We start from the raw sequence: 57,671 nt of genomic DNA, 5'->3' as shown, positions 1-57,671 counted from the left end.
GCACGCCGACCGGGGCGCCGACCGGGGCGCCGGCTAGAACGTACTGGCTGGAGCACGCGTGGCTCGGCACCCACGTCGAGCCGGGCGTCGCCCTCGACGTGCGGGACGGCCGCATCGCCGCCGTCCACGAAGGCGTCACCGCCCCGCCGTCCGGCGCCGAGATCCTGCGGGGACTGACCCTCCCGGGACTGGCCAACGCCCACTCGCACGCCTTCCACCGCGCCCTGCGCGGCACCGTCCAGGTCGGCGCCGGCACCTTCTGGACCTGGCGCGAGGTCATGTACTCCGTCGCCGACCGGCTGACCCCGGACACCTACCACGCCCTCGCCCGCGCGGTGTACGCCGAGATGGCGCTGGCCGGCATCACGGCCGTCGGCGAGTTCCACTACGTCCACCACGCAGCCGGCGGTACCGCCTACGCGGACCCCAACGCGATGGGCGAGGCCCTGATCGAGGCCGCCGCCGAAGCCGGCATCCGCATCACCCTCCTCGACACCTGTTATCTGTCCTCCGGCTTCGGCGAGCCCCCGAACACCCACCAGCTCCGCTTCTCCGACGGCACGGCGGACGCCTGGGCGCAACGCTGTTCAGTTCTCAAGGATCAGGATCACGCACGGATCGGGGCCGCGATCCACTCCGTACGGGCCGTGCCCGCCGAGCAGTTGGCGACCGTGGCGCACTGGGCCGGGGAGCGGCGGGCCCCGCTGCATGTGCACCTGTCGGAGCAGACCGCCGAGAACGACGCCTGCCGGCAGGCCCACGGACGCACCCCCACCCGGCTCCTCGCCGACCACGGTGTGCTGGGCGGGCACACCACCGCCGTCCACAGCACCCACCTCACGGACGAGGACGTCGCCCTGCTCGGCGGCAGCCGCACCGGCACCTGCATGTGCCCCACCACGGAACGGGACCTCGCCGACGGCATCGGCCCGGCGGCCGCCCTGCAGCGGGCGGGCTCGACGCTGTCGCTCGGCTCCGACAGCCACGCCGTCGTCGACCTGCTGGAGGAAGCGCGGGCGATGGAGCTGAACGAACGCCTGCGCACCCGCACCCGCGGCCACTGGACCGCCGCCGCCCTGCTGCGTGCCGCCACCGCCGACGGTCACGCCGCCCTCGGCTGGGACGACACCGGCCGCATCGAGGCGGGGGCCCGCGCCGACCTCGCGACGATCGCGCTCGACTCGGTCAGAACGGCGGGGCCGCTGCCCAGGCTCGGCGCCGAGACGGCCGTATTCGCCGCGTCGGCAGCGGACGTACGGCACACGGTCGTGGGCGGGCGGCACGTCGTACGCGACGGGGCGCACACGCTCGTGCCCGACGTGCCGCAGGCCCTCGCGCGGGCCGCGGAAGCCCTGCGCGCCTGACCGGCCCGGCCGCCCGCGCCCGCTCCGGCGTCCGCCCCCGCTCCAGCCCCCGCCCCCACGAGGACACCAGGGACCCCATGAGCAGCAGCACCGTCATCACCAACATCGCCACGCTCGTCACCAACGACCCCTCCCTCGGCGACCACTCCCCGCTCGGTCTGGTCCGGGACGCGGCCGTCGTCGTCGAAGGCGACCGCGTCGTGTGGACCGGTGAATCAAGCAAAGCACCCGCCACTGACAATCGGGTCGACGCCGAGGGCCGGGCGGTCCTCCCCGGCTTCGTCGACTCCCACTCCCACCTCCTCTTCGGCGGCGACCGCACCGAGGAGTTCAACGCCCGCATGTCCGGCCGCCCCTACGGCGCCGGCGGCATCCGCACCACCGTCGCCGCCACCCGGGCCACGAGCGACGCGGAACTGGAGGCCGGCCTCACCCGCTACCTCGCGGAGGCCCTGCGCCAGGGCACGACGACGTTCGAGACCAAGTCCGGCTACGGCCTGACCACCGCCGACGAGTCCCGCGCCCTGCGCGTCGCCGCGCGCCACACCGACGAGGTCACCTTCCTCGGCGCCCACATCGTCGCCCCCGAACTCACCGACGACCCCGCCGCCTACGTCCGTCTGGTCACCGGCGAGATGCTCGACGCCTGCGCCCCGTACGCCCGTTGGATCGACGTCTTCTGCGAGAAGGGCGCCTTCGACGGCGACCAGGCCCGCGCGATCCTCACCGCCGGGAGGGCCAGGGGCCTGCACCCGCGCATCCACGCCAACCAGCTCTCCTACGGCCCCGGCGTGCAGTTGGCCGTGGAACTGGACGCGGCCAGCGCCGACCACTGCACCCACCTCACCGACGCCGACGTGGACGCCCTGGCGAACAGCCGGACCGTCGCGACGCTGCTGCCCGGTGCCGAGTTCTCCACCCGCGCCCGGTGGCCGGACGCCCGGCGGCTGCTCGACGCGGGGGCCACGGTCGCCCTGTCCACCGACTGCAACCCCGGCTCGTCCTTCACGTCCTCCGTGCCCTTCTGCATCGCGCTCGCGGTGCGGGACATGGGGATGACCCCGGACGAGGCGGTCTGGTCGGCCACGGCCGGCGGCGCCGCCGCCCTGCGCCGCGACGACGTCGGCCGCCTCACCCCGGGCGCGTACGCCGACCTGACGCTCCTCGACGCACCGAGCCATGTCCACCTGGCCTACCGGCCGGGGGTGCCGCTGGTCGCGGGGGTGTGGCGGCGGGGCGTGCACGTGCACTGACGGGGCGCGAGCGTGTCGGCCCGCCCCAGGGCCCGGCCGTCCCTTGCCCGCCCCTGTCAGGTCCTGTCAGGTCTTGTCAGGTCCTGTCCCAACCGTTTTGACGTCCCGTCCGGACGTCCCGTCCCGTCCCGTCCTGTGCCGTCCCGGACAGCCCGAAGGGGGCGGTCCGACCTCGGACCGCCCCCTGGAGGGCAAGCGTCACCCGGTGAGGATCACTCCTCGACCGTGAGCCCCTTGCGCAGCCGTACGAGTGTGCGCGACAGCAGGCGCGAGACGTGCATCTGGGAGATGCCCAGCTCCTCGCCGATCTCCGACTGGGTCATGCCCGCGACGAAGCGCAGGGAGAGGATCTTGCGGTCCCGGGAGGGGAGTTCGGCGATCAGCGGCTTGAGCGACTCGACGTACTCGATGCCCTCGAGCCCGTGGTCCTCGTAGCCGATGCGGTCGGCGAGCGCGCCTTCCGCGTCGTCCTCCTCCGGCTGGGCGTCCAGCGAGGAGGCGGTGTAGGCGTTGGAGGCAGCCATGCCCTCGACGACCTCTTCGCGCGACAGGCCGAGGTGCTCGGCCAGCTCGCTCACCGTGGGGGCGCGGTCGAGGCGCTGGGCCAGTTCGTCGCCGGCCTTGGCCAGGTCGAGCCGCAGTTCCTGGAGGCGGCGCGGGACGCGCACGGACCACGAGGTGTCACGGAAGAAGCGCTTGATCTCGCCGATGATGGTCGGCATCGCGAACGTGGGGAACTCCACACCGCGCGACAGCTCGAAGCGGTCGATCGCCTTGATCAGGCCGATGGTGCCGACCTGGATGATGTCCTCCATCGGCTCGCTGCGCGAACGGAAGCGGGAGGCGGCGAACTTGACCAGCGCGAGGTTCAGCTCGACGAGCGTGTTGCGTACGTACGCGTACTCGTGGGTGCCTTCCTCCAGCGACTCCAGCCGCTCGAAGAGGGTCTTGGACAGGACCCGGGCGTCCGCCGGAGCCACCTCGTCGTACGCGGGGATGTCCGGAAGCCCGGCGAGAACACCGTCGTGGTCGACGACGGCGTCGGTCACGTCGACCGCGTCGTGGTGCTCGATGGGATCCAGATGTTCCGGAGGGAGTGTCGACGTCGCTTGGTGGGTACGCGATCCGTCGAGCCGGGGTGACATGATGTCCTCCATCGTTCTCGGCATACGGCTGCCGAAGCCAAATACGTGCACTGCGGTGTGCGGCGCCTCCAAAGCCGGCCGTGTCGATTTACGTGTCTTACTAGCCCTACCGGGTTTACCGAGCCGACCGCAAGTGTCTTTTGTGGGCATATGTCCGTTTGTGTGCGGTTGTTCGGGTGTCGGAGTGGGGGTGGAAGGCGTAGTGTTCAAGGGCGTCAGCAGCAGTCACGACCTCGGGAGAGAGAAACGGCATGGACCGCGGGACGGTCGGCAGTGCCCAGTCGGGCCGGCTTCTGGTCGAGGTGAGGGAAGAGGGCCCCAGCGCCGTCGTGACCCCGGCGGGTGAGTTGGATCACCACACCGCCGATCTGTTGCGCGAGCCGCTGGAGGAATGCCTCGCCAAGGGGTTCAACCGGCTCGTCGTCGACTGCTCGCGCCTGGAGTTCTGCGACTCGACGGGACTCAACGTCCTGCTGGGTGCGCGGCTGAAGGCGGAGGCCAAGGGGGGCGGGGTGCATCTCGTGGCCATGCGGCCGGTGGTGGCCCGTGTGTTCGAGATCACGGGGGCCGAAGCGGTCTTCACCCTGCACGACACGCTTGAGGCCGCTCTGGCCGACGACTCCGACTGAGCCGGTCCCTTGTCCGGCCGTCGGAGGGTTCCGCGCGCTCGTCGGGTCGGGCGTTTTCGCCCCGGCCCGGATGGCGTGCGGAATATTCGTGCCGAATACAGGGGTGTTCGTACGGCCCGGTCGGGCAGGAGAGTCCCTGAGGCGGCTGTGTACGACTGTGCTGGTACGACTTTGAAACGTGAACTGGTGAATCGGTGAGGTGAAGCGCTGATGAGCACCACCCGGCCCTACTCGCCGGGCGACCGCGGTCCGGAGCCCGGCGGCGCTTCCGGGGTGCCCGAGGGCATGTCGGGCATGCCCGGGTCCGGGGAGGCCGAGGGGGGCGCCCCCGCCGTGCAGAGCGCCGGTCAGGCCGCCGTGCTGGACGCCTCCGGGATCGTTCCCCCGCCCACTTCCGGGGGCGTCGGTGGGCGGCAGGTTCGCCGGCTGAGCTTCAAGGACGCGAGCGGGGTCGTGCCGCTCGCCCGTGACTTCACCCGCGAGGCGCTGTACGCGTGGGGCTGGCTGCCCTCCGCGACCGCGGACCAGCGGGCGGCCGCCGAGGACGTACTGCTCGTGGTGTCCGAGCTGGTCACCAACGCCTGTCTGCACGCCGAGGGACCGGACGAGCTGTGGATCACCTGCGAGCGGAAGGTGATCCGGCTGGAGGTCTCCGACCGGGGTACGGGGCAGCCGGCGCCGCGCACCCCGCACCGTGCCGGGCGCCCGGGCGGACACGGGATGTTCATCGTGCAGCGGCTCTGCCTGGACTGGGGCGTCGTCCGGACGCCGGGGGTCGCGGGCAAGCGCGTGTGGGCGGAGCTGGGCGCCCCGGCGTAGGCCTGCGGCGCTTGGGCGGGTTCTTGGTCTGTTTGCCCACCCGCCCACCCGACTCGGTCGGCCAAGAGGCTGAGGCGCCCGGGGCTCCGCCCCGAACCCCGGCGGGGACTGCGTCCCCTGCACCCCTCCTGACCCCTTCCGTGGGTGGCTGGCTCGGGCGGTGGCAAGGGCTGTGTTCCCTGCACCGCTCCTGACCCCTCCTGCGGGTGGCTGGCCAGGTTCTGTGCCATGGAGCCCGGCCGGGACTGCGTCCTCTGTGTCCCTTGGGTCCTCGCTCCGGAGCGCCGTGGCCTCCTCGCCCGCGGGCTTTGCCCTGGACGTCGTAGGGCCGTCCTCGCCCGCAGGTCCCGTGCCTTGTGCCCCGGCGGGGGGGGGACCGGGTGCCCCCTTTGGCCCCTCCACCGTCTCCTCCTCCCTCACGTCCCGCACGTCCCGCACGTCCCTCACGCCCGGAGGGTCACCCCATCCGCCGGATGAGGTGACCCTCCGTAGAAGACATCTGTGGAAGACAAGCGCCCGCAGGGTTCAGCGGACGTCGCCCATGAGTTCCTTGACTCGCTTGCGGTACATCCAGATCGCGACGCCCGCGACCACGGCCAGGGTCGCCTCCGCGGCCACGATGCCCGTCCTGTTCAGGTCGACACCCGCGATGGACAGCAGGCCCGTCGTCGCGTCGCCCGCGGTGACGGCCAGGAACCAGACGCCCATCATCTGCGAGGCGTACTTCACCGGCGCCATCTTCGTCGTCACCGACAGGCCGACCGGGGAGAGCAGCAGCTCGCCGCAGGTCTGGACGAAGTAGATCGCCACCAGCCACAGGGCCGCCGCCTTGTGCCCGCCCTCCGCGATGCCCAGCGGGGCCAGGAAGAGGAAGAAGGACGCGCCGACCAGGACCAGGCCGAAGGAGAACTTGACGATCGTGCTCGGCTCCTTGCCGCGGCGGGCGAGCGCCAGCCACAGCGTGGCGAAGACCGGGGCCAGGGCCATGATGATGACCGGGTTGACCGACTGGTACCAGGAGACCGGGAAGTCCCAGCCGAAGACGCTGTTCTCGGCCGAGGAGTCGGCGAAGAGCGACAGGGTCGAGCCACCCTGGTCGTAGATCATCCAGAAGACGGCCGCGGCGACGAAGAACCAGATGTACGCCGACATCTTGGACTGCTCCGCGCGGTCCAGGGACTTGTCGCGCTTGATGTTGGTCAGCACCAGCACCGGGATGATCACGCCGAGCAGGGTCAGCGGGACCAGGATCCAGTTCAGGGTGTAGTGGCCGGAGAAGCCGACGATCGCGTAGAAGACGACGGCGAGCGCGGCCCAGAACGCGGCCTTGCGCAGGGTCGAGGCCTTCTCCTCGGCCGACAGCGGCTTCGGGACGGTGCTGGAGTGCGGGGCCAGGTGGCGGCTGCCGAGCAGGAACTGGACGACGCCCAGCCCCATGCCGAGCGCGGCGAGCGCGAAGCCCAGGTGCCAGTTGACGTTCTCACCGATGGTGCCGATGACCAGCGGCGCCGCGAAGGCACCGAGGTTGATGCCCATGTAGAAGACGGTGAAGCCGCCGTCGCGGCGCGGGTCGTCGGGGCCGTTGTACAGCTGGCCGACCATCGTGGAGATGTTGGCCTTCAGCAGGCCTGAGCCGATGGCGACCAGGCCGAGGCCCGCGTAGAAGGTGCCGGCGGACGGCAGCGCCAGCGTCAGGTGACCCAGCATGATCACGCCGCCCGCGATGGCGACGGTCTTGCGGGGGCCCCAGACGCGGTCGCCGAACCAGCCGCCCGGCATCGTGAGCAGGTACACCAGCGAGAGGTACACCGAGTAGATCGCGGTCGCGGTGCCGGCGCTGAGGCCGAGGCCACCCGGGGCGACGAGGTAGAGCGGGAGCAGAGCCCTCATGCCGTAGTAGGAGAACCTCTCCCACATCTCGGTCATGAAGAGTGTGGCCAGTCCGCGGGGGTGGCCGAAGAAGGTCTTCTCGGAGCCGGGGGTGCCCGGTGAGACCGAGTCCTTCGTCAGGCTGGACGCCATGGTCGATCCTTGCTGGTCGGGACGCGCTCATGAGGCGATGCGCGCCCGGTGGGGGGCGGCCGGCACCGGCGGCCTTCCCCGCCCGTCCCACGCCTGAGGGAGTCCGCTCCGGATTGCGAAGCGGTGGGCGGCGGCCACCGGGATCCACGCCTTCGCGCGCGTCACCGCACGCGCCGAGGCCCGGCCACAGGTCATTCCTTTCAAGGCCGGCCGTGGGGGCAGGCCCGCACGCAAAAGGGACCTTCAGCGTCGTACAGTCGCCAAAGGTCCTCTGGGTGCTACAGGCGCTGATTCACCATACGGCAGGACACCGCCCGGTATGGAAGGACTTGAGGCACAGATCACAGGTGATACTGGAACCGTGAACGGCCTTTCGAAGGTCCCGGTCAGGATGGCATCCCGAAGGCGCAGGTCCGGCTCCGGGGGTGAGCGGGCCAGCCGTACAGCGGGTGCCCGGCTTGTCCGAAGGTAAGAAGACCGGAAGGCGATCATGCCTCGGGCGCCTGGCCGGGCGGTCTACCATCAGCTCATGACCCGTGTACTGCTCGCCGAGGACGACGCGTCCATCTCGGAGCCGCTGGCCCGCGCACTGCGCCGGGAAGGGTACGAGGTCGAGGTGCGTGAGGACGGACCCACCGCACTCGACGCGGGACTGCAGGGCGGCATCGACCTGGTCGTACTCGACCTGGGCCTGCCCGGCATGGACGGTCTCGAGGTCGCCCGCCGGCTGCGGTCCGAGGGTCACGCCGTGCCGATCCTGATCCTGACCGCGCGTGCCGACGAGGTGGACACCGTGGTCGGCCTGGACGCGGGCGCCGACGACTACGTCACCAAGCCCTTCCGCCTGGCCGAGCTGCTCGCCCGCGTAAGGGCCCTGCTGCGGCGCGGCGCCGTCGAGCCCCCGCAGCCGCCCGCCACCCACGGTGTGCGCATCGACGTCGAGTCCCACCGGGCCTGGATGGGCGAGGAGGAGCTCCAGCTCACCGCCAAGGAGTTCGACCTGCTGCGGGTGCTGGTGCGCGACGCGGGCCGGGTCGTCACCCGCGACCAGCTGATGCGCGAGGTGTGGGACACCACCTGGTGGTCGTCGACCAAGACCCTCGACATGCACATCTCCTGGCTGCGCAAGAAGCTCGGCGACGACGCGGCCAACCCTCGCTACATCGCCACCGTGCGCGGGGTCGGCTTCCGTTTCGAGAAGAACTGAGCGCCCGGCAGGGGGCGCCCGGGTGACCCGAGTATGAGGACATGTGACCTGAGTATGAGGACATGCGCCGTCGACTGATCCAGTCCACCCTCGCCGTGGTGCTCGTCGTGATCGCCGTCTTCGGCGTCTCCCTGGTGATCGTCGAGACCCGGACGATCAGCAGCACCGCCCAGGAGCGCGTCGACCTGGAGGCGGTGCGGCTGGCCAGCATCGTGGACAGCCGGCTGATCGGCACCGGCTCGGTCGACGCGCGGTTCCTGCGGGAGCAGATCCGCGACGCCCGCTACGCCGTGATCCGCATCCCCGGAGAGCCGGTCATCGAGGTCGGCAGCAAGCCGTCCGGCGAGGTCCTGCGGGGCAGGGCCACCGGCGAGGAGGGTGAGACGGTCCTCGTCGAGGAGCCCAGTTCCTCGGTGACGCGGGAGATCGGCCGGACGCTGGTGATCATCGGCCTGGTGGCGCTGCTCGCGGTGATCGCCGCCGTGCTGCTGGCGATCCGGCAGGCCAACCGCCTCGCCTCCCCGCTCACCGACCTCGCCGAGACCGCCGAGCGCCTCGGCTCCGGCGACCCGCGTCCGCGGCACAAGCGGTACGGCGTTCCCGAGCTGGACCGGGTCGCGGACGTCCTCGACTCCTCCGCCGAGCGCATCGCCCGGATGCTCACCGCCGAGCGCCGCCTGGCCGCCGACGCCTCACACCAGCTGCGCACACCGCTGACCGCGCTGTCCATGCGGCTGGAGGAGATCACCCTCACCGACGAGCCGGAGACGGTGAAGGAGGAGGCGACGATCGCGCTGTCGCAGGTGGAGCGGCTGACGGACGTCGTGGACCGGCTGCTGACCAACTCCCGCGACCCGCGCAGCGGCTCCGCCGTCACCTTCGAGCTGGACGACGTCATCCAGCAGCAGATCGACGAGTGGCGTCCCGCCTACCGCAGCGAGGGCCGGGCCATCGTCAGCTCGGGCAAGCGCCACCTGACGGCCGTGGGCACCCCGGGCGCCGTCGCGCAGGTGCTGGCCGCGCTGATCGAGAACTCCCTGATGCACGGTGGCGGCACCGTGGCCCTGCGGACCCGGGTGACCGGCAACCAGGCGGTGGTCGAGGTCACCGACGAGGGGCCCGGCGTCCCCGGCGACCTGGGGGCGCGGATCTTCGAGCGGGCGATCAGCGGCCGCAACTCCACGGGCATCGGCCTCGCCGTCGCCCGCGACCTGGCCGAGGCGGACGGCGGCCGCCTCGAGCTGCTCCAGGGCCGCCCCCCGGTCTTCGGCCTGTTCCTGTCCCGCACGCAGCCGCCGAAGAAGGCGTCCGGGGGCGCCGGGGAGACGGTGCGCTGACCGCGCGCGACTCCTCGTAAGCACCCGGCCGTCCACCCACGAGTACCCGTCGTACCCGGGGCCGTCGTACCCGCGCGGGTCCGTCGTGGCGCCCCTGCCCGTCGTACGGGTCCGGCGCACGTGCCCGGGTCCGGCGTATGCGCCCGGGTCCGGCGTATGCGCCCAGGTCCGTCATACGTGTCCCGGTCCGGCCTGCGAGGAGGTCAGCGGCGGACCGCCGGGGCGCCGTCCGCCGCGCGCACCGCCGTGGGGTGCTCGTGCTCCAGGAATGCCTCCGCCCGCGTCGACGGTGCCCGTTCGGGCAGGGCGCGGAAGACCCAGGTGCGGTACGACCAGAACCGGAAGAGCGTGCCGATCCCGATGCCGAGGAACTTGAAGATGTTGCTCTGCAGCGGGCTGTCCCAGCCGAACCCGTAGGTGGCCGTGTAGAGCACGCCGTTCTCGATGACCAGGCCGGCCGCGCTGAACAGCAGGAACAGCGTCATCTCACGGGTGCGGCCGCCCTTGTCGCGGTCGCGGTAGGTGAAGTAGCGGAAGCCGAAGTAGTTGAAGACGATCGCCACGACGGTGGCGATGATGCTGGCCCGCACCACCTGGAGGTCGGTCGTGTGCCGCACGAAGTTGAAGACGAGGAGGTTGACCAGCACTCCCGCGCCGCCGACGGCGCCGAACTTCACGATCTCGCGCACCAGCCGGTCGATCCGCTCCCGCAGCGCGCCGCGAGGCTCCGGCGGTGCCGGGGGAGCCGTGTGAGCACCCGAGGAACCACGTTCCATGGTCGTGCAGGCCCCCGTCCATCGGTTGGCGTCAATCCGTTCATGCTAACCACCCGGGCACGCGATCTTCCTGCGGACGGAACCGCGGTGCCCGAAGGGGCGGCGGGAGAGGGCGGAAGAGGCGGGGAGAAGGGGCCGGAAACGGCCGGTAAACAGGTGGGCTCCGCGCGGCCGATACGCTAGGGGTGTGACGTTTCCGGTAGTCGGCATGGTCGGCGGTGGCCAGCTCGCTCGTATGACACACGAGGCGGGCATCCCGTTGGGCATCAGGTTCAAGCTTCTCAGTGACACTCCCCAGGACTCTGCGGCGCAGGTTGTGAACGAAGTCGTCGTCGGCGACTATCGCGATCTGGACACGCTGCGCGAGTTCGCGCGCGGCTGCGACGTGATCACGTTCGATCACGAACACGTGCCGACCGAGCACCTCAAGGCCCTGGAGGCGGACGGCATTCCCGTGCGCCCCGGCCCCGACGCGCTCGTGCACGCCCAGGACAAGGGCGTGATGCGTGCCAAGCTCGACGCGATCGGTGTGCCCTGCCCGCGGCACCGGATCGTGAGCGATCCGGCCGACGTGGCCGCTTTCGCGGCGGAAGGCGCCACGGAGGGCGAGGGTTTCCCCGTCGTCCTCAAGACGGTCCGCGGCGGGTACGACGGCAAGGGCGTGTGGGTCGTGGACTCCGTCGAGGAGGCGGCCGAGCCGTTCCGCGCCGGTGTGCCCGTGCTGGCGGAGGAGAAGGTCGACTTCGTCCGCGAGCTGGCCGCCAACGTGGTCCGCTCCCCGCACGGCCAGGCGGTGGCCTACCCCGTCGTCGAGTCCCGGCAGGTGGACGGCGTCTGCGACACGGTGATCGCCCCGGCTCCCGGCCTGGACGAGGAGCTGGCCCTGCGCGCCGAGGAGATGGCGCTCGGCATCGCCAAGGAGCTGGACGTCGTCGGCCACCTCGCCGTGGAGCTGTTCCAGACCCGCGACGGCCGCGTCCTCGTCAACGAACTGGCGATGCGCCCGCACAACTCCGGCCACTGGACGATGGACGGCGCGGTCACCTCGCAGTTCGCCAACCACGTCCGCGCCGTCCTCGACCTCCCCCTCGGCGACCCGCGCCCGCGCGCGCGGTGGACGGTCATGGTCAACGTCCTGGGCGGCGACTTCCCGGACATGTACTCCGCGTACCTGCACTGCATGGCCCGCGACCCGCAGCTCAAGATCCACATGTACGGCAAGGACGTGAAGCCCGGCCGCAAGGTCGGTCACGTCAACACCTACGGCGACGACCTGGACGACGTGCTGGAGCGCGCCGCCCACGCTGCCGGCTACCTGAGGGGAACGATCACCGAATGAGCCAGGCCAGCCCGGTGAGTCCGGTCGTGGGCATCGTCATGGGGTCGGACTCCGACTGGCCCGTCATGGAGGCCGCCGCCAAGGCGCTCGACGAGTTCGAGGTGCCCTACGAGGTCGACGTCGTCTCCGCGCACCGCATGCCGCACGAGATGATCGCGTACGGCGAGCAGGCCGCCGGACGCGGGCTGAAGGCGATCGTCGCCGGGGCCGGCGGCGCCGCCCACCTGCCCGGCATGCTCGCCTCCGTCACCCCGCTGCCGGTCATCGGCGTACCGGTGCCGCTGAAGTACCTGGACGGCATGGACAGCCTGCTGTCCATCGTGCAGATGCCGGCCGGTGTGCCGGTCGCGACCGTCTCCGTCGGCGGCGCACGCAACGCCGGTCTGCTGGCCGCCCGGATGCTCGCCGCCCACGACGAGGAACTGCTCGGGCGGATGCGGGAGTTCCAGCAGGAGCTGAACGACCAGGCCACCGAGAAGGGCAAGCGGCTGCGCAACAAGGTCGAGGGCTCGGCCGGCGGCTTCGGATTCGGAAAGTGACGCACCGGGCAGTGACGCACCAGGCAGTGACGCACCGGACAGTGAGGAAGGGACGCGGATGACATCGCTGGACACCGCTCGGGAGCTGCTGCGCGAGTTCCCCGTCGTCGACGGGCACAACGACCTGCCCTGGGCGCTGCGCGAGCAGGTCCGCTACGACCTCGACGCGCGGGACATCGCCACCGACCAGTCCGCGCACCTGCACACCGACCTGGCCCGCCTGCGCGCCGGTGGCGTCGGCGCCCAGTACTGGTCGGTGTACGTCCGCTCCGACCTGCCGGGCGCCGTGACGGCGACGCTGGAGCAGATCGACTGCGTACGGCAGCTGATCGACCGCCACCCCGGCGAGCTGCGGGCCGCGCTGACCGCCGCCGACATGGAGGCCGCGCGCGCGGAGGGCCGGATCGCGTCCCTCATGGGTGCCGAGGGCGGCCACTCCATCGACAACTCGCTGGCCACGCTCCGCGCGCTGTACGCCCTCGGCGTGCGCTACATGACGCTCACCCACAACGACAACAACGCGTGGGCGGACTCCGCGACCGACGAGCCCGGCGTCGGCGGACTGTCGGCCTTCGGCCGCGCGGTCGTGCGGGAGATGAACCGCGAGGGCATGCTGGTCGACCTCTCGCACGTCGCGGCGACGACGATGCGGGCCGCGCTGGACACCTCCACCGCGCCGGTGATCTTCTCCCACTCGTCCTCCCGCGCGGTGTGCGACCACCCGCGCAACATCCCGGACGACGTCCTGGAACGGCTGCCCGCCAACGGCGGCATGGCGATGGTGACGTTCGTGCCGAAGTTCGTGCTCCAGGCGGCCGTGGACTGGACCGCCGAGGCCGACGACAACATGCGCGCCCACGGCTTCCACCACCTGGACAGCAGCCCCGAGGCGATGAAGGTGCACGCGGCCTTCGAGGAGCGCGTCCCGCGTCCCGTCGCCACCGTGTCCACGGTCGCCGACCACCTCGACCACATGCGCGAGGTCGCGGGCGTCGACCACCTCGGCATCGGCGGCGACTACGACGGCACGCCGTTCACCCCGGACGGCCTCGGCGACGTCTCCGGCTACCCGAACCTGATCGCCGAACTGCTCGACCGCGGCTGGTCGCAGGCCGACCTGGCCAAGCTGACCTGGAAGAACGCGGTCCGCGTCCTGGACGCCGCCGAGGACGTGGCCCGGGGGCTGCGGGCGACGCGGGGGCCGTCCAACGCCACCATCGAGCAGCTGGACGGCTGAGCCGCCCGCTGCCGCCCGGCGGGTGGGGCGCGGGTTACCCCCGAACGCCCCACCCACCAGGAAGCCCCCGCAGCTCCGTGCGACGGTGGCCGTACCTCACGACGACCGTACGGAGCCCGTCATGGCAGACCTCCAGGACGACCTGCACACCGGCACCGAGGCCGGTGGGCTCGACGACCTGCCCGTGCCGCTCGCCGCGGAGGCGCTCGCCCCGGAGCCCTACGCGCCCGTGTCCGACCCCGACGACGAGCCGCTGACCCGGGCGCGGGCCGTGCTGGCCGCCCATCCCGTCGCCGACGGCTGCAACGGACTGGCCTCGGCGCTCAGGGACCTGCCGTGGTACGACCTCGAGCTGGGCGAGAGCTCCGTCGCCACCGACGTGCCGCGGCTGCGCGAGGGACACGTGGGCGCGCTGCTGTGGTCGCTGGACCTGCCCGAGTCCGGCGGCGGTGACCGGGCGGTCGGTGCGACGCTGGAGCAGCTGGACCTGGTCAAGACGGTCGTGCGCGCGCACCCGGAGGGGCTGCGTCTGGCGTACGACGCGGGGCAGGCCATCGACGCCCGCAACTGCGGCCGGGTCGCCGTGCTGCCCGGCCCGGCGGGCGCCGGCGCCCTCGGTGACCGGCTCGGCATCCTGCGTTCGCTGCACGCCCTCGGTCTGCGTGTGCTGACCCTGTCCGGGGTGTCCTGGGCGGGCGAGGCGGGGCTGACCCGGTTCGGCGAGGAGGTCGTCCGCGAGATGAACCGGCTCGGAGTCGTCGCCGACCTCTCCGGCGCGTCCGCCGAGACCGCCCGCCGCACCTTCGCGGTGTCCAAGGCCCCCGCGCTGTGCACCCGCTCCGCCGCCCGCGCCCTGCGCCCGCACCCCGCCAACCTCCCCGACGACCTGCTGGTGGAGCTGGGCGCGGCCGGCGGCCTGTGCATGGTGCCGCTGACCGCGGAGCAGACCGGTCCCACCGTCCGGGACGTCGCCGACCACCTCGACCACGTCCGCACGGTGGCCGGCCCGCAGAGCGTCGGCCTGTCCGGCACCTACGACACCGGCGCCGCCCACCCGCTGGAGCTGGGCGACCCCTCCTGCTACCCCCGGCTCATCGCCGAACTGCTCCGCCGCGGCTGGGCCGAGGCGGACATCGCCCTGCTGACCTGGGGCAACGTCCAGCGCGTCCTGCGCGCGGCGTCCTTCACCGCGCGGGCCGCCCAGACCCGCCGCGAACCGTCCACGGCGACGATCACCGACCTGGACGGCTGAGCACCGGCGCCGTCTGCGGCCCTTCCGCCGCCCGCGCGTGCCGCTCAGCAGGCGCAGAGGCAGAACGGGTGCCCGGCAGGGTCGGCGTAGACCCGGAAGGCGCGGTTGCGGTCCTCCGTGTCCAGCGGCCTCGCGCCCTTCTCCAGCACCGCCCTCTCGGCCGCGTCCAGGTCCGTCACGTCGAGGTCCAGGTGGAACTGCTGCGAGTCGTCGGGCGCGGGCCACTTCGGCGGTACGAAGCCGGGTGCGGCCTGGAACGCCAAGGCCTGTCCGCCCGGCAGCCTCAGGTCGACCCAGTCGCCCTCGCCCTCGACGGTCCCGCCGAGCACGTCGGCGTAGAAGCGGGCCAGGGCACGGGGATCGGGACAGTCCAGGACGACGACGCCCAGTTCTGCGACAGCCATGACTTCCTCCTTGAAGCGCACGGTCTTGAAGCACACGGTCTCTGAATCACACAGTGCGGGGTTACCGGCAGGTTCCGGTAACCGGTAACGGTTACTGCATGCTGCCTCATTGGAGGTAACGTCGCAAGCATGAGTGAGAGATCGCCCGCGCCGGGCGGCCTGGAGCTGGTCGAGACCCTGGTGAACACGCTGGACGTCGGGACGGGCGCCGACTCGCTGGACACCCCGGAGGGCCGGGCGCGGCTCGGTCTGGCGGAGGACGACCTGCCCGGGGCCCGCGAGCTGCGCGAGGCGCTGCGCGCGACCCTGCTCGCCCACGCCGGCCACCCGCCGCACCGCGCCGTGACCCCGCTGGGCGAGCTGCTGGCCGCCGCCCCGCTGGTCGTCGCCGTCGACCCGGCCGACGGCTCCGCCGCCCTCGCCCCGGCAGGGGAGGGCGACCCGACCACGGGGGACCTGACCGCGGGGGACCTGACCGCGGGGGACCTGACCGCACGGGTCGCCGCCGCCGTCGCCGAGGCGCTGGTCGCGGGCACCTGGAGCCGGCTGAAGGCCTGTGAGGCCGACGACTGCCTCTGGGCGTACTACGACCGCAGCCCGGCCGGACGCGGCCGCTGGTGCTCCATGCAGGTGTGCGGGGCCCGCGCCAAGATGCGCCGGTACCGGGCGTCCAGGGGGACGCCGTGAGCCACGGGGTTCACCGGTCGTGGCGGCGCCCCGTGGTGCAGAATGCGGACGGCGCCGGTTCGGCCGACTGAGCCTCGGCCGAACCGGCGCCGTCCGGGCCGGTAACCGTCCGGGCCGTAACCGTCCGTTCGGAGCGGTACTTCCGGACCGCCACCGTTCCGGACCGGTACCGGTCCGAACCGGAGCCGCCCCGACCGCGCTCAGGCCGTCGGGCGGCCCATCGCCCGGTACGTCCAGCCGGCCTTCCGCCACGCCGCCGGGTCCAGGGCGTTGCGCCCGTCCAGGATCACCCGGGCCGCCGCGACCTCGCCCAGCGCCCCCGGGTCCAGCTCGCGGAACTCCCGCCACTCCGTCAGGTGCAGGACGACGTCGGCGCCCCGCACCGCCTCCAGCGCGGAGTCGGCGTAGCCGAGCGTCGGGAACAGCCGCCGGGCGTTCTCCATGCCCTTGGGGTCGTACACCGTCACCTGGGCGCCCTGGAGGTGGACCTGCCCGGCGACGTTCAGCGCGGGGGAGTCCCGCACGTCGTCCGAGTCGGGCTTGAAGGTGGCGCCGAGCACCGCGATCCGCTTGCCGAGGAAGGGGCCGCCGCCCAGCGCCTGCCGGGTCAGCTCCACCATCTGGCCGCGCTGGCGCATGTTGATCGAGTCGATCTCGCGCAGGAAGGTCAGCGCCTGGTCGGCGCCCAGCTCACCGGCGCGGGCCATGAAGGCGCGGATGTCCTTCGGCAGACAGCCGCCGCCGAAGCCGATCCCCGCCCGCAGGAACTTCCGGCCGATCCGGTCGTCGTACCCGATCGCCTCCGCCAGCTTGGCGACGTCGCCGCCCGCGGCCTCGCAGACCTCGGCCATCGCGTTGATGAACGAGATCTTGGTGGCGAGGAAGGAGTTCGCCGCGGTCTTCACCAGCTCGGCCGTCGGGAAGTCCGTGACGACGAACGGCGTGCCTTCCGCGATCGGCTTCGCGTACACCTCGCGCAGCAGCTTCTCCGCCCGCTCGCTGCGCACGCCGGCCACGAGCCGGTCGGGGTGCAGCGTGTCCTCGACGGCGAAGCCCTCGCGCAGGAACTCCGGGTTCCAGGCCAGCTCGGCGCCGTCACCGGCCGGCGCGTGCTCGGCGAGGTAGGCGGCCAGCCGGTCGGCCGAGCCCACGGGCACGGTCGACTTGCCGACGACCAGCGCGGGGCCGGTCAGGTGCGGCGCCAGCGAGGCCAGCGCGGAGTCGACGTACGACATGTCGCAGGCGTACTCGCCGTGCTTCTGCGGCGTGTTCACGCACAGGAAGTGCACGTCGCCGAAGGCCGCGGCCTCGGCGAAGTCGGTCGTGAAGCGCAGCCGCCCGCTGGAGCCCTCGATCCCGTCGACGTGCCTGGCCAGCAGCTCTTCCAGGCCCGGCTCGTACAGCGGGACCTCTCCCCGCTTGAGCATCTCGATCTTCTCGGGCACCACGTCGAGCCCCAGCACCTCGAAGCCCAGCTCGGCCATGGCCGCCGCGTGGGTGGCGCCGAGATAGCCGGTACCGATCACGGTGATCTTCAGGGCCATGGATGCTCCAGAGGTGTACGTCAGCGTGCGCGCCCGAGCATATCCGGGGCACGGCCGGACCCGTCCGGTCGGTTGTCGCCAACCTCACCTATCCATGGACGTGTGCCGCGCTCTAAAATTTGGGTTACTTAACGGTAGTTAGCGTGCTCAGCATCGCAGCGTTTGGGAGCGTGAGAGACCTTGGCCGGATCGGCTGACTTCGACCTGTACCGCCCGTTGGAGGAGCACGGCATGCTCCGGGACGCCGTCCGCTCGCTGGCCGAGGCGAAGATCGCGCCGTACGCCGCAGCGGTGGACGAGGAGGCCCGCTTCCCGCAGGAGGCCCTCGACGCCCTGACCGCGAACGACCTGCACGCCGTCCACGTGCCCGAGGAGTACGGCGGCGGGGGCGCCGACGCGCTCGCCACCGTGATCGTCATCGAGGAGGTGGCCCGCGTCTGCGCCTCCTCCTCCCTCATCCCGGCGGTGAACAAACTGGGCTCGCTCCCGGTGATCCTCTCCGGCTCCGAGGAGCTGAAGAAGAAGTACCTGGGCCCGCTCGCCAAGGGCGACGGCATGTTCTCCTACTGCCTCTCCGAGCCCGACGCGGGCTCCGACGCGGCCGGCATGAAGACCAAGGCCGTGCGCGACGGCGACTTCTGGGTGCTCGACGGCGTCAAGCGCTGGATCACCAACGCCGGCGTCAGCGAGTACTACACGGTGATGGCCGTCACCGACCCCGCCAAGCGCTCCAAGGGCATCTCCGCCTTCGTCGTCGAGAAGTCCGACGCGGGCGTCTCCTTCGGCGCCCCGGAGAAGAAACTCGGCATCAAGGGCTCCCCGACCCGCGAGGTCTACCTCGACAACGTCCGCATCCCCGCCGACCGCATGATCGGCGAGGAGGGCACCGGCTTCGCCACCGCGATGAAGACGCTGGACCACACCCGCATCACCATCGCCGCGCAGGCCCTCGGCATCGCCCAGGGCGCCCTCGACTACGCCAAGGGGTACGTCAAGGAGCGCAAGCAGTTCGGCAAGTCGATCGCCGACTTCCAGGGCATCCAGTTCATGCTCGCCGACATGGCGATGAAGATCGAGGCCGCCCGCCAGCTGACGTATGCCGCGGCGGCCAAGTCCGAGCGGGTCGCCGCCGGAGGGGGAGAAGGGGACCTGACCTTCCAGGGCGCCGCCGCCAAGTGCTTCGCCTCCGACGTCGCGATGGAGGTCACCACGGACGCCGTCCAGCTGCTCGGCGGCTACGGCTACACCCGTGACTACCCGGTCGAGCGCATGATGCGCGACGCCAAGATCACGCAGATCTACGAGGGCACCAACCAGGTCCAGCGGATCGTGATGGCCCGCAACCTCCCCTGACTCCGCCCCCGCCCGACGGCCCTGCGACTGGCTCCCCGACTGATCCCTCCCGACCCACCCGACCCGCGCGAACCACGGCCCTCGGCGATCTGCCGGGGGCCGTTCGCGCGTCCGCTCCCGGCGGGCCGCACCGGGAGCGGCCCGAGACTTTGCGATCTCTTTGCAACCCACTCCGCCGCGGCCCGGTCTCTCCGTCCGGGCCCGGGGCAGGGCAGCGCTCCTGCCGTGGCCCGTGTCCGGAGGACCGACCGGGCACACCCGTCACCGCCCACCGCGAAGAGAGACCTGCCGATGCACCCGACCAGCACACCAGGCCGTCGTCCAGCCGGCCTCCGCTCCGTACGCCCCCGTCCGTCGTTACGCCTGGGCCGGGCGGCCGCGCTCCTCGGTCTGTGCGCCGCCCTCGTGACCGGCGCTCCGCCGGCCCTGGCCGAAGCGCCGGCGGCCGTCACTCCGCCCGTCGTCACCGCCGACCAGGTCATGCCGCACCTGGAGGCCCTGCAGCGGATCGCGGACCGCAACGGCGGCAACCGCGCCCACGGCACGCAGGGCTACCGCGAGTCGGTCGCCCATGTGAAGGCCGCGCTGGACGCCGCGGGTTTCCGTACCGCCCTGCACCGCTTCACCCACGACGGCACCACCGGCCACAACCTGGTCGCCGACTGGCCCGGCGGCGACCCCGAGCACGTCGTGTTCGCCGGGGCGCACCTCGACAGCGTGGAGGCCGGCCCCGGCATCAACGACAACGGCTCCGGTTCCGCCGCCCTCCTCGCCACCGCCCTCGAAGTGGCGAAGTCGGACCTCGCGCCCGACCGCCACCTGCGGTTCGCGTGGTGGGGCGCGGAGGAGGCGGGCATGGTGGGGTCCAGCGCCTACGTGGGGGACCTGTCCGCCGCCGAACGCGACCGGATCGACGTCTACTTGAACATGGACATGGCCGGTACGAAGGGCGACCCGAAGTGGCTCGTGGTCGAGGACGACCCCGCGGCGGCCGAGGCGTTCAACGGGTACTTCGCCGCGCGGAACCTGTCCACGATCGGCATCGGCATCGGCGGCAGCGACCACGTGTCGTTCGGTGACGCCGGCATCCCGGTGGGCGGCTTCGCCACCGGGCTCGACGACTGCTACCACCAGGCGTGCGACCGCATCGAGAACGTGGATCCGGCGACCGAGACGACCAGCACCAACGCGTTCATCAGCACGGTCTGGCAGCTCGCCGCGGGCAGCTGACCCCGGCCCGCTGCCCGGTTCCCCGCCCCCCACTCCGAAGGAGCAGACGTATGCCTGCCCGCTGGAAACACCGCCGCACCACCGCCCTGGCCACGGCCGTCGCCGCCGGCATCGTGCTCACCGCCCTGTCCGCCCCCGCGGCCTCCGCCGACCCCGGCGGCCCCGGAGTCGGTGACCCGTACTACCCCGAGGACGGGAACTCCGGCTACGACGTCACCGAGTACGACGTCCACCTGAACTACGATCCGGCGAACCCCCGCCACCTGGAGGGCGACACCACGGTGCGGGCCGTGGCGACACAGGACCTGGACCGCTTCCACCTCGACCTGGAGGGTTTCCAGGTCGCCTCCGTCACCGTCGACGGCACACCCGCGCGCGCCGTCTCCCGCGAGTCGGCGCACGAACTCGTCGTCACCCCCGACCGGCCGCTCGCCGAGAACGCCGCGTTCGAGGTGCGCGTCCGCTACTCCGGGGAACCGGTCGGCGAGGCCTGGCACACGCTCGCCGACGGCGGTGCGAACGTGCTGGGCGAGCCGCACTCCGCCACGGCCTGGTACCCGGCGAACGACCACCCCTCGGACAAGGCGACCTTCCGGCTGACGGCCACCGTTCCGACCGGCTGGACGGTGATCGGCAACGGCCGGCCCGGTGAGACGACCACCGGCCGCGACAAGGGGACCGGCCAGGACACGACCACCTTCCGCTGGTACGAGGACCGGCCGATGGCCACGTTCCTCAGCACCGTCGCGATCGACAGGTTCACGGTGCACACCTCGGAGCTCTCCGACGGCACCCCCGTCATTCACGCCTACAGCCCCGGGGCCCGCAGGGCGCCGGAGACGGAGGCGCGGCTGCCCGAGATCATCGACTTCCTGGCCTCGAAGTTCGGTCCGTACCCGTTCTCCTCGGCCGGGGCGATCGTCGTCGACGGCGACGCGGGCGGGGGCCCGCTGGCCCTGGAGACGCAGAGCCGCCCGACGTATTTCGGGGGCTTCTTCGACTTCGCCGCGGTGCACGAGAACACCCACCAGTGGTTCGGCAACAGCGTCTCCGTCTCCGACTGGCGCGACGGCTGCCTGGCCGAGTGCATCGCCCAGTACGCCTCCCAGCTGTGGGACGAGGAGCACGGCGCCGACCTGGACGAGGGGTTCTACGGCTCCATGGTGGAGGAGAGCGCGGCCGACCCCGACTTCTGGAAGACCAGGCTGTACGACCCCGGACCGGGCCGCGAACTGGACCCCGCCCTGTACAGCAAGGGCTCCATGATGATGCACGCCCTGCGCCGTACGGTCGGCGACGACGCGTTCTTCGGCACCCTCAAGAGCTGGCAGCGCGAGCACCGCTACGGCAACGCCTCCTGGCCGCAGTTCGAGGCGCTCGCCGCGGAGGTCTCCGGCAAGGACCTCACCGGGTTCTTCGACGCGTGGGCGCACGGCACCACCGTCCCGGAGGACGAGTACCTCTTCCCGGGATCCCTCGGGGCGCTCGCCCCCGCCTCCGGAGGACCGGAAGCCTCCGGAGGACCCGAAGACTGACGCACGGTCAGGCGGCCCGAGTCCTCCGCCCGTTCGCCGCGCGCGGGTGCGTGACCGCGCGGCGAACGGGCCCGGCGGCTGTCGGGCCGATTGTCAGTGCCGGGTGAGACGGTAGGGGCACCGAGTCGGAGAGAGTCCGAAAAGAGGGGGAGCCGCCTTGTCCGGAAGCCAGAACTACATCAACCACGTCGCTCTCGTGCTGGACGCCAGTTCGTCCATGTCCCGCCTGAGCGGCAAGGTGGTGGAGGTCGCCGACGAGCAGATCGCCTACCTGGCCCGCCGGTCGCAGGAGCTGGACCAGGAGACCCGCGTCACGGTCTACGTCTTCGCCGACCAGGTGCAGTGCGTCATCTACGACAAGGACGTGCTGCGGATGCCGTCCCTGAAGCAGATGTACCGCGTCGGCGGCATGACGGCGCTGCTGGCGGCCACCCTCAAGTCGCAGCGGGAGCTGGCGCAGACCGCCCAGCTGTACGGCGACCACAGCTTCCTGACCTTCGTCCTCACCGACGGCCAGGAGAACGTGAGCCACCGCTGTCCCGACGCCCCCGCCCGCGACCCGCGCGCGCTGGTCGACGCGGTGGCCTCGATGATCGAGGCCCAGGAGGACAACTGGACGCTGGCCGTCCTGGTCCCGGACCAGATGGGCAAGCGCGAGGCCATGCAGTACGGCTTCCCGAAGGACAACATCGCCATCTGGGACGCCACGAGCACCCAGGGGCTGCAGGAGGCCGGGCAGGTCATCCAGGAGGCCACCGAGAAGTTCATGATCGGACGCTCGAAGGGCATCCGGGGCTCGCGTGCGGTGTTCTCCACCGGCGCCGACGCGGTCAACAAGGACACCATCAAGGCCGCCGGACTCAAGCCGGTGGACTCCTCGAAGTACCAACTGGTCCCCGTCACCCGGGACGCGGCGATCCGGGACTGGGTCGTCGAGTCCGGGCACACCTACCGCACGGGCGGTGCGTTCTACGAGCTGAGCAAGTCGGAGAAGGTCCAGCCGAGGAAGCAGATATCGGTGCTGGAGAAGAAGACGGACCGGGTCTACACGGGGCCGGAGGCCCGGGCCCTGCTCGGCCTGCCGGACGTGGAGGTCCGTATCAAGCCGGACCACAACGACGAGTTCACGATCTTCGTGCAGAGCACCAGCGTGAACCGGAAGCTGGTGCCGAACACGCGGCTGCTGCTGATGCTCTGACGGCCGCGGGTCAGTCCTCGTGGCCCTCCGCCACCCGTCGCTCGCGCAGGTCCATGATCGCGCGGCGGCGGGCCAGGCGGTGGGTGCGGCGGATCTGGGCCTCCTGGTAGCGGCGCCGGTCCTTCTCGGTCTCCGGGAGGACCGGCGGCACCGTGCGGGGCCTGCCGGCCGCGTCCACCGCGGCGAAGACCAGGTAGGCCGAGCCGACCTGGGTGGCCGGGGCGGACTCGTTCCAGCGTTCGGCCATGACCCGCACACCCACCTCCATGGAGGTCCGGCCGGTCCAGTTGACCTGGGCCTTCACATGGACGAGGTCGCCGACGCGGACCGGTTCGAGGAACGCCATCTCGTCCATGGACGCGGTGACGGCGGGTCCGCCGGAGTGCCGTCCGGCCACGGCGCCCGCCGCGTCGTCGACCAGCTTCATGATCACGCCGCCGTGCACGGTGCCGAGAAGGTTGGTGTCGCTGTGCGTCATGATGTGGCTGAGGGTGGTGCGGGACGCCGAGGTCGGCTTGCCCGGGATCTCCGGAGCCGCCGACGGCGCGGCCGAGGCCTGTTCTGCCTGGTCTGTCATGGCCTCCACCTTATGCCGGGGGCACACGGGTGTGATTTTGTGTCGGCTTCGCAACAGCGGTGCCCTGATTTTCCGACGACCCTTGTAACGCGGACCCTGCGGACCTGCACACTGGTCCGCATGAATGATTGGCCCGAGGGATGGTCCGGTGACAACCGCGGCAACGCGTACGGACGCGGCAGCGCGAGCGCACGGCCCGAGAGCGCCCGCGTGATGCGGCAGGTCCGCCGCGGCACGCCGCCGCCCGGCCCGGGCCAGGCGGCCCCGCCGTACGGCGGGGTGCCGCAACAGCCGTCGTACACCGACGGCCAGGGGCACGGCGGCGACGGGTACGACAGCGGTTACAACACCGGCCAGGTCTACGGTGGCAGCCCCGGCGGCCACGGACCCGGGCAGGGGCCCGGCGGCTACGACCCGGGGCGGCCCGCGCCGAACTGGCGCCGGCGGATCAAGTGGACCGCCATCACCGTGGTGACCGTGCTGGTCGTCACGACGGTGAGCACCTACTTCTGGGCCGACTCCAAGCTCAACCGCGAGGTCGACCTGTCCAAGGTCATCGAGCGGCCCGGAGCCGGCGAGGGCACCAACTACCTGATCGTCGGCTCCGACAGCCGCGAAGGCATGACCGACGACCAGAAGAAGGACCTGCACACCGGTGACGCCGAGGGCAAGCGCACCGACTCCATGATGATCCTGCACACCGGGGACAACGGCTCGACGCTGATCTCCCTGCCCCGCGACTCGGATGTGGAGATCCCGAGCTTCGTCGGCTCCGAGTCCGGCAAGGAGTACCCGGGCACGGGCCGGCGCACCAAGCTGAACGCCGCGTACGCCGAGGACGGCCCCGAGCTGCTGGTACGCACCATCGAGCACAACACCGGGCTGCGCCTGGACCACTACGTGGAGATCGGCTTCGCCGGCTTCGCGAACATCGTGGATGCGGTCGGCGGCGTCGAGATCGACATCCCGCAGGACATCAAGGACAAGAAGTCCGGCGCCGACCTCAAGAAGGGCAAGCAGACCCTGAACGGCGAGGAGTCCCTCGCCTTCGTCCGCACCCGGTACGCGCTGGCCGGCTCCGACCTGGACCGCACCAAGAACCAGCAGAAGTTCCTGTCGGCGCTGGCGAGCCAGGTGGCCACCCCCTCGACGGTCCTCAACCCGTTCAAGCTGTACCCGACCATGGGCGCGGGTCTGGACTCCCTCATCGTCGACAAGGACATGGGCCTGTTCGACCTGGCGAGCATGTTCTGGGCGATGAAGAGCGTCAGCGGCGGCGAGGGCACCTCGATGAACATGCCGATCTCGGGCAGCGTCGGCGGCAACCTCAAGTGGGACGACGCGAAGGTGAAGCAGCTCGTCGAGGAGCTGAAGGAGGACAAGGCGGTCACCGTCTCCGCCGACTGAGCCGGCAGGACCGCTGTCCCGTCCTCACCGCTCGCCGCAGGTCACCTCGTCGCCGCGCACCACCGTGCCCGGCTCCCTCGGCGGGTCGGCCGGCGTCACCTTCACGACCTTCTCGTAGTCGGCGCCCGCGATCACCTTCAGGGTCGCCCCCTGCCCCTCGACCGGCTTCAGCTCGCTGCCGGGCAGGGCGGCGGCCAGCGACTTCGCCGACCGGTCCCAGCGGGGGTCGTAGGCGACCACGGTCCGCTCGACCGCCCGGTCGGTGGCGTTGCGCGGCGCCCTGGTGGTGCCGAACCCGGTCGCGGCCAGAGCGTCGTCAACCTTCTTGCCGAGCCCGGCGGTGCGGGTGCCGTTCTCCACCTGGACCCGGATCTGCTGCGGGTCCACCGGGACCCGCACCGGCGCCGGGCCCTTGCGCTCCGGCTTCGGCGCGGCCAGCGGCTCGTCCTGGCGCAGGGCGTCGAAGATCCGCTCCGACTTCGCCGGGTCCCACTTCAGGGTCGAGCCGACGCCCTTCACGGCGTAGCCCATCTGCCCGATCGGCACCGTGGTGAACTCCGAGGACGACGGCGAGAAGTCCCGCATCGCCCGCCCCAGCGTCAGCAGCTCGTCGGTCCCGAAGCCCTGGTCGGCGCGGACCGAGCCCAGGACGGCGCGCGTGACGTCCCGGAACTTCAGCGGGTTCAGCAGGATCCCCGACGAGGTCGCCCGGTCGATCAGGGCGGCCAGGAAGCGCTGCTGGCGCTGCATCCGGCTCAGGTCCGAGGCGCCGTCGAGATGACGGGCCCGCACGTACTGCAGCGCCTGCCCGCCCTTCAGCGTGTGGCTGCCGGCCGGCAGGTCGAGCCCCGTGTAGCTGTCCTTGAGCGGTTCGACGGTGCAGATCTTCACACCGCCGAGGACGTCCACCGTCTTCATGAAGCTGGTGAAGTCCACCTCCAGGTAGTGGTCGATCTTCACGCGGGTCATGTTCTCCACGGTGCGGATCGTCAGCTGCGGGCCGCCCTCGGCATAGGCCGCGTTCAGCTTGATCGGGTGCCCCTTGTGCTGCTCGCCGGTGGTGCGGTCGGTGTGGCCCGGCGTCTCGGCGTACGAGTCGCGCGGCAGGCTGACCACACTGGCGCGCTCCCGGTCCTCCGAGATGTGCACGATCATGATCGTGTCGGTGCAGTGGCAGGGCGCGCCGCCCAGCTTGTACGCGCGCCGCTGCTCCTCGCTGATGTCGTCCCGGCCGTCGGTGCCGACCATCAGGACGTTCATGCCGTCGCCCGCCCGGGGCCGGTTCTTCATGTCCTTGAAGGCGTCGACCCGCGAGATGTCCGAGTCCAGACCCGAGAGCACCGCGTGCCCGATCCCGGCGGAGGCCAGCACCACCACCGACAGCGCGGTCACCGCCCGCACGGCCCAGCGCGGCTTCCTCCGCCGAACGGGGGGCCTCGGCGCCCGCCCGGAGGGCCGGGAGCCGCCGTGTCCGCGCGGCGGGCCGCCGCGGGGCGACGAGGCCGGGACCCGGGGGGAGCGGGGCGGCGTGGGCAAGGTGACACCTCCGCGGGGACGGGCCCCGGGCGCGAGACCGCGGGGCCGGACGTGGGATCCATGGGCCGGACGTGGGATCCGTGAGCACCGTAGGCCCATAGGATCTGCTGCCCGGGACTGCGACCCCCGCGGCGCGCACCCGTGTCCCCCGTTCGCGGTAACGTGAGCACCGATGAACGCCAAGTCCGACGTGCGGCTGCCCGCCGTTTCCGTGATCATGCCCGTCCTCAACGAGGAGCGGCACCTGCGCGGCGCCGTCCGCGCCATTCTCGCCCAGGAGTACTCCGGCGAGATGGAGATCGTGATCGCCCTCGGTCCCTCCGCGGACCGTACGGACGAGATCGCCGCCGAACTCGTCCGTGAGGACCCCCGCGTCCACACCGTGCCGAACCCCACCGGCCGCACGCCGGCCGCGCTGAACGCCGCTATCAAGGCCTCGCGCCATCCGGTCGTCGTCCGCGTCGACGGCCACGGCATCCTGTCGCCCGGGTACATCGCCACGGCCGTACGGCTCCTCGAGGAGACCGGCGCGCAGAACGTGGGCGGCGTCATGCACGCCGAGGGCGAGAACGCCTGGGAGGACGCCGTCGCCGCCGCGATGACATCGAAGATCGGCGTGGGCAACGCGGCCTTCCACACCGGCGGCGACGCCGCCCCGGCCGAGACGGTCTACCTCGGCGTGTTCCGCCGCGAGGCGCTGGAGCGGCAGGGCGGGTACAACGAGGAGTTCATCCGCGCCCAGGACTGGGAGCTGAACTTCCGCATCCGCGAGGCCGGCGGCCTGATCTGGTTCTCGCCCGAGCTGCGGGTGTCCTACCGGCCCCGGCCGTCCGTGCGGGCGCTGGCCAAGCAGTACAAGGACTACGGCCGCTGGCGCCATGTCGTCGCCCGCTACCACTCGGGCTCCATCAACCTGCGCTACCTCGCCCCGCCGACCGCCGTGTGCGTCATCGCCGCCGGCATCGTGGTGGGCGCCGCGCTGACCCCGTGGGGCTTCGCGGTACCCGGTGCCTACCTGGCCGCGATCGTCGCCGGGTCGGTCCCGGCGGGCAAGGGGCTCGGGCTGAAGGCGCGGGCGCAGATCCCCGTCGCGCTGGCCACCATGCACATGTCCTGGGGCTGGGGCTTCCTGGCCAGCCCCAAGGCGCTGGCCAGGAAGGTCATCGCCTCCCGGCGCCCGGCCGTCCTGCCGGACGCGGACGTGGATGTGGACGTCGACACGGACGCCGCGGGAACGCGCTGACGTCCGTCGCGCCTCCTCCGGGGCGGACGACGCGGCTCAGGACCAGGTGAACGACGGGTCCACCTGCATGCAGGCGTCGTCGTCGGCGCCGTTGAGGGCCTCGGCCGACTCCGGGGTCTCGTCGTCGGCCTCGGGCGCCTTGTACGCCTCGCCCTCGCGCCAGTCGGCACCCACGACGAGCGTGACGCCGGAGACCTCCGTGGACCGCACCACCGAACTCGCCGGGATCCCCAGGGAGTCGGCCACGCGCCGCGCGTCGCCCTCCAGGTCGGCGCTCGGGTAGCGGACGACCGTGCGGTCCTCGCTCGGCAGCACCGAGGGGTCGGCGACGGCCTTGGCGAAGCCCTGCTCGACCAGGAGCCCGGCGACCGTGTTCGCGCGTCCGGGCGCCGCGCGCAGCTCGTCGGTGCGGGTGCCGTTGCGGACCTGGACGGCCATCTCGTCGTCGGGGGCCGCCGGGTCGGCCGGGGCCGCCGGCTCGGGGTCGGGCTTCTTCTTCGCGTCCTTGCCGTCCAGCGCGATGTCCTCGCGGACCAGCCGGAAGAGCTGCTCGGCGTCCTCGGTCGGCTCGACGCGGGCGCCGACGTACCGGTTGGGCATCGTGGTCATGGTGATGCGCTCGGGCTTCACCCTGCGCAGCTCGTCGCTGAGGTCGTACAGCTTCTTGACGGTGTCCAGGCCCGGGTCGACGGTGAGGGCCGCGGTGGCCTCCTCGGCGAGCCTGCGCAGCTTGTTCGGGTTGCCCAGGGTCGCGTTCTCGCGCAGCGTGCGGACCATCGAGTTGAGGTACATGTGCTGGGCCTTGGCCCGCGCCAGGTCGCTGCCGTCCTCGAAGCCGTAGCGTGTGCGCAGCCACTGCAGGGCCTGCTCGCCCTTGACCGGGTGCGTGCCCTTCTCGAGTTTCAGGCCGGAGCCGTGGCCCTGGCCGTCGCGGGAGTGGATGTTGGCGTCCACGCAGACCGGGACGCCGCCGACGGCGTCCGCCATGGACACCACCCCCGCGAAGTCGACCATGACGAAGTGGTCGATGTGGATGCCGGTCAGCTCCTGCCAGGTGGCCACCGTGCAGCCGGGGCCGCCGTGGCCGAGGCTCTGGTTGGTCATCACCCGGCCCTCGCTCGCCGGGTGGACCTCGCCGTCGTCCGGGTCGGTGCACTTGGGTATCTCGACCAGGGTGTCGCGCGGCATGCTGACCACCGACATGTTGCTGCGGTCCGCGGACAGGTGCACCAGCATCTGCACGTCCGCCAGCGGAGTGGAGCCGAACGTCTCGCGGGCGCCGCCCAGTTGCTGGTTCTCCTTGCTGTCCCGGGCGTCCGAGCCGATGACGAGGATGTTCAGCGGGGTCTGCCCGGCCGCGTTCGGGGTCGGTGCGGCGATCTTGTTGTCGCCCAGGTTCAGGGCGTCCCGCTGGATGTTGCCGTTGAGGTGCTCGTAGTAGAGGTAACCGGCGCCGGCCAGGCAGACCAGCAGCGCGGCCAGGGCCACCGCGGTCCACTTCAGGACACGGCGGACCCTGCGCGGGCCACGGCCGCGGGCCCCGCCGGCACCCCGGTCGCGGGTCTCCTTGCGGGCTTTCCCGTCGGTTGCCTTGCCGGGAGTCGCGCTGGCCTTCCCGTCGGCTTCTTTGGCGGGCGTGCCGTCGGTTGTCTCGTCGGTTGCCTTGCTGGGAGTCCCGTCGGCTTCCCCGTCGGCTTCTTTGGCGGGAGTGCCGTCGGTTGCGTCGTCGGTTGCCTCGCCGGGAGTCGCGACGGCCTTCCCGTCGGCTTCCTTGCCGGGAGTGCCGTCGGTTGCCTCGCCGGGAGTCCCGTCGGCTTCCCCGTCGGGCGTCCCACCGGTGGGCCCGCTGCCGCGGGTGCCGCCGACAGCGTTGTCGTCGGTCCCCCGTGCGGCCCCCGCACGCTCCGGGGCGTCCGGTCCGCCCTCCCGCGTGTCCTCCCCCTGCACACTGCCTCGCGTCATGTCCGCGTCCCTCTCCCCACCCCCGCGCCACCGCACGGGCCCGTCGCCGCCGTGTAAGACGCGCGACGGGCCCTCCAGGTCAACTGGACCCTTCAGGTCAACTGGCGCACAGTTTCTGGTCCGCCGTGGACGCGCTGTCCAGCTCCGGCTTCTTGACGGAGGAGGCGCCGATCTTGACGCCGGCGCCCCTGAAGTCCTTGCCGAGGGTGAGGGTCATGGTGGGCAGGCCCTGGGAGTTGGTGACGCTGTCGCCGGGCTGCATGGCGGCGCCGGACAGGCCGAGGATCTCGGCGAGGGCGCGGGCCTGGTCGGCCTGGCCGGTGTCGTACTCCAGGGTGGTCCTGTCGACCTCTGCGGGGGCGTTGCCCGCGTTCTCTGACTTCGTGACGCCGGCGTCCGTCTGGAGGTAGGACAGCTCCTGCTGGGCGCTGCCTGCGGGGGCTCCGCCGTTCATGACGCGGACCCGGACCTCGCCGGGCTCGGACTTCTCGCCCTTGAGGCGGGCGGCGACGGCCGCCTTCTCCTTCTTCTCCTTCTGCTCGACCTCGGTGAAGGAGATGTCGTTCTTGATCATGTCGAAGACCTGGGGCGCCTTGGCCTCGTTCGGGACCACGGTCGCCTTGACCTTCTCGGCGGGGTTGTCGAGCACCGGCACCGTGGTGAACGTGATGTTCTTCGGCGGCACCTTCTTCAGCTCCAGGGCCACGTCCTTGAGCGTGCCCACGTTGCCGATGGCCTTGTCCACGGTGAGTGCCTCGGTCGCGGCCTCGGCCAGCTTCACCAGCTTGGTGGGGCTGGTGAGGGTGTCGCCGGAGGACATCTTCCGCATGAGCGAGCCGAGGAACTGCTGCTGCACCTTGATCCGGTCCAGGTCGCCCTCGTTGCCGAAGGCGTGCCGGGTGCGGACGAAGGCGAGGGCCTGCTCGCCCTTGACCGTGGACTCGCCCGCGGGAAGCGTGAGATGGGACTTCGGGTCGTCCACGGCGTGCTCCACGCAGACGTCCACGCCGCCGACCGCGGTGGTCAGCGTCTTGACCGCGTTGAAGTCGGCCATCATGAAGTGGTCGGGCTTGATGCCGGTCGTCTCCGTCACCGTGCGCATCGCGCAGCCCGCGTCCCGGCCGAGGTCGCCGAGGCTCTGGTTGAAGCGGACGCCCGAGGTACCGGGGATGATCTCCGTCGACCCGTCCTCCTGCGTGGTCTCGCAGTCGGGGATGTCCACGATCATGTCGCGGGGGATACTGAGGGCGGTCGCGTTGGAGCGGTCCTTGGCCACGTGCAGCAGGATGTTCGTGTCCGCGTGCCCGGCGCTGCCCTTGTCGCCGTAGCCCTCGTTGCCCTCACCGGTGCGCTTGTCGGTGCCGATGATGAGGATGTTGAAGGCCTCGTCCTTCTTGAAGCTGCTGCTTCCGGCGGTGCCGACGTCCGTCGTCGAGACGTTGCCCTCGAGGTGCTTGAGGTAGAGGTAGCCGCCGGCGCCTGCGGCGAGGACGACGAAGGCCATGGTGCCGCCGGTCCACAGCAGTACCTTCTTGCCCTTCGACCTCTTCTTCTCCGGGCGGCGTCCGCGCCGCCCGGGCACCGGCTCCTCGGGTGCCGTCCGGCGCCGCCGCTGCGGCGGGACCTCGCGGCCGGGGGCGTCCGTACGACGACGCGCGGTGCCGGGGCCGTCCTGGTGGCCGGTGTCGCCCGGTGCCCCGGGAGAGCCAGGTGCCCCGGGAGAGCCGGGGGCGCCTCTGCGAGGGCCGGGCACGGGTGACTGGGGCGCGGATGACTGCGGAGCGGAAGGAGGGAGTCGCAGTTCGTATTCGCCAGTGCGCGGATTGAGTACCCACTGGTCTGCGGGATCCACGTCGTCTGCCCGCCCACGTCCTTGCGCGTCCACGGTCTCCCAATCCTCCGTCGGGGCCACGCGGCACCTTCGGTGGAAGGCGCACGGTAAAGGGTCAACAAGTGCACGACGCCAGGGCTGAGCTCGCGGCCGGGGCACTGGAGCGCTCACACTATCCGCCCGGTTCGGCGTCGAACGACTCCGGTGTCACATTCGACACCCCTACATCAGGGCAATCTCTCCTATTTTCGTGAACTCCTACCATCGGTAGGGTTCGTAGACCTCCATGCACTTGTCGGTCTCCGAGCCGTTGAGGGCGTCGCTGTCCTCCGGCAGGTCTCCGGCCCCCGGCGTCCGCTGCTCCGGGTAGGACGTGCCCGAGCGCCAGTCCGCTCCCACCACGAGCGTGATCCCGGACACGTCGGTGGACCTGCGCACCGAACTCGCCGGAATCCCCAGCGCCTCGGCGACGCGTCGCGCGTCGCCCGCCAAGTCGTCGCTCGGGTAGCGGACCGTCGTCCTCTCCTCGGCGCGCGCGGCCGAGGCGTCGGTCGTCGTCCCCGTGAAGCCCTTCTCCACCAGCGTCCCGGCGACCGCGCCGGCGCGGCCCGTGACCGGCCCGAGGGTCGCCGAGCGGGTGGCGTTCTGCACGACGACGTCCATCTCGGCGTCGGCGGCCGGCTCGTCGGAGGACCCCTCCCCGGCGCCCTGCCCCCGGCCTTCACCGTCCTTGCCGTCCTTGTCCCCCTGGCCGGTCTCGCCGCTCGTGCTGCCCTTGCCGCTCGTGCCGCCCTTGTCGTCGAAGGCCACGTCGTCGCGGAGCATCGCCCACATCGCGTCCGCGCCGGCGGCCGGCAGCAGGTGGTTCGCGTCCTGCTGGTCCTGGACGGTGGGGATCGTCGTCATCGTGATGCGGTCGGTGGGCACCGTCTTCAGCTGCATGCCCAGGTCGTACAGCTTCTTGACGGTGCCGATCTCCTCGGAGACCTTCAGCGACCTCGTCGCGGACTCGGCCAGGCCCATGAGCCGGCCGGTGTCGGTGAAGGCGTTCTGCTGCTTCAGCGTGCGGATCATCGAGTTCATGTACATGTGCTGGGCCCGGGCCCGCAGCGGGTCGCTGCCCCACGCGTGCCGGGTGCGCAGCCACTGGAGCGCCTCCTCGCCCTGCACCTTGTGCGAGCCGGCCGTCAGCTTCAGACCGGAGCCGCCGGGCACGCCGGGCAGCGGGCGGTCCCACACGTTCTGGTTCACGCAGACCTCGACCCCGCCGACGGCGTCCGCCATCGAGACCACGCCCGCGAAGTCGATCGTCATCCAGTGGTCGACGTAGACACCGGTGAGGTTCTCCCAGGTGGCCAGGGTGCAGCCGGGGCCGCCGCGGGCGAGCGACTCGTTGATGATGGCGTTGGCCGCCGGGAACTTCTCCCCGGTGCCGGGGTCCTTGCACGCCGGGATGTCGACCCGGGTGTCGCGGGGGATGCTCACCACCGCGGCGCTCTTGCGGTCCGCGGCGAGGTGGATCAGCATCTGCACGTCGCCCAGCGGCGGACTGTCGCGGTGGTTCCTGCCGCCGCCCAGCGCCACGTTGGCGTCGGAGGCACGGCTGTCGGAACCGATCAGCAGGATGTTCAGGGGCGTCTGGCCGGCCGCGTTCGGCTCGGTCCGGTGCGCCTTCGAGTCGCCGCTGCTGCGTTCGCCCTTCTGGAGGTTGCCGTTGAGGTGCTCGTAGTAGAGGTAACCGGCGCCGGCGGTGCCGAGTATGAGGACCGCGAGGGTCGTCGCCGACCAGCGCAGCGCCCGGTGCCGGCGCCCGCCCCGGCGTGGTGCGGGCCGTCTGCCGCCCCCGCCCGGCGGCTCCCGGCGCCCCGCCGTGTCCCTGCCGCCCCCGTCCGGCCCGCCACGGATGTCGCTGCCGCGGGTGGGACGGCCGGCCTCCGGTCGCGTTCCCTCCTCGTGCACACTGCCCTGCGTCATGTCCTTCTCCCACCCTGGGCCTGCGGACGTGCCCCCTGCGCGTGACCTGGTCGCACAGTTGGACGTACGGAGCCCCGTGTTGGCTGTACGGCGATGCCGACGGATTGTTCGCCGGTGGACCTTCCATCAGTGGACGGTTGACCGATGGACTGCCGTACTGTCAGACGTGCTCGGGGCCGCTCAGGTCACTTCGCGCACTCGACCTTGTCCGCCGTGGACTTCTGGACGTCCTCGGGCGCCTTTCCGGAGGAGGCGTCGAGCTTGATGCCGGCGCCCTTGAAGTCCTTGGCGAGGGTGAGGGTCATGGTGGGCAGGCCCTGGGAGTTGGGAGGGCTTTCGCCGGGCTTCATGGCGGCGCCGGACAGGCCGAGGATCTCGGCGAGGGCGCGGGCCTGGTCGGCCTGGTCGGGGGCGTACTCCAGGGTGGTCCTGTCGATGTCCTCGGCGGCGGTGCCCGCGTTCTCGGACTTGGTGACGCCCGCCTCGTTCTGGAGATAGGTCAGCTCCCGCCCCGCGCTGCCGTCGGAGGCGCCGCCGTTCAGAACGCGGACCCGGATCTCGCCGGGCTCGGACTTCTCGCCCTTGAGCCGGGCGGCGTCGGCCGCGTCCTCCTTCTCCTTCTGCTGCTTCTCCTTCTCCTTGACCTCGGTGAAGGAGACGTCGTTCTTGATCATGTCGAAGACCTGCTGGGCGGAGCCCTCCTTCAGCACGACCGTGGCCGCGACCTTCTCGGCCGGGTTGTCCACCACCGGCACCGTGGTGAAGGTCAGGTTCTTGATGTTGAGCTTGCCCAGCTCCAGACCCAGGTCCTTCAGCTTGGTGATGCTGTCCAGCTGGGAGTCGACGGTCAGCGCCTCGGTGCCCGCCTCGGCCAGCTTCACCATCTTCGACGGGCTGGTGAGCGTGTCGTTGGACTTCAGCTTGCGCATCAGTGCGCTGAGGAACTGCTGCTGTATCTCGATCCGGCTCAGGTCGCCGCCGAAGCCCACGGAGTGCCGGGTGCGCACGAAGGCGAGGGCCTCCTCGCCCTCGATGGTGTGCTTGCCCGCCGGCAGCTTCAGGTGCGAGTCGGGGTCGTCGATGTCCTTCGCCAGGCACACCTCGACCCCGCCGACCGCAGAGGTCAATGTCTTGACCGCGTTGAAGTCGGCCACCATGAAGTTGTCCGGCGTGACGCCCGTCAGCTCGGTGACGGTGCGCATGGTGCAGCTGGGCGTACGTTCGCTCTGGCCGAGGCTGGTGTTGAAGCGGACCTCGGACTCGCCGGGGATCACCTTCGTCGACCCGTCCTCCTGCGTGGTCGGGCAGTCGGGCACGTCGACGATCAGGTCGCGGGGGATGCTGAGGGCGGTCGCGTTGGAGCGGTCCTTGGACACGTGCAGCAGGATGTTCGTGTCGGCGTGGCCGGCGCTGCCGTTGTCGCCGTAGCCCTCGTTGCCGTCGCCGGTGCGCTTGTCGGTACCGATCAGCAGGATGTTGATCGCCTTGTCCTTCGAGAAGCCGCCGGTGCCGGCGCCGTCGTCGGACACGGACTGGATGTTGTCGTTGAGGTGCTGCAGATACAGGTACCCGCCGACGCCCGCGGCGAGGACGACGAAGGCCATGGTGCCGCCGGTCCACAGCAGGATCCGCTTGCCCCTGGACTTCTTCTTCGCCGGCCGCCGGCGGCTGCGCCGTCCCGGCGGCTCCTCCTCGGGCGTCGCGCGGCGCCTGCGGGACGCGGGCACCTCGCGGTCCGCATGGTCCGCACGGCCGCCGCGGCCGGGTGCCGGTGTCGGTGCCTCGGCGGGTGCGGCCCGGCGGGGGCGCGGGACCGACGACTGCGGTGGGGGAGGGGTCAGTCGCAGTTCGTAATCGCCGGTGTCCGGATTGAGCACCCACTGGTCTGCGGGGTCGATGTCATCTGCCCGCCCACGGCCTTGCGCGTCCACGGTTGTCCGAATCCTCCGTCGGGGCCACGCGGCGCCCTCCCCTATAGGCGCCCGGTCTTGCTCACTCGGTGCGCGCCCCCGAAGCACAACTCCGCGACAGGGCACGCCGGATCAGTCACACTAACCGCCAGGTTCGGTGCGGGGCGACGACAGTGACGCATTCCACGAACCTTACAACTGGGCAATACGGCGCATTCCTTGGACAATTGTCCGCGCGTTCGTGCCCGTCCCGCCGTTCTCGGAATGCGTTTTACTCGCAGACGTCTTCGTCGGCGGTGTTCCCGCTGAAGGTCGGTGCCGGGGATTCGGCCCCGCCGGGATCACCGGAATTCCCGCTACCGGCGCCCGAGTTGCTCCGGGGTGCCGCGATCGTCACGGGTTCGTCCATCCGCAGGCGGGCGAAGAGCTTCTCGGCGTCGGGCTGCACGAGCTGGTCACGATTGGGGTTTCCTGTGTACGACTCCCGGGGGACGGTCAGGAATTGCACGCGTTCAGTGGGAATGTCGCGCAGGCCGCGTACGAGGTCGTACAAACCACGCAGACTCGCCAGATTCGGGTCGGTGGTGAGCGACGACGTGGCCGCGTCCAGAACGGGGTACAGCTTCACCGGATTCAGCAGTACGCCATTGCTCTGCGCCTTGTTCACGAGCGCTCCCAGAAAGCGCTGCTGCCGGTCCATCCGGTCGGTGTCGCTGCCGTCGCCGAGCGACTTGCGGGCCCGGACGTAGCCGAGGGCCTGCTCGCCGTCGAGTGTCACCCGGCCCGCGGGCAGTCTGAGGGCGGCGTCCTTGTCGTCGACCGGTTCGCGCAGGCACACCTCGACGCCGTCGAGTGCGTCGACCATCTCCTTGAAGCCCTGGAAGTCGACGACCACGTGGTGATCGAGCCGGATGCCGGTCAGCTTCTCCACCGTACGGATCGAGCACGCCGAACCGCCCACGGCGAAGGCGGAGTTGAACTGAGCGAAGGTGGGCCCGGCGAGTGACCCGTCCGGGCGGTGGCAGCCGGGGACGTCGACCATGAGGTCGCGGGGGAGGGAGACGGCGGTGGCGCTGTCCCGGCCCGCGGCCAGGTGCAGCAGGATCGTGGTGTCCGAGCGCTCGGTCCCGGAGTCCCGGCCGTAGCGCCCGTTGCCGTCGCCGGAGCGCGAGTCCGAACCGATCAGCAGGATGTTCTGCGCGCCGCGGACCCGCGCGGTGGGCCGCTCCTTCTCGTACCGGGCCAGCTCGGCGGCCGCCGCCTCGTCCGCCGTGATGTTGCCGCTCAGCTTCGCGTACACCGCCCAGCCGGCACCCGCGGCACCCGCGGCCAGGACGACGACGGCGATCCCCGCCGCCACCAGCCGCCGCCTGCGACGCCGGCGCCGCAACCCGCCGCCGCTCGCGGACGCGCCCACCCCGGGTCCCAGCACCCCGCGGTCCCGCCTACCCGCGTCCTTCCCCACGACCGACTCCGTCCCACGCCCGAGCGCTGGTACGACCATGCCCCGGGCCCGGGACGGAGACAGAACGGAACTGCGCCGAACGGGTCACGGGTCCCTGGCCTCCCCCGGTCTCCCTCGGCCTCCCCTGGTCTCCCCTCGGCCGCGGACAGCCGACGCCGGGCTCCGCTCCCGCTTCAGCCCCTGCGCGGGGTGCGGGGGTGCGGGGGTGCGGAGGCGCGGGGTGCGAAGTACGGGCTGCGGGCTGCGAAGCCCGGAGTGCGGAACCCTGCGCGGTATCCCGCGCGGAAACCTGCCGGGAAGCTCACCGCGCCACGGCCGACACCCGCTCCGTCTCGATCCGCCGGTCGACCACGTCCGCCCCGGCCTGCTCCAGATGCCGGCACAGCACCACCGACCCCCCGCTCGCGAGCGGCCCGTACAGCCCCGCGCTCAACCCCTCCCACGTGTCGTACGGCAACGCCGACAGGATCCGCGCGCCCGGCCCCGTGAGTCCCAGCCCCGACGCCTCCGCCCGGGCCCGCTCCACGACCTCGGCGCCACTGAACTCCCGCCCGGCCACGATCAGCGCCGGAGCCTCCGGCTCCACCGGCGCGTACGGCACGAAGCGGTCGCCCTGTCCCGGCACCTCCACCGCGTAGTCGGCGAAGCCCTCCGGCGCGTGCGGCGCGAACCGCCCCCCGAGCGGTCGCAGCGCCAGCGCGATCCGGGGGCCCGAGCAGGCCCGCGCCGCCTCCAGCGCCTCCGGCGAGGGTCCGCTCACGACGACGTCCGCCGCCGCCGGATCCCCCGACACGTCGGCCACGACCCCCACCGACGCGCACGCCAGCAGCCACACCGCCGTCTGCCAGTGCGCGGGCAGCAGCAGCGCGACCCGGTCGCCGGGTTCGACGGACAGTTCGTCCTGGAGCAGGTTGGCCGTCTTGGCCACCCAATTGGCGAAGGTGGCGACGGAGAGTTCGACGCGTTCGCCGGTGGCGTCGTCGTAGAAGGTCACCAGGGGGCGTTCCGAGTCGGCGGCGAGCGCGGAACTCAGCAGGTCGGCGGGGGTGCGGTTGGTCGCGTTCACCCGGGCAAGCGTACGCGGCCCCCGGCGCGCGCACCGGGTGGACGGAGCGCCGCACCACCACCGAAACGGACGAGGGCGACCCGACGGCCCGTCAGGTCCCAAATAGACATATCTGTCTGACTGTGTCCAGGATCAGGGGCATGCGTGGATTCCTTGCTTCCTCGATCGGTGTCACGTGTGCGACGGCCCTGGCCGTCCCGCTCACCCCGCCCGCGGCGGCGGCCACCTCCGCGCCCCCGGCCCCGCCGCCTCCCACCCGCACAACGGCACAGCCCGGTCCCGAAGTCCCCGGCAGCACCCGCTCGCTGCCCCTCGCCCCCCTCACCGCCGACCGCGCGCCCGGCGCCGCGTCCCAGGGCCTGCCCCGCCGGGACGTACGTAAGTTCTCGCTGGTCGGCATCGTGTGGGACGACGCCGGTGCCGAACTGCACGGCAGGGTCGAGGTCCGTACCCGCGCGACCGCCACCGGAACCTGGTCGCACTGGCAGCGGTTGGAGACCCACAACGCCGACCACGCGGCCGACCCCGGCACCGCCGAGAGCGACTCCGGCCGGGTCCGCGGCGCCACCGCACCGCTGTGGGTGGGCGAGTCGGACGGGGTGGAGGTGCGTGTGCGGGCGGAGGGCGCAGCCGAAGCGTCCCGGACCGCCGCCTCCCCGCTCCCCGCCGGCCTGCGCCTCGAACTCGTCGACCCCGGCAAGGGCGCCACCCCCGTGACCGTCCCCCCGGCGCCGGCGAAGGGGCGGCCGCGCGCCACCGCCCCGGCCGCCGAAGCGGCCACTGGAGGGGCCGTCGGAGGGACCACCCAAGGGGCAGCTGAAGCGACCGCCGTGTCCCGCGCCAACGTGGGCCAGGCACCCCTCGGCGCCACCGAGATCCCGGCCCTGAGCCGGTCCGAGACCGTGGCCGGACTCGCGGCGCGGCACGGGGCGAGCCCGCGGAGCCCGCACGTCGGTGCCCGCCCGAAGATCACCACACGCCGCGGCTGGGGCGCCGACGAGCAGCTGCGCGAGAAGGGGTTCGTGTACACGAAGAAGGTCAGGGCCGCCTTCGTGCACCACTCGGCCACCGGCAACAACTACCGCTGCTCGCAGGCGCCGTCGGTCATCCGCAGTATCTACCGCTACCACGTCAGGAGCACGGGCTGGCGGGACCTCGGCTACAACTTCCTCGTCGACAGGTGCGGGCAGATCTACGAGGGCCGGGCCGGAGGAGTGTCCAAGCCGGTACTGGGCGCCCACACTCTGGGGTTCAACTCCGACAGCATGGGCATCGCCGTTCTCGGCACGTACAGCGACGGCGAGCCGTCGGCGGCGGCCCTGAAGGCGATCGCCCGGCTCACCGCGTGGAAGCTCGGGCTCTACGGGATGAATCCGAACGGCAAGACATACCTGAAGTCCGGAGGTGGCAATCTCTACCGAAAAGGCAAGAAGGTACGACTGAACGTCATCTCCGGTCACCGCGACGGCTTCGCGACGAACTGTCCCGGCCAGAAGCTCTACGGCAAGCTCGGCACGAGCCGCTCGAAGGCGGCGCAGTACCAGGGCCGCTGAGCGCGGGACACCGCACGGCCAATCGAGGGCGCCAAGGAACGGTCTGCATACACTGGCCGGCCGAAACACAGTTCGGCCGGTCCCGGCAGGAAGCAGAGACGACGGTGACAGAAGCGATCCTCCTGGTCGGCGGCAAGGGCACGCGGCTGCGACCGCTCACGGTGCACACGCCCAAGCCCATGGTCCGGGCGGCCGGGGTGCCGTTCCTCACCCACCAGCTGGCCCGCGCGAAGGCGGCGGGCGTCGAGCACATCGTGCTCGCGACGAGCTACCTGGCCGAGGTCTTCGAGCCGTACTTCGGTGACGGCGCCGCCCTCGGGCTGCACCTGGAGTACGTCACGGAGGAGGAGCCGCTCGGCACGGGCGGCGCGATCCGCAACGTGGCGTCCCGGCTGCACTCGGGCCCCGACGACCCGGTGCTGATCTTCAACGGCGACATCCTGACGGGCCTGGACATCGGCGCGCTGGTCCGCACCCACGGGACGACGGGCGCGGACGTCTCCCTGCACCTGACCAAGGTCACCGATCCCCGGGCGTACGGCCTGGTCCCCACCGACGACACGGGCAGGGTGCTGGCCTTCCTGGAGAAGCCCCAGACTCCCGAGGAGATCGTCACCGACCAGATCAACGCGGGGGCGTACGTCTTCCGCCGCTCGGTCATCGACACCATCCCGGCGGGGCGCCCCGTCTCGGTCGAGCGCGAGACCTTTCCCGAGCTCCTCGCCACCGGAGCCCACCTGCAGGGCATGGTCGACTCCACCTACTGGCTGGACCTGGGCACTCCGGCCGCCTTCGTCCGCGGCTCGGCCGACCTGGTGCTCGGCCGCGCCCCCTCCCCGGCCATACCGGGCCGCTGCGGCGACCGCCTGGTGCTGCCCACGGCCCAGGTAGCCGCCGACGCCAAGCTGGCCGGCGGCACGGTGGTCGGCGAGGGCGCCTTCGTGGCGGAGGGGGCGCGTGTCTTCGGCAGCACGATCCTGCCGGGCGCCGTCATCGAGCCCGGTGCCGTCATCACCGACTCCCTCATCGGCACCCGCGCCCGTGTCGGCACCCGCACGGTCCTCACCGACACGGTCATCGGCGACGGTGCGACCATCGGCGCCGACAACGAACTCCGCTCAGGCGCCCGCATCTGGTGCAACGCCCACATCCCCCCGGCAGCGCTCCGCTTCTCCTCGGACGCATAACAGTCCCGCAGACACATAACAATCCCGCGCCGCGCCGCAGCAGCGGGCCGTCGTACCGCATCGCAGCTCCGGGCTGTCGTGCCGTGCCGCAGCTCCGGGCCGTTGTGCCGCGCCGCTGCGGGCAGTCGTGCGGCTGGGCGGCACGGGTGGGCGCTGGGGTCACCTCCCAGGCCGTTCAGGCTCCGTTCAGGCACGGGGGAGGCACCCCGCCAGCGCCGGGCAGCGCGACCCATCCCCCGCCCAGCACCGACCCCGGGCCTCCTGCAACCCCCGGCCCCCTACTACGCCCCCCGCCACACACCCCACGCCCGCACACCTACAACCGCTCAATCCCCCGCGGAGCCATCCGCGGCGCCCGCCTTGCCGGCACCCGCCCGCTCAACAGCACCAGCCGGGCCGCCCGATGCCGCTGCCCCGCATACGGCTCGAGCAACCGCAGCATCTCGGCGTCATCGGCATACCGGTCCCCACCCAGCGCGAACCCCACGATCCCCGGCAGATGCAGATCCCCCACCGTCACCGCGTCCGGTGCCCCGTGACTGCGCTGTACGGTCTCCGCGGACGTCCACGGCCCCACCCCCGGCACGAGCTCCAGCCGCTCCTGCGCGGCCGCCGGTTCCATCCCCGCCGCCTCCTCCAGCCGCGCGGCGACCCGCACGGCCCGCAGGATCGTCGACGCCCGCTTGTTGTCCACCCCGGCCAGATGCCACTCCCAGGACGGGACCAGCGCCCACGTCCGGGCCGCCGGCATCACACACATCCGCGCGGGCGCCGGGCCCGGTGCCGGCTCCCCGAACTTTCGGACGAGCAGCCGCCACGCCTGGTACGCCTCCAGCGTCGTGACCTTCTGCTCCAGGACCGACGGGATCAGCGACTCCAGCACCAGCCCGGTCCGCGCCAGTCGCAGTCCCGGGCGCCGGTGCCGCGTCAGGGCCAGCAGCCGGTGCCGCGGCACGAACGCGGACGGGTCGTCGTCGGCGCCCAGCATCCGCGGCAACTGCTCCAGCAGCCACTGGGCTCCCGGCCCCCAGGCCTCGCCCCGTACCCCGTCGCCGTGCGCGGTGACCCGGAGCGTGCCCGGCCCCGTCGGCGTCCGGCTGGCCCGCCACACCGACCCGTCCGGTGTCGTCCGGAACGTCGGATCACCGGGCCCGCGCCGCAGCGGACCCAGTACGAGCCCCAGGTCCAGCGGCCCGTCCGGCACCCACACCCGTACCCGGCCCGGCGCGAACCCCTGCCGGGGCGTCCCGCCGCGCACGTCGGCGCGTGGGGGCCGGGGAGCGAAACGTCCTGCCACGAGTGAGGTCCTTGAGCGAAGCGAGCGGGAGAAGCCGGGAAGAAGAGAGGCCGAGGTCGGAAGAGCAGACAAGAGAACCCCTGCGAGGGTAAGACCTCACCGCACCTCGATGAACGCACCCGCATCCCGCTCGGGCCGGTCCTTCGGCTCCTCGGCCGGATGCCCGACCGCCACCGCTCCCATCGGGTCCCAGTCGTCCGGCAGCCCCAGCGTCTCCCGTACGACGTCGCGGCAGAACATCGTCGAGGACACCCACGCGGATCCGAGCCGTTCCCCGGCGAGCGCGACGAGCAGGTTCTGCACACCCGCGCCGGTGGCGACCACGAACATCTCCCGCTCGGCCGTGTCCCGCCGCGCGTCCCCGTACGTGTGCGACCCGTCCATGACCAGGCAGGGGACGACGAGGTAGGGCGCGTTGCGCAGGACGTCGCCGCGCCGGACGCGTTGGGCGACGGACTCCTCGCTCCTGCCGTCCCGCCGCAGGTCCGCGATCCAGGCGTCCCGCATCGCGTCGAGGAGCCGGGTGCGGGAGCCGGCCGACTCCAGGAGCACGAACCGCCACGGCGTGGTGTGGTGCGGCGCCGGCGCGGTCACGGCGGCTGCCACCGCCCGGCGTACGGCGCCGGGGTCGACCGGCTCGTCCGTGAAGGCCCGTACCGTACGCCGCTGGGTGACCGCCTGACGTACCGCCTCGGAGGTGCCCAGCCGGAACATGTCGCCGCGCGCGCCGCGCACCAGGGCCCGCGCGCCCTCGCCGTCGTCCTCGGCGACGGCTCGCGGCAGCCCGCGCACGACGGCGACGGGCAGCCCCGCCGCCTTGCCCTTGACGAGGTCACCGGCGGCGGCCAGTTCGTCGGCGGTGGCCACGACGGTGGCGCTCAGCGGATTGCCGTACGCGTCCGTACCGCCGCGCAGGTCGTCGAGGACGCGCACGCCCGCCGCGCCGATCGCCACGTCGGTGAGTCCCGCCCGCCAGGGCCTGCCGAAGGTGTCGGTGACGACCACGCCGACGTTGACGCCGAGCGCGTCGCGCAGTCCGGCACGGATGCCCCGCGCGGAGGCGTCCGGGTCCTCGGGGAGCAGCAGTACGGTCCCGGCCGGGGTGTTGGAGGCGTCGACACCGGCCGCGGCCATGACCAGGCCCTGGCGGTTCTCGACGATGCGCAGGGTGCCGCGCCGGGCCACCACCCGGACGGTCTCCGCGTCGATCGCGGCCTCCCGGTCGTCGGCCCGGACCACCCGGCCCTCGGCCTTCGACACGATCTTGGAGGTGACGAGGAGCACGTCCCCGTCGGCCAGCGCGGGCTCGGACGCCGCGATCAGCTTGGCCAGGTCGTCACCCGGCCGTACTTCGGGCAGGCCGGGCAGGGGCCAGACCCTGTACCCCTCCTGCGGGCCGGGGGCGCCGTCGCGCGTCGTGTCGCTCATGCCTCCCGTGCCTCCTCCGCCAGTGTCAGCGCCTCCCGGGCCATCTGCGCCGTCGCGTCGAGATCGGTCATCATCAGCGGTACGGCGCGGCAGAGGATGCCGGCCGCCTTCACGCGCGTGACGGCGGCCGCGTCGACCGTGTCGACCAGCCAGCCGTCGAGCAGGCCCGAGCCGTAGTGCTCGGCGACCGCGGCGGCGGAGGACTCCACGCCGACGGCGGCGAGCACCTTGTCGGCCATCCCGCGCACGGGCGCGTCGCCGACGATGGGGGAGAGGCCCACCACCGGCACCCCGGCGTCGGCGATCGCCTCCCGGATGCCGGGCACGGCGAGGATCGTGCCGACGGAGACGACCGGGTTGGAGGGCGGGAAGAGGATGACGTCCGCCTCGCCGATGGCCTCCAGGACCCCCGGTGCCGGCTCGGCCTGCTCGGCCCCGACCGGCACGACCGCCTCGGCGGGCACGGAGGCCCGCAGCCGTACCCAGTACTCCTGGAAGTGGACCGCCTTGCGCTCCCCGTCCAGCTCGACGGCGACGTGGGTCTCCACGCGGTCGTCGGTCATCGGGATGAGGCGCACCCCGGGCTTCCAGCGGTCGCACAGCGCCTCGGTCACGGCGCTGAGCGGAAAGCCCGCGGTGATCATCTGGGTCCGCACGATGTGCGTGGCGAAGTCGCGGTCGCCGAGGCCGAACCACTCGGGTCCGACACCGTACGCCGCGAGCTCCTCCTTGAGGTGGAAGGACTCGTCGGACCGCCCCCAGCCCTGCTCCTCGTTGATGCCGCCGCCGAGCGTGTACATCACCGTGTCGAGGTCCGGGCAGACCTTCAGCCCGAAGAGGTGGATGTCGTCCCCGGTGTTGCCGATGACCGTGATGTCCGCGTCCGGCGCGGCCTGCTTCAGACCGCGCAGGAACCGGGCACCGCCGATGCCGCCTGCCAGAACCACAATGCGCATGGCCCCAGTCTTGCAGGCGGGTACGACAGTGCGTCAGCCAGTCGCCGGTGCGTCAGCCGTCCGCCGGTGCGTCAGCCGTCCCCGGTACGTCGGACAGCCGTCCCCGGTACGTCGGACAGCCGTCCCCGGTACGTCGGACAGCCGTCACCGTGCCGGTGCGGCGTCGGCGTCCGTGCCGGTGTCCTGCGCCGCGGCGGCCGTGCACTGCGGGGAGTGCATGGGCATCTCGGTCAGCCCCGGGTAGTAGACGTGCAGGCTGACCGCGGGCTCCAGCGTGTCGTTGACCACCTCGTGCACGTACCCCGGGGCGAACACACGCTGCGTGCCGGCGCGCAACGCGCGCGTGCCGCGTGCCGTGCGCTCGGTGAGGGTGCCGTCCAGGACCGTCCACACCCCGGAGGAGGGACCGTGGCCGTGGCGTCCGCTGCCCTGGCCCGGTACCCAGGACAGCAGCCAGACCTCGTAGCCGGGGCCGGTGCGCAGCCGGTGGTACCAGCGTGTCGTCGCGTCGTAGCGGACGAGGTGTTCCCACTCGGCGCGGTCGGCGGCCAGGGAGCGGGCCAGGCCCGCGAACTCGGCGACGGTGACCGGGTGCTCGCGCGGAGCCTGCAGCAGGTGGGGTACTTCGAGGATGTCGCCGGCGATCTGGAGATCGCTGTCGCTGTTCATGGATGCGGTGGTTCCTCGGCGGAAGAGTGCGTGGAGCGGAACGGATGACCGGAACGCCCTGGTGGGGCGGGAACGCAGGTGTCGAGTCGTATGGACTCGGGAGCCGAGTCGCGAGGGACTCGTGGACAGCCGGAGCGCGGGTCGGCTCAACAGCTGGAACAGCGGCAACAGCTACAGCGAGCGCGGGCAGCACCGTGGGACCCGGCGGGGCGGGTCGAGGTGAGCACCAAGTTCGCGAGCATGCCCACAAGGACAGCGGTTCACACCTGCACTGTCAACTCGATGCCCGTTATGTGGGACATGTTTCACCTCATCCGGTTCATGTCGCGGGCGAAAGGTTTGCTCAATCGGGTTCCGGGACACATGGCGCACAAGCCGGGCGCGCAACCCCTGTTGTGATCCCGTGATGCGAATGTGATCAGGTTCGCTTCGGCGTGTGTATCGGAACGGGGTCGAACACCCGGGCGTCTTCCCTGATGCGTGCATCGCTCGGGCCGGGTGCCTCGATGGGCCATATGGGGATGTCAAGGTTTATGGCGATTTGAACACTTTCCGCATTGCCTTGGTTCCGCAGAGTGAATAAGGGGCCCAATAGCAGATCCCGGCTTGACTCGCCCGGAGCAGCACACTTGTAATTTCACTCGTGTCGTTCAGCCGGAATCGATAACGGCTGGATCACGGGGACGCGAAAGACAGACGAGGGGCGCACATGACCGAGCTGGTGCAGCAACTGCTGGTCGACGACGCGGACGAGGAGCTCGGCTGGCAGGAGCGCGCACTGTGCGCCCAGACCGACCCCGAGTCCTTCTTCCCCGAGAAGGGCGGCTCCACGCGCGAGGCCAAGAAGGTCTGCCTCGCCTGCGAGGTCCGCTCCGAATGCCTCGAGTACGCCCTGGCCAATGACGAGCGCTTCGGCATCTGGGGCGGCCTGTCCGAACGGGAACGCCGCCGACTGAAGAAGGCCGCGGTCTGACGCACCGGGGCCGGCCGCGCGGTCCGACCACGCCCAGTCCGGACGGGGACTGACGCAGCGGCAGAAACGACTCGAACTGCGGGAACGGCCCGTCGCCGGTGGCTTGTCCACAGGCGGCGGGCCGCCTTGCTGCCCAGCCGATAGTGTGGGCGCTCGTCCGAGACGCCCGCCCTCCCCAACAGGCACGGGTGTCCACCGCAGTCCACCGAACCGGGGCCCGTACCTCGATGTCCGTGCAGAGTCACACGGCAGCACAGCAAGACCTCGCTGCCACACCTGAGTTCCCGCGTCACGTCGTGACCGCGGTCCTCGTCGCCCACGACGGCGCCCGCTGGCTGCCCGACGCGCTCACCGGGCTGCTCGGCCAGGAGCGCCCCGTCCAGTACGCCGTGGCCGCCGACACCGGCAGCGCCGACGACTCCGCCCGCCTGGTCGGCGACGCCCTGGGCCACGACCACGTGCTCCACCTCGCCCGGCGCACCGGCTTCGGCCAGGCCGTCGAGGAGGCCGCCCGCAGCGCCCCCCTCCTCACCCCGGAGGACCTGCCGTACCTGAAGCGGCCCAGCGGCTGGGACCCCGTCACCCGCAGCTGGCGCGACGACGCCTACGACCTGCCGGAGCTTCCCCACGGAGAGCCGGTCCAGTGGCTGTGGCTCCTGCACGACGACTGCGCCCCCGAGCCGGAGGCCCTGGCCCAGCTGCTGCGCGTCGTGGACAACGAGTACGAACTCGGCCGCGACGACGTCGCCGCGGTCGGTCCCAAACTCCGCGGCTGGTACGACCGCAGGCAACTGCTCGAGGTCGGCGTCTCCATCGCCAACTCCGGCCGCCGCTGGACCGGCCTGGACCGCCGCGAGCAGGACCAGGGCCAGCACGACCACGTCCGGTCCGTCCTGTCGGTGTCCACCGCCGGCATGCTGATCCGGCGTGACGTCTTCGAGCGGCTCGGCGGGTTCGACCGCCGGCTGCCCCTGATGCGCGACGACGTCGACCTGTGCTGGCGCGCCCACGCCGCCGGACTCCGGGTCCTCGTCGCCCCCGAGGCGGTCGTCCGCCACGCCGAGGCCGCCTCCCGCGAGCGCCGCGCCGTCGACTGCGCGGGCCGCACCACCGCGTCCCCGCACAAGGTGGACAAGGCCGGCGCCGTCCACACCCTCCTCGTCAACGTCCGTACGGCCGCCCTGCCGTGGGTGCTGCTGCGCATCGTCCTCGGTACCCTCCTGCGGACCCTCGCCTACCTCGTCGGCAAGGTTCCCGGCCAGGCGCTCGACGAGATCCGGGGCCTGCTGAGCGTGCTGCTGCGCCCCGAACGCGTCATCGCCGGACGGCGCGAACGCGGCCGGCCACAGGTCGAGAAGGACGAACTGCGCCCCCTGTTCCCGCCCCCGGGCGCGACCGTCCGCGCCACCGTCGAGCAGGTCGCGGGCGACCTCTTCGGCGGCTCCGAGGCCGAGGCGGCCGCGGGCGCCGGACGGCACGGCGGCGGCATCGAGTCCGGACCCGGCGGCGACGACGCCGACTTCCTGGAGATCGAGCAGTTCGCCCGGCTCAAGCGCATCGCCCGCAAGCCCGGCCCGGTGCTCTTCCTGGTGCTCCTGCTGGTCTCCCTGGCCGCCTGCCGCGCGCTCCTCGGCGGCGGTGCCCTGGCGGGCGGCGCGCTGCTGCCCGCCCCGGCCGGCGCCGGCGAGCTGTGGTCGCGGTACGCGGACACCTGGCACGCCGTCGGCACCGGCGGCACCGCCTCCGCACCGCCCTACCTCGCGATCGTCGCGGCGCTGGCCTCCGTGCTCCTCGGCTCGACCGGAGTCGCCGTCACCCTGCTGCTGGTCTGCTCGGTGCCGCTCGCCGGTGTCACGGCGTACTTCGCCTCCCGCCCCCTCGTCACCTCCCGGCTGCTGCGCGCCTGGGCGGCCGTGGCCTACGCCTTCCTGCCCGCCGCCACCGGGGCACTCGCCGGCGGCCGCATCGGCACCGCCGTCCTCGCCGTACTGCTGCCGCTCGTCGCGCGCGCGGGCGTCGCCGCGGCGGGCCTCACCAGCACGTCCGGCGCCCGCGGCAGCTGGCGCGCCACCTGGGCGTACGCGCTGCTGCTGACGATCACCACCGCCTTCACACCCGTCGTCTGGCCGGCCGCCCTGGTCCTCGGCCTCGCGGTGCTGGCCCTGCGCCGCGGCGAGATCACGGCCTACGGGCTGCGCTTCCTCGCCCAGCTGGGCACGCCGCTGCTGCTGCTCGCCCCCTGGTCGCTGTCGCTGCTGCCGTTCGGCTTCTTCGACGAGGCCGGCCTGGAGTACGGCGCCTCGGCCGCCTCCGCCCTCGACCTGCTCGGCACCAGCCCCGGCGGTCCCGGCACGGTCGGCGGACTGGTCCTCATCGGCTTCGTGCTCGCCGCGCTGGCCGCCCTGCTGCGCTCCGAACGCCAGCAGGCCGTCCGGACGGCCTGGGCCGTCGCCCTGGTCGGCCTGGTCCTCGCGGTCCTCGCCAACCAGTCCGCCTGGGCCGGTCCCGCCACCCTCGTCTACGGCATCGCCCTGCTGGCCGCCGCGACCCTCGGCGCCGACGGCGCCCGCTCGCGCGTGGCCGAGCAGAGCTTCGGCTGGCGGCAGCCCGTCGCCGTCCTCATCGCCCTCGCCTCGGCCGTCGGCCCGCTGATCGCCGCCGCCGGCTGGGTGATCGGGGGCGCCGACGGACCGGTGGAGCGCCGCGACCCCGTCCAGGTGCCCGCGTTCGTCGCCGAGGAGAGCCGCACCCGCGACCAGGCCCGCACCCTGGTCCTCGACAGCGACTCGGCCGCCCACGTGAGCTACATGCTGGTCCGCGGTTCCGGCGCCCGCCTCGGCGACGGCGAACTGGCCGACGGCGGTGGCAACGAAGCGCTCGACAAGACCGTCGCCAACCTCGTCGCCGGTTCCGGTGCCGACCAGGCCGACCAGCTCGGCGGCTACGCCGTGCGCTACGTGCTCGTGCACAAGGGCGCGCCCCGCGAGGTCACCCGCGTCCTGGACGCCACACCCGGCCTGAGCCGCCTCAGCCAGCAGGACGGCAGCGGCCTCTGGCGGGTCGACCAGGAGGTCGCCCGCGCGACCATCGTGTCCGGCGAAGGGACCGGGGAGGACTCCGGCGACTCCGGCGAGCAGTCCGGTGGGACGTCCGCCGCCGGTGAGCCGCAGCCGGTGGCGGCCGGCCCGGTGGAGATCCACACCGACATCGACGGGGGCGCGGACGGCCGCGTGCTGCGCCTGGCCGACACCGCCGCCGAGGGCTGGACGGCCACCCTGGACGGCAAGCCGCTCACCCGCACCACGGTCGACGGCTGGGCCCAGGGCTTCGAACTGCCCGCTTCCGGCGGTCGGCTGGACGTCACCTACGAGGACCCGTTCACCCACACCGCCTGGTTGTGGGCCCAGGGCCTCCTCGCCGTCGTCCTGGTCGTCCTCGCGCTGCCCGGCCGTCGCCGCGACGTCGACGACGACCTGCCCGACGAGCAGCTCGTGCCCGCCGAGGCCCTGGAGGGCGACGGACGCCGGGCGCGGCGACTGCGCGCCCAGGCCGAGGCGGAGGCCGCGGCGGCCGAGGCCGGGACGGACAGCGCGGCCGGCCCCGAGCCCGCGTCCGACCTGCCGGACGCAGCCGACACCTTCGAGGCACCCGACGCACCCGACACCTTCGGCGTGCCGGACGGTGCGCCCGCGACGCCGGAGGCGCCCCGGCCCCCCGCGGAGCCACCCGCGCCCGTGCCGCAGCAGCCCGCGTACGGAGCCTGGGACCAGGCGGAGTACGCGGGCGCCGAGTACGGCTCGTACGACGCCGGGCAGTACCAGGGCGCCCAGCAGCAGTACGACCCGGCCGCCTACGGGCAGCAGGCGCCGTACCAGGGGGAGTACCAGGGCGCCCCGTACCAGCCGGGCGCCTACCAGGGCGGCCAGGACACCCAGTACCAGACGGGCCAGTACGACCCGTACGCATACGGCGGCCAGGCCCCCGCCCAGGAGGGCGGATACGACCCCGCCTACGACCAGGCGTACGGCCGGGGCGGATACGACACGCCGTACGACCCTGCCCAGCCCCAGCCCCAGCACCCCCACGGCACGGGCAGTGAGCGTCCCGACGGGAGCCAGCAGTGAAGCGCACGACCCTGTCCCTGATCGCCTGCGCGACCGCGCTCGCCGCCGTCACCGGGTTCGCGACGGTGTCCGCCCCGGACGACTCCGGCACGGACACCGCCGCGCCGGCCGCCCGGCTGCCCGTGGAGCGCACCAGCCTGCTCTGCCCGGCGCCCAGCACCTCCGACCTCGCCGAGACCGCGTACACCTCCTTCACGCCCGTCACCGAGGGCGCCGAGGAGAAGGGCAGCGCCGAACTCGCGACGGCGAAGCAGAATGAGGCCGCCGAGGACAGCGGTGGCGGGGGGAAGTCCGACGACAAGGGCGACAACGACGACAAGGGCGACAAGGGCAAGAGCAAGGAGAAGGAGAAGCCGGTCCTCGAGCCAGGGAAGCCCGGTACGCCGGCCGCCGGAAAGGCCTCCGGTTCCGACGCGCCCGCGCTGATCGGCACCGCGGAGGGGAGCCACGCGCCCGGCTGGACGGTCCAGCAGACCACGGAGGTCGCCGCCGGAACGGGCCGCGGACTCCAGGGCGTCAACTGCGCGGCCCCGGACACGGAGTTCTGGTTCCCGGGCGCCAGCACCGCGAGCGGCCGCACCGACTACGTCCACCTGACCAACCCGGACGACTCGGCGGCCGTCGTCGACATCGAGCTGTACGGCAAGGACGGGGACCTCAAGTCCACGGTGGGAGAGGGCGTCACGGTGCCGCCGCACGCCAGTGAGTCCCTGCTGCTCTCCACGCTCAGCGACGTGGAGGAGACCGACCTGACCGTGCACGTCGGTGTGCGCAGCGGCCGGGTCGGGGCCGCGGTGCAGGCACTGGACGACAAGACCGGCGGCGACTGGCTGACCGCGGCCGCGGATCCGGCGGGCGAACTGGTCCTGCCGGGCATTCCGAAGGACGCCACCGCCGTGCGCCTGGTGCTCTTCACGCCCGGGGGCACCGACGCCGACCTGAAGGTGCGGCTCGCTTCTCCGTCCGGCCTGATCACGCCCGCGGGGCACGAGACGGTGCACGTCAAGGCCGGCATGACCACGGGCGTCGACCTCGGCGAGGTCACGCGCGGGGAGGCGGGTTCGCTGGTGCTGACGCCGACGGACCAGGCGGTGCCGGTCGTGGCGGCGGTCCGGGTCGTGCGGGGCAAGGGGGACGGGCAGGAGTCGGCGTTCGTCCCGGCCACCGACCCGGTCGGCGCGCGCGCCACGGCCGCCGACAACCGCGCCAAGAGCACCACCCTGTCCCTGGTCGCGCCCGGTGAGGCGGCGAAGGTCAAGGTCACGGCGTCGGCGGGTACCGAGGGCGGTACGACGGCGACCAAGACGTACACGGTCAAGGGCGGTACGACGCAGAACGTCGACGCGCCGGTCCCCGCCGGTCTCAAGGGGAGCTACGCGCTGACGGTCGAGACCGTCTCCGGCGGCCCGGTCCACGCGTCCCGCACCCTGACCGGGTCGGACGACGACGTGGCGTCCTTCACCGTCCAGACCCTGCCCGACGACGGCGGGACGGTCTCGGTGCCGCGGGCGGACGAGGACCTGTCGGTGCTCCAGCGGTAGGGGCGGCGAGACTGCGGAACGGCGGCGGGGTGCACGGCCCCCGCCGACCGGCGAGGGCGGGCCGATCAGGGACTGGACCGCAGCGGCGGCGCCTCCCAGGTCATTCCGGGCGGCTGGAGCAGGCTCGGGGGCTCGGGGCCGGGGTCCTCGGTGTCGACGACTCCGGCGGCCGTGGGGTCGAAGCCGGCGGGCCAGCGGGTGCGCTCACTGGCGAGGGCGCCGGTCAGGCGCGCTTCGACCAGGTCGGCGGTGCTCAGGTCGGTGCCGCGCAGGTCGGCCAGGCGGAGGTCGGCGCGGTGGAAGACCGCGCCGTGGGCGGTGGCCTTGCGCAGGTTCGCCTCGCGCAGGTCGGTCTCGGTGAAGTCGGCGTCACGCAAGTCGGTTTCGACGAGCTTCGCGGCCCGCAGGTCGGCCAGAACGCAGCGGGCCCGGCGGAGAACCGCGGTCGTGAGGTCGGCGTGCCGCAGGTTGACCGAGACCATGGACGCCTGGGTCAGATTGGCGCGGTACAGGCCCGCCGCCTCCATGCAGGCGCGGTCGAAGTTGACCTCGGGGAACCACAGTCCGTCGCAGTCGGCCCGGCGCAGGTCGGTGATGCTGAGATTGACCCAGGACTCCTCCCGGTGCCGGCACAGCACGCCGAGCGCGGTCAGCGCCACCTGGGTGTCGGCGGCGCGGGTCTCCAGGGGCGCGACGTCGTTGATGGGCACGTCCGCCGCCGGTGCCTCCGGACCGTCGGGCGGCCAGGGCAGGTGTGTACGCAGATACGCGGCCTGGATGGAGATGATGGCCTCCCGGTCGCGGGCGGACTGCTCCGCGATCCGCCACAGCGCGTGCAACCCGCCGATGCGCACATCCAGCTTGTCGCTGCCGAGCTGGTCGACGGCCCGGCTGAACCGGTCGGTGACGTAGCCCTCCTGGGTGGCGCGCAATCCGTCCTGGCTCACCCGCAGTTGCCGCCAGGTGGCGTACGCGCCGAACAGCACGACCAGGCCGCCGACCACCTGCAGGAGCGTCGTACGGACATCGTTCACCGCTGTCAGCCGGTCCTGCGCGGCGACGTGCGCCCCGGCGAGGTCGTGGTCGACCACCACTCCCGGCAGTACGACGAACACGGTGCCCAGAACGGCCAGCCCCGCCACGGTCAGCAGACCCGCGGCCGCCCGACGCCTGACCGGCCCGTCGAGCCATGCCCGCCGTCCGCGGACCGGTCCCCCCGTCTCCATGGGCATGAGAGCCTAGGCGCCGCTCATATGACGATCAAGAGCGCTGTGCCTGACGCGACGCCGCCGTGCGACAGCGCTGTGCCCACGCGACGCCGGCACGCGCGACGCGTACGGGCGCTTACGGGACCGCCTCGCGCCGGGGACTGCCTCCCGCCGGGGGCATCTCCTGCCCGGGTCCGTCCCGTGGCGCCCCCGTCCTCCCGCTCAGTCCTCCCCGTACCGGGGGTCGACCGTTTCCGGCGTCAGCCCCAGCAGCTCCGCGACCTGCTCCACGACGACCTCGTGCACGAGCGCCGCCCGCTCGTCGCGTCCCTTGGTCCGGATCTCGACCGGTCGCCGGTACACCACCACGCGCCCCCGCCGCCCGTCGCGCGAGGGCACCGTGCCGCCCAGCGGGACGGTCTCGTCGGACCACAGCTCCCCGGGCCCGTCCAGCCGGGGCACGTCGAGCACGAGGAAATCGATGTCGGCGAGCTGCGGCCACCGTCGTTCCAGGCGCTCCACGGAGTCCTGCACCAGGTCCGCGAACACCTCGCCGCGGCTCGCGGCGAGCGGCACCTGCGGGGGAGCCACCGGGCCGCGCATGCCCCGACCGTGGCGGTCACGACGGCGGGGCCCCGGGCGGCCGGCATCACGGGGCGTCACGGGGTTGTCCATCACCGCTGAAGGGTAGTCCCCGCCGAGGTCGTGCGCCCGACCGCACACGCATCCCGGACGGTGTCGCGGCCCCCGGGCGCGGCCTGTCGTCGGATGACCATTCCAGCCAAGGTTGGGCTCAATTCCGTATCTCTCCGCGACCGTGGGACTCAAGGCAAATGTCGCTGTTTGTGTCGGGTCGTGACCGCCCCGAAGGGGGTCCGACCGCCCGGAAAACCGTGTCCGTGCAGGTCAGGAGAGGGTGTCGGTAGGGGGCGGGGGATCGTTTCACGCCACGACACGGTGGTGTGACGCGGTGGAGAGTCGTCGCGGCCCGCTCAAGAGTGCGGTACCGTCCAACATCGTGAGCCCTGTACGTCGCTGTTCGCGCACCGCCTGCGGCCGTCCCGCCGTCGCGACGCTGACGTACGTCTACGCCGACTCGACCGCGGTCCTCGGCCCGCTCGCCACCTACGCCGAACCCCACTGCTACGACCTGTGCGCCGAGCACTCCGAGCGCCTCACCGCCCCGCGCGGCTGGGAGGTCGTCCGCCTGCTCGACGGCTCCGCCCCGGCCCGCCCCAGCGGTGACGACCTGGAGGCGCTGGCCAACGCGGTCCGCGAGGCGGCCCGGCCCCAGGAGCGGACGGCCGAGGCGGGCGGCGGCGGCCGGACGGCCGACCCGATGGAGGTCGCGCGCCGCGGCCACCTGCGAGTGCTCCGCTCGCCGGACAACTGAGCCGGTAGCCCAGGCAGCCCGTACATCCCCCGGACCCCTTCGCCGCTCGCCCGCTCGCACCTGTGGGGCGGTCGCCCCTGTAGGGCGGTCGCCCCCTTCCCCGTGAGCCACATCCGTTGCTGCACACCCATTGACGTCGCGTTGTCGCGGACACGACCATTCCGGGAGCCGCGAGAAATCGCTTTCACATGGCGGAATCCGGGGAGGCGCCCGTGTACGTGCAGGAACTGGAACCCGTCGCCGGTTCGCTCGGCCTGTCCGCCGCGGTGGCGGCCCTGCCCCTGGTGATCGTCCTCGTCCTGCTGGGCGGAGTCCGCATGAAGGCCCACCTGGCGGGCCTCATCGGCCTCCTGGCGGCCGTGCTCGTCGCCTGGCTCGCCTACGGCATGCCCCTGGACCAGACGGCCTCCAGTGCGGTCCAGGGAGCGGTCTTCGGCCTCTTCCCCATCCTGTGGATCGTCGTGAACGCGCTGTGGGTCTACCGGATGACCGTCCGCACCCGGCACTTCGACATCCTGCGCCGTTCCTTCGGCCGGCTCTCCGACGACCCGCGCATCCAGGCGCTCGTCGTCGCCTTCTGCTTCGGTGCCCTGCTGGAAGCGCTTGCCGGTTTCGGTGCCCCCGTGGCCATCTGCTCCGTCATGCTCGTCGCCCTCGGCTTTGACCCCGTACGTGCCGCCGTCGTCTCCCTGGTCGCCAACACCGCGCCGGTCGCCTTCGGCGCGATGGGCACCCCCGTGGTGACACTGGCCCAGGTCACGGGGCTGCCCCTGGACGACGTCGCCTCCGTGGTGGGCCGCCAGACGCCCCTGCTCGCCCTCGTCGTACCGCTGCTCCTCGTCGCCCTGGTGGACGGGCGACGCGGGCTGCGCGAGACCTGGATCCCGGCGCTGGTCTGCGGGGTCGCCTTCGCCGTTGCCCAGTTCATCGCCTCCAACCACGTCTCCGCCCAGCTCGCCGACATCGCCGCCGCGCTGGTCGGCGCCGGCGCCCTCGTCGCCGTACCGCGCTCCCGCCGTCCCGCCGCCGAGCCCGTACGGGCGGCCGTCCTGACCGGCGTACGCAGCGAGGAACTCGACGAGCAGGACTCCCCGCGCGAGGTGGTGCGCGCCTATGCGCCGTACGCGCTGATCGTCGCCGTCTTCTCCGTGGCGCAGATCCCGGCGGTCAAGGACTGGCTGGCGAAGGCCACGCAGTCCTACGACTGGCCGTTCCTGGACGTGGTCGACCCCGAGGGCACTCCGGTCGGCGGCAACGTCTTCTCCTGGCCGATCGTCTCGACCGGCGGGACCCTCGTGCTGTTCGCCGGACTCGCCACGGCCGCCGTTCTCGGCGTGCACGCGCGCGTGGCGGTCAAGGAGTGGCTCGCGACCGTGCACGAACTGCGGTACGCGATCCTCACCGTCACCTCGGTCCTCGCTCTCGCCTATGTCATGAACCTATCCGGCCAGGCCGCCACCATCGGCCACTTCGTGGCGGCCGCGGGCGCCGGGCTCGCCTTCCTCTCCCCGGTGCTCGGCTGGTTCGGCGTCGCGGTCTCCGGCTCGGACACCTCCGCCAACGCGCTCTTCGGCGCCCTCCAGGTGACCGCCGCGCGGGAGTCGGGTCTGTCGCCGGAGCTGCTGGCCGCCGCCAACAGCTCCGGCGGCGTCCTCGGCAAGATGATCTCCCCGCAGAACCTGACCATCGCCTGCGCCGCCGTCGGGCTCGCGGGCCGCGAGGGCGACCTGCTGCGCAAGGTGCTCCCCTGGAGCCTCGGCCTGCTGCTCGTCATGTGCCTGATCGTGGTCGGGCAGTCCACGGTGGTCCTGGGCTGGATGCTGCCCTGACCTCCGGGAACCGTCCGGGCGGTCCGTCGGTCCTCACGGGGTAGTTTGTGGGGCCCGACAGGACTTTCAGGAAGGTTGGCCGTGGCTGCTGATCTGTCGCAGATCGTGAAGGCGTACGACGTGCGCGGTGTCGTTCCGGACCAGTGGGACGAGTCGCTGGCCGAACTGTTCGGCGCGGCCTTCGCCGAACTGACCGGCGCGGACGCCGTCGTGGTCGGCCACGACATGCGGCCCTCGTCCCCGGGCCTGTCCGCGGCCTTCGCGCGGGGAGCCGCGGCCCGCGGCGCCGACGTGACCGAGATCGGCCTGTGCTCCACCGACCAGCTGTACTACGCCTCCGGCGCCCTGGACCTGCCGGGCGCCATGTTCACGGCCTCGCACAACCCGGCGCAGTACAACGGGATCAAGCTGTGCCGCGCGGGTGCCGCGCCGGTCGGCCAGGACACGGGCCTCGCCGAGATCCGCGCCACGGTGGAGCGCTGGAGCGACTCCGGTGCCCCGGAGCCCTCGTCCCGCCCGGGCACCGTCACCCGGCGCGACACGCTCACCGACTACGCGGCCCACCTGCGCTCCCTCGTCGACCTCACCGCCGTCCGCCCCCTCAAGGTCGTCGTGGACGCGGGCAACGGCATGGGCGGCCACACGGTCCCCACGGTCTTCGCCGGTCTGCCCCTCGACCTCGTGCCGATGTACTTCGAGCTGGACGGCACCTTCCCCCACCACGAGGCCAACCCGCTGGACCCGGCCAACCTCGTCGACCTCCAGCAGCGCGTCCGCGCGGAGGGCGCCGACCTCGGCCTCGCCTTCGACGGCGACGCCGACCGATGCTTCGTCGTCGACCAGAACGGCGACCCGGTCTCCCCGTCCGCGGTCACCGCCCTGGTGGCCGCCCGCGAACTGGCCCGCAACGGCGGTACCGGCACGGTCATCCACAACCTGATCACCTCCTGGTCCGTCCCGGAGGTCGTGCGCGAGAACGGCGGCACACCGGCACGCACGCGCGTGGGGCACTCCTTCATCAAGGCCGAAATGGCCAAAAGCGGCGCCATCTTCGGCGGCGAGCACTCCGCGCACTACTACTTCCGCGACTTCTGGAACGCCGACACCGGCATGCTGGCGGCCCTCCACGTCCTCGCCGCCCTGGGCGAACAGGACGGCCCGCTGTCCGCCCTGGTCGCCGAGTACGACCGCTACACCGGCTCCGGCGAGATCAACTCCACGGTCGCCGACCAGCAGGGCCGCCTCGCCGCGATCCGGGCCGCGTACGAGGGCCGTGACGACGTCACCGTGGACGACCTGGACGGCGTCACCGTCCAGGCGGCCGACTGGTGGTTCAACGTCCGCCCCTCCAACACCGAGCCCCTGCTCCGCCTGAACGCGGAGGCCCGCGACGAGGCCACGATGACCAAGATCCGCGACGAGGCCCTGACCATCATCCGCGCCTGACCCGCCCCGACCGCGCCGCTGGGGGCAGTCGTGCCTCCAGTGCTGAAGCCCTGGGAGGTACCCCCAGGGCCTGGGAGGCACCCCCAGGGCGGCACGGGTGGGCGCTGGGGTACCTCCCAGGCCGTTCAGGCACCGTTCAGGTACTGGGGGAGGCACCCCGCCGGCGCCGGGCAGCGCGACCCACCCCCGCCCGGCGGGGGTGCCGGGCGCGATCCCAGCGTCCCCG

Annotated in this window: 44 protein-coding genes; 25 read left to right on the top strand and 19 right to left on the bottom strand. The window is 72.3% G+C overall.

Annotated elements, in window-relative coordinates:
* Nucleotides 1-47: 47 nt before the first annotated feature.
* Both HZS56_RS13640 and hutI read left to right on the top strand, forming a co-directional pair.
* Nucleotides 48-1,364, top strand: coding sequence for a formimidoylglutamate deiminase (locus HZS56_RS13640; RefSeq protein ID WP_216720984.1), 1,317 nt, complete (start codon nucleotides 48-50; stop codon nucleotides 1,362-1,364).
* Nucleotides 1,365-1,441: 77 nt separating this feature from the next.
* Complete coding sequence (hutI, locus tag HZS56_RS13635) at nucleotides 1,442-2,617, top strand: imidazolonepropionase (RefSeq protein WP_216720965.1); 1,176 nt, start codon at nucleotides 1,442-1,444, stop codon at nucleotides 2,615-2,617.
* 212 nt (nucleotides 2,618-2,829) lie between these two features.
* Here the strand turns inward: hutI and HZS56_RS13630 are convergent, their stop codons facing one another.
* Nucleotides 2,830-3,774: an RNA polymerase sigma factor SigF gene (locus tag HZS56_RS13630; protein WP_216720964.1), complete on the bottom strand. Its 945-nt coding sequence runs from the start codon at nucleotides 3,772-3,774 to the stop codon at nucleotides 2,830-2,832.
* A gap of 239 nt (nucleotides 3,775-4,013) precedes the next feature.
* On the opposite strand from HZS56_RS13630, the gene HZS56_RS13625 reads away from it, so the two are divergent.
* Entirely contained in the window at nucleotides 4,014-4,391 is a 378-nt protein-coding gene (locus tag HZS56_RS13625; protein WP_216720963.1) for an STAS domain-containing protein, read from the top strand.
* A gap of 210 nt (nucleotides 4,392-4,601) precedes the next feature.
* A complete protein-coding gene (locus tag HZS56_RS13620; protein WP_216720962.1) occupies nucleotides 4,602-5,210 on the top strand; it encodes an ATP-binding protein in 609 nt (202 codons plus the stop codon).
* Between the two features lie 525 nt (nucleotides 5,211-5,735).
* Here HZS56_RS13620 and HZS56_RS13615 read toward each other — a convergent pair.
* A complete protein-coding gene (locus HZS56_RS13615) occupies nucleotides 5,736-7,232 on the bottom strand; it encodes an MFS transporter (RefSeq protein ID WP_216720961.1) in 1,497 nt (498 codons plus the stop codon).
* Nucleotides 7,233-7,761: 529 nt separating this feature from the next.
* On the opposite strand from HZS56_RS13615, the gene HZS56_RS13610 reads away from it, so the two are divergent.
* Nucleotides 7,762-8,439 (top strand): response regulator transcription factor, encoded by a 678-nt coding sequence (locus HZS56_RS13610; RefSeq protein ID WP_030191398.1) that lies wholly within the window; start codon nucleotides 7,762-7,764, stop codon nucleotides 8,437-8,439.
* 62 nt (nucleotides 8,440-8,501) lie between these two features.
* Nucleotides 8,502-9,776 (top strand): two-component system sensor histidine kinase DraK, encoded by a 1,275-nt coding sequence (gene draK / locus HZS56_RS13605; protein ID WP_216720960.1) that lies wholly within the window; start codon nucleotides 8,502-8,504, stop codon nucleotides 9,774-9,776.
* 203 nt (nucleotides 9,777-9,979) lie between these two features.
* On the opposite strand, the gene HZS56_RS13600 is transcribed toward draK, so the two are convergent.
* Nucleotides 9,980-10,552, bottom strand: coding sequence for a GtrA family protein (locus HZS56_RS13600; RefSeq protein WP_216720959.1), 573 nt, complete (start codon nucleotides 10,550-10,552; stop codon nucleotides 9,980-9,982).
* Nucleotides 10,553-10,739: 187 nt separating this feature from the next.
* On the opposite strand from HZS56_RS13600, the gene HZS56_RS13595 reads away from it, so the two are divergent.
* The 4 genes from HZS56_RS13595 (at nucleotide 10,740) to HZS56_RS13580 (ending at nucleotide 14,919) form a co-directional block, all read left to right on the top strand.
* On the top strand, nucleotides 10,740-11,891 hold the full coding sequence (locus HZS56_RS13595; RefSeq protein ID WP_216720958.1) for a 5-(carboxyamino)imidazole ribonucleotide synthase: 1,152 nt from the start codon (nucleotides 10,740-10,742) through the stop codon (nucleotides 11,889-11,891).
* Nucleotides 11,888-12,430, top strand: a complete 543-nt coding sequence (gene purE, locus HZS56_RS13590) for a 5-(carboxyamino)imidazole ribonucleotide mutase (protein ID WP_216720957.1) — start codon at nucleotides 11,888-11,890, stop codon at nucleotides 12,428-12,430. Before HZS56_RS13595 ends, purE begins: the two co-directional genes overlap by 4 nt.
* A gap of 58 nt (nucleotides 12,431-12,488) precedes the next feature.
* Complete coding sequence (locus HZS56_RS13585) at nucleotides 12,489-13,667, top strand: dipeptidase (RefSeq protein ID WP_216720956.1); 1,179 nt, start codon at nucleotides 12,489-12,491, stop codon at nucleotides 13,665-13,667.
* 121 nt (nucleotides 13,668-13,788) lie between these two features.
* The gene (locus HZS56_RS13580) at nucleotides 13,789-14,919 is read left to right on the top strand and encodes a dipeptidase (protein ID WP_216720955.1); all 1,131 of its coding nucleotides are present in this window, start codon (nucleotides 13,789-13,791) and stop codon (nucleotides 14,917-14,919) included.
* A 44-nt stretch (nucleotides 14,920-14,963) separates the two neighbouring features.
* Here HZS56_RS13580 and HZS56_RS13575 read toward each other — a convergent pair whose 3' ends face one another.
* Nucleotides 14,964-15,323, bottom strand: coding sequence for a VOC family protein (locus tag HZS56_RS13575; RefSeq protein WP_216720954.1), 360 nt, complete (start codon nucleotides 15,321-15,323; stop codon nucleotides 14,964-14,966).
* Nucleotides 15,324-15,452: 129 nt separating this feature from the next.
* Here HZS56_RS13575 and HZS56_RS13570 point away from each other — a divergent pair, with 129 nt between their 5' ends.
* A complete protein-coding gene (locus HZS56_RS13570) occupies nucleotides 15,453-16,010 on the top strand; it encodes a CGNR zinc finger domain-containing protein (protein WP_216720953.1) in 558 nt (185 codons plus the stop codon).
* A gap of 200 nt (nucleotides 16,011-16,210) precedes the next feature.
* On the opposite strand, the gene HZS56_RS13565 is transcribed toward HZS56_RS13570, so the two are convergent.
* Nucleotides 16,211-17,554, bottom strand: a complete 1,344-nt coding sequence (locus tag HZS56_RS13565; RefSeq protein ID WP_216720952.1) for a UDP-glucose dehydrogenase family protein — start codon at nucleotides 17,552-17,554, stop codon at nucleotides 16,211-16,213.
* A gap of 180 nt (nucleotides 17,555-17,734) precedes the next feature.
* On the opposite strand from HZS56_RS13565, the gene HZS56_RS13560 reads away from it, so the two are divergent.
* The 4 genes from HZS56_RS13560 (at nucleotide 17,735) to HZS56_RS13545 (ending at nucleotide 22,870) form a co-directional block, all read left to right on the top strand.
* Nucleotides 17,735-18,907 carry an acyl-CoA dehydrogenase family protein gene (locus HZS56_RS13560; RefSeq protein ID WP_216720951.1) on the top strand — a complete coding sequence of 391 codons (1,173 nt, stop codon included), beginning with the start codon at nucleotides 17,735-17,737 and terminating at the stop codon, nucleotides 18,905-18,907.
* A 405-nt stretch (nucleotides 18,908-19,312) separates the two neighbouring features.
* Nucleotides 19,313-20,137: a M20/M25/M40 family metallo-hydrolase gene (locus tag HZS56_RS13555; RefSeq protein ID WP_308408069.1), complete on the top strand. Its 825-nt coding sequence runs from the start codon at nucleotides 19,313-19,315 to the stop codon at nucleotides 20,135-20,137.
* Nucleotides 20,138-20,187: 50 nt separating this feature from the next.
* On the top strand, nucleotides 20,188-21,672 hold the full coding sequence (locus HZS56_RS13550) for a M1 family metallopeptidase (RefSeq protein ID WP_216720949.1): 1,485 nt from the start codon (nucleotides 20,188-20,190) through the stop codon (nucleotides 21,670-21,672).
* A gap of 157 nt (nucleotides 21,673-21,829) precedes the next feature.
* On the top strand, nucleotides 21,830-22,870 hold the full coding sequence (locus HZS56_RS13545; protein ID WP_216720948.1) for a vWA domain-containing protein: 1,041 nt from the start codon (nucleotides 21,830-21,832) through the stop codon (nucleotides 22,868-22,870).
* Nucleotides 22,871-22,880: 10 nt separating this feature from the next.
* Here the strand turns inward: HZS56_RS13545 and HZS56_RS13540 are convergent, their stop codons facing one another.
* Nucleotides 22,881-23,447, bottom strand: a complete 567-nt coding sequence (locus tag HZS56_RS13540) for an acyl-CoA thioesterase (RefSeq protein WP_216720947.1) — start codon at nucleotides 23,445-23,447, stop codon at nucleotides 22,881-22,883.
* 120 nt (nucleotides 23,448-23,567) lie between these two features.
* Between HZS56_RS13540 and HZS56_RS13535 the strand changes: the two genes are divergently transcribed.
* A complete protein-coding gene (locus tag HZS56_RS13535; protein WP_216720946.1) occupies nucleotides 23,568-24,854 on the top strand; it encodes an LCP family protein in 1,287 nt (428 codons plus the stop codon).
* A 24-nt stretch (nucleotides 24,855-24,878) separates the two neighbouring features.
* Here the strand turns inward: HZS56_RS13535 and HZS56_RS13530 are convergent, their stop codons facing one another.
* The gene (locus tag HZS56_RS13530) at nucleotides 24,879-26,390 is read right to left on the bottom strand and encodes an LCP family protein (RefSeq protein WP_444875599.1); all 1,512 of its coding nucleotides are present in this window, start codon (nucleotides 26,388-26,390) and stop codon (nucleotides 24,879-24,881) included.
* Nucleotides 26,391-26,562: 172 nt separating this feature from the next.
* Between HZS56_RS13530 and HZS56_RS13525 the strand changes: the two genes are divergently transcribed.
* Nucleotides 26,563-27,633 (top strand): glycosyltransferase family 2 protein, encoded by a 1,071-nt coding sequence (locus tag HZS56_RS13525; RefSeq protein ID WP_216720944.1) that lies wholly within the window; start codon nucleotides 26,563-26,565, stop codon nucleotides 27,631-27,633.
* A 36-nt stretch (nucleotides 27,634-27,669) separates the two neighbouring features.
* Here HZS56_RS13525 and HZS56_RS13520 read toward each other — a convergent pair whose 3' ends face one another.
* From HZS56_RS13520 to HZS56_RS13495, 6 genes are all read right to left on the bottom strand, one after another.
* Complete coding sequence (locus HZS56_RS13520) at nucleotides 27,670-29,595, bottom strand: LCP family glycopolymer transferase (RefSeq protein ID WP_253914199.1); 1,926 nt, start codon at nucleotides 29,593-29,595, stop codon at nucleotides 27,670-27,672.
* A 97-nt stretch (nucleotides 29,596-29,692) separates the two neighbouring features.
* Nucleotides 29,693-31,480: an LCP family protein gene (locus tag HZS56_RS13515; RefSeq protein WP_216720943.1), complete on the bottom strand. Its 1,788-nt coding sequence runs from the start codon at nucleotides 31,478-31,480 to the stop codon at nucleotides 29,693-29,695.
* A gap of 204 nt (nucleotides 31,481-31,684) precedes the next feature.
* Nucleotides 31,685-33,400, bottom strand: coding sequence for an LCP family protein (locus HZS56_RS13510; RefSeq protein ID WP_216720942.1), 1,716 nt, complete (start codon nucleotides 33,398-33,400; stop codon nucleotides 31,685-31,687).
* A gap of 185 nt (nucleotides 33,401-33,585) precedes the next feature.
* Nucleotides 33,586-35,331, bottom strand: a complete 1,746-nt coding sequence (locus HZS56_RS13505) for an LCP family protein (RefSeq protein WP_216720941.1) — start codon at nucleotides 35,329-35,331, stop codon at nucleotides 33,586-33,588.
* 250 nt (nucleotides 35,332-35,581) lie between these two features.
* Nucleotides 35,582-36,775, bottom strand: coding sequence for an LCP family protein (locus HZS56_RS13500; protein ID WP_374201140.1), 1,194 nt, complete (start codon nucleotides 36,773-36,775; stop codon nucleotides 35,582-35,584).
* Nucleotides 36,776-37,076: 301 nt separating this feature from the next.
* Complete coding sequence (locus HZS56_RS13495; RefSeq protein WP_216720939.1) at nucleotides 37,077-37,841, bottom strand: TIGR03089 family protein; 765 nt, start codon at nucleotides 37,839-37,841, stop codon at nucleotides 37,077-37,079.
* Nucleotides 37,842-37,981: 140 nt separating this feature from the next.
* Here HZS56_RS13495 and HZS56_RS13490 point away from each other — a divergent pair, with 140 nt between their 5' ends.
* Both HZS56_RS13490 and manB read left to right on the top strand, forming a co-directional pair.
* Nucleotides 37,982-39,394: a peptidoglycan recognition protein family protein gene (locus HZS56_RS13490; protein ID WP_216720938.1), complete on the top strand. Its 1,413-nt coding sequence runs from the start codon at nucleotides 37,982-37,984 to the stop codon at nucleotides 39,392-39,394.
* A gap of 104 nt (nucleotides 39,395-39,498) precedes the next feature.
* Nucleotides 39,499-40,581 carry a mannose-1-phosphate guanylyltransferase gene (gene manB / locus HZS56_RS13485; RefSeq protein ID WP_216720937.1) on the top strand — a complete coding sequence of 361 codons (1,083 nt, stop codon included), beginning with the start codon at nucleotides 39,499-39,501 and terminating at the stop codon, nucleotides 40,579-40,581.
* Between the two features lie 316 nt (nucleotides 40,582-40,897).
* On the opposite strand, the gene HZS56_RS13480 is transcribed toward manB, so the two are convergent.
* From HZS56_RS13480 to HZS56_RS13465, 4 genes are all read right to left on the bottom strand, one after another.
* Nucleotides 40,898-41,878: a DNA-3-methyladenine glycosylase family protein gene (locus HZS56_RS13480; RefSeq protein WP_216720936.1), complete on the bottom strand. Its 981-nt coding sequence runs from the start codon at nucleotides 41,876-41,878 to the stop codon at nucleotides 40,898-40,900.
* Nucleotides 41,879-41,974: 96 nt separating this feature from the next.
* Complete coding sequence (locus HZS56_RS13475; RefSeq protein ID WP_216720935.1) at nucleotides 41,975-43,306, bottom strand: coenzyme F420-0:L-glutamate ligase; 1,332 nt, start codon at nucleotides 43,304-43,306, stop codon at nucleotides 41,975-41,977.
* On the bottom strand, nucleotides 43,303-44,262 hold the full coding sequence (gene cofD / locus HZS56_RS13470) for a 2-phospho-L-lactate transferase (protein WP_216720934.1): 960 nt from the start codon (nucleotides 44,260-44,262) through the stop codon (nucleotides 43,303-43,305). Before cofD ends, HZS56_RS13475 begins: the two co-directional genes overlap by 4 nt.
* A 144-nt stretch (nucleotides 44,263-44,406) precedes the next feature.
* Nucleotides 44,407-44,931 (bottom strand): cysteine dioxygenase, encoded by a 525-nt coding sequence (locus tag HZS56_RS13465; protein ID WP_216720933.1) that lies wholly within the window; start codon nucleotides 44,929-44,931, stop codon nucleotides 44,407-44,409.
* A 709-nt stretch (nucleotides 44,932-45,640) separates the two neighbouring features.
* On the opposite strand from HZS56_RS13465, the gene HZS56_RS13460 reads away from it, so the two are divergent.
* The 3 genes from HZS56_RS13460 to HZS56_RS13450 all read left to right on the top strand — a co-directional run bounded on the left by HZS56_RS13460 (nucleotide 45,641) and on the right by HZS56_RS13450 (nucleotide 51,569).
* Nucleotides 45,641-45,904, top strand: a complete 264-nt coding sequence (locus tag HZS56_RS13460; RefSeq protein WP_003975777.1) for a WhiB family transcriptional regulator — start codon at nucleotides 45,641-45,643, stop codon at nucleotides 45,902-45,904.
* Between the two features lie 227 nt (nucleotides 45,905-46,131).
* The gene (locus HZS56_RS13455; protein ID WP_216720932.1) at nucleotides 46,132-50,028 is read left to right on the top strand and encodes a glycosyltransferase family 2 protein; all 3,897 of its coding nucleotides are present in this window, start codon (nucleotides 46,132-46,134) and stop codon (nucleotides 50,026-50,028) included.
* Nucleotides 50,025-51,569 (top strand): DUF5719 family protein, encoded by a 1,545-nt coding sequence (locus tag HZS56_RS13450; protein WP_216720931.1) that lies wholly within the window; start codon nucleotides 50,025-50,027, stop codon nucleotides 51,567-51,569. Before HZS56_RS13455 ends, HZS56_RS13450 begins: the two co-directional genes overlap by 4 nt.
* Before the next feature lie 65 nt (nucleotides 51,570-51,634).
* Here HZS56_RS13450 and HZS56_RS13445 read toward each other — a convergent pair whose 3' ends face one another.
* Nucleotides 51,635-52,795 carry a pentapeptide repeat-containing protein gene (locus tag HZS56_RS13445; RefSeq protein WP_253914203.1) on the bottom strand — a complete coding sequence of 387 codons (1,161 nt, stop codon included), beginning with the start codon at nucleotides 52,793-52,795 and terminating at the stop codon, nucleotides 51,635-51,637.
* A 204-nt stretch (nucleotides 52,796-52,999) separates the two neighbouring features.
* Nucleotides 53,000-53,452 (bottom strand): metallopeptidase family protein, encoded by a 453-nt coding sequence (locus HZS56_RS13440; RefSeq protein WP_216720981.1) that lies wholly within the window; start codon nucleotides 53,450-53,452, stop codon nucleotides 53,000-53,002.
* 295 nt (nucleotides 53,453-53,747) lie between these two features.
* Here HZS56_RS13440 and HZS56_RS13435 point away from each other — a divergent pair, with 295 nt between their 5' ends.
* The 3 genes from HZS56_RS13435 to HZS56_RS13425 all read left to right on the top strand — a co-directional run bounded on the left by HZS56_RS13435 (nucleotide 53,748) and on the right by HZS56_RS13425 (nucleotide 57,445).
* Entirely contained in the window at nucleotides 53,748-54,170 is a 423-nt protein-coding gene (locus HZS56_RS13435; protein ID WP_216720930.1) for a DUF3499 domain-containing protein, read from the top strand.
* A gap of 212 nt (nucleotides 54,171-54,382) precedes the next feature.
* A complete protein-coding gene (locus HZS56_RS13430; protein ID WP_216720980.1) occupies nucleotides 54,383-55,999 on the top strand; it encodes an L-lactate permease in 1,617 nt (538 codons plus the stop codon).
* Nucleotides 56,000-56,080: 81 nt separating this feature from the next.
* Entirely contained in the window at nucleotides 56,081-57,445 is a 1,365-nt protein-coding gene (locus tag HZS56_RS13425) for a phosphomannomutase/phosphoglucomutase (protein WP_216720929.1), read from the top strand.
* Nucleotides 57,446-57,671: the final 226 nt, after the last annotated feature.

It is taken from the genome of Streptomyces mayonensis (assembly GCF_018982965.1).
GTDB classification, from domain to species: Bacteria; Actinomycetota; Actinomycetes; order Streptomycetales; family Streptomycetaceae; genus Streptomyces; species Streptomyces mayonensis.
This window is presented reverse-complemented; position numbering and strand designations above follow the sequence as displayed.

What these genes read in the sequence shown, in the direction of transcription:
- hutI (WP_216720965.1), top strand. Translation starts at nt 1,442, where the DNA reads ATGAGCAGCAGCACCGTCATCACCAACATCGCCACGCTCGTCACCAAC.
- HZS56_RS13630 (WP_216720964.1), bottom strand. Translation starts at nt 3,774, where the DNA reads ATGGAGGACATCATGTCACCCCGGCTCGACGGATCGCGTACCCACCAA.
- HZS56_RS13625 (WP_216720963.1), top strand. Translation starts at nt 4,014, where the DNA reads ATGGACCGCGGGACGGTCGGCAGTGCCCAGTCGGGCCGGCTTCTGGTC.
- HZS56_RS13620 (WP_216720962.1), top strand. Translation starts at nt 4,602, where the DNA reads ATGAGCACCACCCGGCCCTACTCGCCGGGCGACCGCGGTCCGGAGCCC.
- HZS56_RS13615 (WP_216720961.1), bottom strand. Translation starts at nt 7,232, where the DNA reads ATGGCGTCCAGCCTGACGAAGGACTCGGTCTCACCGGGCACCCCCGGC.
- HZS56_RS13610 (WP_030191398.1), top strand. Translation starts at nt 7,762, where the DNA reads ATGACCCGTGTACTGCTCGCCGAGGACGACGCGTCCATCTCGGAGCCG.
- draK (WP_216720960.1), top strand. Translation starts at nt 8,502, where the DNA reads ATGCGCCGTCGACTGATCCAGTCCACCCTCGCCGTGGTGCTCGTCGTG.
- HZS56_RS13600 (WP_216720959.1), bottom strand. Translation starts at nt 10,552, where the DNA reads ATGGAACGTGGTTCCTCGGGTGCTCACACGGCTCCCCCGGCACCGCCG.
- purE (WP_216720957.1), top strand. Translation starts at nt 11,888, where the DNA reads ATGAGCCAGGCCAGCCCGGTGAGTCCGGTCGTGGGCATCGTCATGGGG.
- HZS56_RS13585 (WP_216720956.1), top strand. Translation starts at nt 12,489, where the DNA reads ATGACATCGCTGGACACCGCTCGGGAGCTGCTGCGCGAGTTCCCCGTC.
- HZS56_RS13580 (WP_216720955.1), top strand. Translation starts at nt 13,789, where the DNA reads ATGGCAGACCTCCAGGACGACCTGCACACCGGCACCGAGGCCGGTGGG.
- HZS56_RS13575 (WP_216720954.1), bottom strand. Translation starts at nt 15,323, where the DNA reads ATGGCTGTCGCAGAACTGGGCGTCGTCGTCCTGGACTGTCCCGATCCC.
- HZS56_RS13570 (WP_216720953.1), top strand. Translation starts at nt 15,453, where the DNA reads ATGAGTGAGAGATCGCCCGCGCCGGGCGGCCTGGAGCTGGTCGAGACC.
- HZS56_RS13565 (WP_216720952.1), bottom strand. Translation starts at nt 17,554, where the DNA reads ATGGCCCTGAAGATCACCGTGATCGGTACCGGCTATCTCGGCGCCACC.
- HZS56_RS13550 (WP_216720949.1), top strand. Translation starts at nt 20,188, where the DNA reads ATGCCTGCCCGCTGGAAACACCGCCGCACCACCGCCCTGGCCACGGCC.
- HZS56_RS13540 (WP_216720947.1), bottom strand. Translation starts at nt 23,447, where the DNA reads ATGACAGACCAGGCAGAACAGGCCTCGGCCGCGCCGTCGGCGGCTCCG.
- HZS56_RS13535 (WP_216720946.1), top strand. Translation starts at nt 23,568, where the DNA reads ATGAATGATTGGCCCGAGGGATGGTCCGGTGACAACCGCGGCAACGCG.
- HZS56_RS13525 (WP_216720944.1), top strand. Translation starts at nt 26,563, where the DNA reads ATGAACGCCAAGTCCGACGTGCGGCTGCCCGCCGTTTCCGTGATCATG.
- HZS56_RS13520 (WP_253914199.1), bottom strand. Translation starts at nt 29,595, where the DNA reads ATGACGCGAGGCAGTGTGCAGGGGGAGGACACGCGGGAGGGCGGACCG.
- HZS56_RS13510 (WP_216720942.1), bottom strand. Translation starts at nt 33,400, where the DNA reads ATGACGCAGGGCAGTGTGCACGAGGAGGGAACGCGACCGGAGGCCGGC.
- HZS56_RS13490 (WP_216720938.1), top strand. Translation starts at nt 37,982, where the DNA reads ATGCGTGGATTCCTTGCTTCCTCGATCGGTGTCACGTGTGCGACGGCC.
- HZS56_RS13475 (WP_216720935.1), bottom strand. Translation starts at nt 43,306, where the DNA reads ATGAGCGACACGACGCGCGACGGCGCCCCCGGCCCGCAGGAGGGGTAC.
- cofD (WP_216720934.1), bottom strand. Translation starts at nt 44,262, where the DNA reads ATGCGCATTGTGGTTCTGGCAGGCGGCATCGGCGGTGCCCGGTTCCTG.
- HZS56_RS13465 (WP_216720933.1), bottom strand. Translation starts at nt 44,931, where the DNA reads ATGAACAGCGACAGCGATCTCCAGATCGCCGGCGACATCCTCGAAGTA.
- HZS56_RS13460 (WP_003975777.1), top strand. Translation starts at nt 45,641, where the DNA reads ATGACCGAGCTGGTGCAGCAACTGCTGGTCGACGACGCGGACGAGGAG.
- HZS56_RS13455 (WP_216720932.1), top strand. Translation starts at nt 46,132, where the DNA reads ATGTCCGTGCAGAGTCACACGGCAGCACAGCAAGACCTCGCTGCCACA.
- HZS56_RS13445 (WP_253914203.1), bottom strand. Translation starts at nt 52,795, where the DNA reads ATGGAGACGGGGGGACCGGTCCGCGGACGGCGGGCATGGCTCGACGGG.
- HZS56_RS13440 (WP_216720981.1), bottom strand. Translation starts at nt 53,452, where the DNA reads ATGGACAACCCCGTGACGCCCCGTGATGCCGGCCGCCCGGGGCCCCGC.